The 55,324-nt window shown below is 65.7% G+C and carries 58 protein-coding genes (1 of these 58 cut by a window edge); 24 read left to right on the top strand and 34 right to left on the bottom strand.

Translation table 11 applies throughout. The features are described 5' to 3' along the window. The 9 genes from FB548_RS07590 to FB548_RS07550 all read right to left on the bottom strand — a co-directional run. Positions 1-106, bottom strand: partial view of a cytochrome c-type biogenesis protein gene (locus tag FB548_RS07590; RefSeq protein WP_185742059.1) — the 5' portion only. It extends 329 nt beyond the left edge of the window; only the first 106 of its 435 coding nucleotides appear in the window; the start codon lies at positions 104-106; the stop codon falls past the left edge of the window. Between the two features lie 17 nt (positions 107-123). Further along, complete coding sequence (locus tag FB548_RS07585) at positions 124-720, bottom strand: DsbE family thiol:disulfide interchange protein (protein WP_142124191.1); 597 nt, start codon at positions 718-720, stop codon at positions 124-126. Further along, positions 717-2,657 (bottom strand): heme lyase CcmF/NrfE family subunit, encoded by a 1,941-nt coding sequence (locus FB548_RS07580; protein WP_142124190.1) that lies wholly within the window; start codon positions 2,655-2,657, stop codon positions 717-719. The genes FB548_RS07585 and FB548_RS07580 overlap by 4 nt, the downstream gene beginning before the upstream one ends. A gap of 285 nt (positions 2,658-2,942) precedes the next feature. Further along, a complete protein-coding gene (ccmE, locus tag FB548_RS07575) occupies positions 2,943-3,404 on the bottom strand; it encodes a cytochrome c maturation protein CcmE (protein WP_142124189.1) in 462 nt (153 codons plus the stop codon). Between the two features lie 3 nt (positions 3,405-3,407). Then, positions 3,408-3,575, bottom strand: coding sequence for a heme exporter protein CcmD (locus FB548_RS07570; RefSeq protein ID WP_142124188.1), 168 nt, complete (start codon positions 3,573-3,575; stop codon positions 3,408-3,410). Continuing rightward, entirely contained in the window at positions 3,572-4,330 is a 759-nt protein-coding gene (locus FB548_RS07565) for a heme ABC transporter permease (RefSeq protein WP_142124187.1), read from the bottom strand. The genes FB548_RS07570 and FB548_RS07565 overlap by 4 nt, the downstream gene beginning before the upstream one ends. Positions 4,331-4,343: 13 nt before the next feature. Beyond that, positions 4,344-5,030: a heme exporter protein CcmB gene (ccmB, locus tag FB548_RS07560; protein ID WP_142124186.1), complete on the bottom strand. Its 687-nt coding sequence runs from the start codon at positions 5,028-5,030 to the stop codon at positions 4,344-4,346. Positions 5,031-5,274: 244 nt separating this feature from the next. Beyond that, positions 5,275-5,925: a heme ABC exporter ATP-binding protein CcmA gene (ccmA, locus tag FB548_RS07555; RefSeq protein ID WP_142124185.1), complete on the bottom strand. Its 651-nt coding sequence runs from the start codon at positions 5,923-5,925 to the stop codon at positions 5,275-5,277. A 106-nt stretch (positions 5,926-6,031) separates the two neighbouring features. Next, positions 6,032-6,538: a DUF3293 domain-containing protein gene (locus FB548_RS07550; protein WP_185742025.1), complete on the bottom strand. Its 507-nt coding sequence runs from the start codon at positions 6,536-6,538 to the stop codon at positions 6,032-6,034. Between the two features lie 70 nt (positions 6,539-6,608). Between FB548_RS07550 and FB548_RS07545 the strand changes: the two genes are divergently transcribed. Next, positions 6,609-7,760: a pyridoxal phosphate-dependent aminotransferase gene (locus FB548_RS07545; protein ID WP_142124183.1), complete on the top strand. Its 1,152-nt coding sequence runs from the start codon at positions 6,609-6,611 to the stop codon at positions 7,758-7,760. A gap of 148 nt (positions 7,761-7,908) precedes the next feature. Then, entirely contained in the window at positions 7,909-8,706 is a 798-nt protein-coding gene (locus FB548_RS07540; RefSeq protein WP_142124182.1) for an amidohydrolase, read from the top strand. 768 nt (positions 8,707-9,474) lie between these two features. Here FB548_RS07540 and FB548_RS07535 read toward each other — a convergent pair. The 11 genes from FB548_RS07535 to FB548_RS07485 form a co-directional block, all read right to left on the bottom strand. Beyond that, the gene (locus FB548_RS07535) at positions 9,475-9,921 is read right to left on the bottom strand and encodes a PaaI family thioesterase (RefSeq protein ID WP_142124181.1); all 447 of its coding nucleotides are present in this window, start codon (positions 9,919-9,921) and stop codon (positions 9,475-9,477) included. Then, entirely contained in the window at positions 9,918-10,298 is a 381-nt protein-coding gene (locus FB548_RS07530) for a hypothetical protein (RefSeq protein ID WP_142124180.1), read from the bottom strand. The genes FB548_RS07535 and FB548_RS07530 overlap by 4 nt, the downstream gene beginning before the upstream one ends. A gap of 10 nt (positions 10,299-10,308) precedes the next feature. Next, complete coding sequence (locus tag FB548_RS07525) at positions 10,309-11,517, bottom strand: PQQ-dependent sugar dehydrogenase (RefSeq protein ID WP_255470414.1); 1,209 nt, start codon at positions 11,515-11,517, stop codon at positions 10,309-10,311. 26 nt (positions 11,518-11,543) lie between these two features. Further along, positions 11,544-13,436, bottom strand: coding sequence for an ABC transporter ATP-binding protein (locus FB548_RS07520; RefSeq protein ID WP_142124179.1), 1,893 nt, complete (start codon positions 13,434-13,436; stop codon positions 11,544-11,546). 286 nt (positions 13,437-13,722) lie between these two features. Continuing rightward, on the bottom strand, positions 13,723-14,820 hold the full coding sequence (locus FB548_RS07515) for an efflux RND transporter periplasmic adaptor subunit (RefSeq protein ID WP_142124178.1): 1,098 nt from the start codon (positions 14,818-14,820) through the stop codon (positions 13,723-13,725). Positions 14,821-14,846: 26 nt separating this feature from the next. Continuing rightward, positions 14,847-17,942, bottom strand: a complete 3,096-nt coding sequence (locus tag FB548_RS07510) for an efflux RND transporter permease subunit (RefSeq protein ID WP_142124177.1) — start codon at positions 17,940-17,942, stop codon at positions 14,847-14,849. A 317-nt stretch (positions 17,943-18,259) separates the two neighbouring features. Further along, positions 18,260-19,108, bottom strand: coding sequence for a LytTR family DNA-binding domain-containing protein (locus FB548_RS07505; RefSeq protein WP_142124176.1), 849 nt, complete (start codon positions 19,106-19,108; stop codon positions 18,260-18,262). 4 nt (positions 19,109-19,112) lie between these two features. Next, positions 19,113-20,198 (bottom strand): histidine kinase, encoded by a 1,086-nt coding sequence (locus FB548_RS07500; protein WP_221625920.1) that lies wholly within the window; start codon positions 20,196-20,198, stop codon positions 19,113-19,115. A 108-nt stretch (positions 20,199-20,306) separates the two neighbouring features. After that, the gene (locus FB548_RS07495) at positions 20,307-20,951 is read right to left on the bottom strand and encodes a trimeric intracellular cation channel family protein (protein WP_142124175.1); all 645 of its coding nucleotides are present in this window, start codon (positions 20,949-20,951) and stop codon (positions 20,307-20,309) included. Positions 20,952-20,985: 34 nt separating this feature from the next. Next, the gene (locus FB548_RS07490) at positions 20,986-21,432 is read right to left on the bottom strand and encodes a carboxymuconolactone decarboxylase family protein (RefSeq protein ID WP_142124174.1); all 447 of its coding nucleotides are present in this window, start codon (positions 21,430-21,432) and stop codon (positions 20,986-20,988) included. A 37-nt stretch (positions 21,433-21,469) separates the two neighbouring features. Next, a complete protein-coding gene (locus FB548_RS07485; protein WP_142124173.1) occupies positions 21,470-22,357 on the bottom strand; it encodes an RNA polymerase sigma-70 factor in 888 nt (295 codons plus the stop codon). Between the two features lie 114 nt (positions 22,358-22,471). Here FB548_RS07485 and FB548_RS07480 point away from each other — a divergent pair, with 114 nt between their 5' ends. Both FB548_RS07480 and FB548_RS07475 read left to right on the top strand, forming a co-directional pair. Next, positions 22,472-23,989: a fumarate hydratase gene (locus FB548_RS07480; protein WP_142124172.1), complete on the top strand. Its 1,518-nt coding sequence runs from the start codon at positions 22,472-22,474 to the stop codon at positions 23,987-23,989. 149 nt (positions 23,990-24,138) lie between these two features. Continuing rightward, a complete protein-coding gene (locus FB548_RS07475) occupies positions 24,139-24,774 on the top strand; it encodes a glutathione S-transferase family protein (RefSeq protein WP_142124171.1) in 636 nt (211 codons plus the stop codon). A 176-nt stretch (positions 24,775-24,950) separates the two neighbouring features. On the opposite strand, the gene FB548_RS07470 is transcribed toward FB548_RS07475, so the two are convergent. The 4 genes from FB548_RS07470 to FB548_RS07455 form a co-directional block, all read right to left on the bottom strand. Further along, on the bottom strand, positions 24,951-26,060 hold the full coding sequence (locus FB548_RS07470; protein ID WP_142124170.1) for a sterol desaturase family protein: 1,110 nt from the start codon (positions 26,058-26,060) through the stop codon (positions 24,951-24,953). Between the two features lie 46 nt (positions 26,061-26,106). After that, complete coding sequence (gene arsC, locus FB548_RS07465; RefSeq protein WP_142124169.1) at positions 26,107-26,526, bottom strand: arsenate reductase (glutaredoxin); 420 nt, start codon at positions 26,524-26,526, stop codon at positions 26,107-26,109. Next, positions 26,526-27,713, bottom strand: a complete 1,188-nt coding sequence (locus FB548_RS07460; RefSeq protein ID WP_142124168.1) for a phospholipase A — start codon at positions 27,711-27,713, stop codon at positions 26,526-26,528. The genes arsC and FB548_RS07460 overlap by 1 nt, the downstream gene beginning before the upstream one ends. Positions 27,714-27,781: 68 nt before the next feature. After that, positions 27,782-28,267, bottom strand: coding sequence for a DUF456 domain-containing protein (locus FB548_RS07455; protein WP_142124167.1), 486 nt, complete (start codon positions 28,265-28,267; stop codon positions 27,782-27,784). A gap of 229 nt (positions 28,268-28,496) precedes the next feature. Between FB548_RS07455 and FB548_RS07450 the strand changes: the two genes are divergently transcribed. Further along, positions 28,497-28,706: a cold-shock protein gene (locus tag FB548_RS07450; protein ID WP_055944114.1), complete on the top strand. Its 210-nt coding sequence runs from the start codon at positions 28,497-28,499 to the stop codon at positions 28,704-28,706. Positions 28,707-28,797: 91 nt separating this feature from the next. Here FB548_RS07450 and FB548_RS07445 read toward each other — a convergent pair whose 3' ends face one another. Both FB548_RS07445 and FB548_RS07440 read right to left on the bottom strand, forming a co-directional pair. Continuing rightward, positions 28,798-29,274 (bottom strand): glycine zipper 2TM domain-containing protein, encoded by a 477-nt coding sequence (locus FB548_RS07445; RefSeq protein WP_142124166.1) that lies wholly within the window; start codon positions 29,272-29,274, stop codon positions 28,798-28,800. 142 nt (positions 29,275-29,416) lie between these two features. Next, entirely contained in the window at positions 29,417-29,857 is a 441-nt protein-coding gene (locus FB548_RS07440; RefSeq protein ID WP_142124165.1) for a cytochrome c, read from the bottom strand. A 76-nt stretch (positions 29,858-29,933) separates the two neighbouring features. Here FB548_RS07440 and FB548_RS07435 point away from each other — a divergent pair, with 76 nt between their 5' ends. Beyond that, positions 29,934-30,743 carry a tRNA threonylcarbamoyladenosine dehydratase gene (locus tag FB548_RS07435; protein WP_142124164.1) on the top strand — a complete coding sequence of 270 codons (810 nt, stop codon included), beginning with the start codon at positions 29,934-29,936 and terminating at the stop codon, positions 30,741-30,743. A 107-nt stretch (positions 30,744-30,850) separates the two neighbouring features. Beyond that, complete coding sequence (locus FB548_RS07430) at positions 30,851-32,266, top strand: nuclear transport factor 2 family protein (protein ID WP_142124163.1); 1,416 nt, start codon at positions 30,851-30,853, stop codon at positions 32,264-32,266. Positions 32,267-32,270: 4 nt separating this feature from the next. Here the strand turns inward: FB548_RS07430 and FB548_RS07425 are convergent, their stop codons facing one another. Next, positions 32,271-33,053, bottom strand: a complete 783-nt coding sequence (locus FB548_RS07425) for a TatD family hydrolase (RefSeq protein WP_142124600.1) — start codon at positions 33,051-33,053, stop codon at positions 32,271-32,273. Next, a complete protein-coding gene (locus FB548_RS07420; RefSeq protein WP_142124162.1) occupies positions 33,053-33,271 on the bottom strand; it encodes a DUF6116 family protein in 219 nt (72 codons plus the stop codon). Before FB548_RS07420 ends, FB548_RS07425 begins: the two co-directional genes overlap by 1 nt. A 174-nt stretch (positions 33,272-33,445) precedes the next feature. Here FB548_RS07420 and FB548_RS07415 point away from each other — a divergent pair, with 174 nt between their 5' ends. From FB548_RS07415 to FB548_RS07385, 7 genes are all read left to right on the top strand, one after another. Beyond that, positions 33,446-34,261, top strand: a complete 816-nt coding sequence (locus FB548_RS07415) for a glycine zipper 2TM domain-containing protein (RefSeq protein ID WP_142124161.1) — start codon at positions 33,446-33,448, stop codon at positions 34,259-34,261. Between the two features lie 148 nt (positions 34,262-34,409). Further along, positions 34,410-35,573, top strand: coding sequence for an acyl-CoA dehydrogenase family protein (locus FB548_RS07410; RefSeq protein ID WP_142124160.1), 1,164 nt, complete (start codon positions 34,410-34,412; stop codon positions 35,571-35,573). Positions 35,574-35,648: 75 nt separating this feature from the next. After that, positions 35,649-36,200 (top strand): GNAT family N-acetyltransferase, encoded by a 552-nt coding sequence (locus tag FB548_RS07405; RefSeq protein WP_142124159.1) that lies wholly within the window; start codon positions 35,649-35,651, stop codon positions 36,198-36,200. Next, a complete protein-coding gene (locus tag FB548_RS07400) occupies positions 36,197-36,685 on the top strand; it encodes a hypothetical protein (protein ID WP_142124158.1) in 489 nt (162 codons plus the stop codon). The genes FB548_RS07405 and FB548_RS07400 overlap by 4 nt, the downstream gene beginning before the upstream one ends. Beyond that, on the top strand, positions 36,675-37,325 hold the full coding sequence (locus FB548_RS07395) for a glutathione S-transferase family protein (protein WP_142124157.1): 651 nt from the start codon (positions 36,675-36,677) through the stop codon (positions 37,323-37,325). Before FB548_RS07400 ends, FB548_RS07395 begins: the two co-directional genes overlap by 11 nt. A 14-nt stretch (positions 37,326-37,339) precedes the next feature. Continuing rightward, on the top strand, positions 37,340-39,604 hold the full coding sequence (locus tag FB548_RS07390; RefSeq protein ID WP_142124156.1) for a thiamine pyrophosphate-dependent enzyme: 2,265 nt from the start codon (positions 37,340-37,342) through the stop codon (positions 39,602-39,604). Positions 39,605-39,633: 29 nt separating this feature from the next. Beyond that, a complete protein-coding gene (locus FB548_RS07385) occupies positions 39,634-40,176 on the top strand; it encodes an NADPH-dependent FMN reductase (RefSeq protein ID WP_142124155.1) in 543 nt (180 codons plus the stop codon). A 3-nt stretch (positions 40,177-40,179) separates the two neighbouring features. On the opposite strand, the gene ubiM is transcribed toward FB548_RS07385, so the two are convergent. After that, positions 40,180-41,412 (bottom strand): 5-demethoxyubiquinol-8 5-hydroxylase UbiM, encoded by a 1,233-nt coding sequence (gene ubiM, locus FB548_RS07380; RefSeq protein WP_142124154.1) that lies wholly within the window; start codon positions 41,410-41,412, stop codon positions 40,180-40,182. 86 nt (positions 41,413-41,498) lie between these two features. Beyond that, on the bottom strand, positions 41,499-42,362 hold the full coding sequence (locus FB548_RS07375; protein WP_255470411.1) for a folate-binding protein: 864 nt from the start codon (positions 42,360-42,362) through the stop codon (positions 41,499-41,501). Positions 42,363-42,401: 39 nt separating this feature from the next. On the opposite strand from FB548_RS07375, the gene FB548_RS07370 reads away from it, so the two are divergent. From FB548_RS07370 to lolD, 10 genes are all read left to right on the top strand, one after another. Next, complete coding sequence (locus tag FB548_RS07370) at positions 42,402-42,587, top strand: DUF1674 domain-containing protein (RefSeq protein WP_142124153.1); 186 nt, start codon at positions 42,402-42,404, stop codon at positions 42,585-42,587. A 59-nt stretch (positions 42,588-42,646) separates the two neighbouring features. Continuing rightward, positions 42,647-43,039 carry a succinate dehydrogenase, cytochrome b556 subunit gene (gene sdhC / locus FB548_RS07365; protein WP_142124152.1) on the top strand — a complete coding sequence of 131 codons (393 nt, stop codon included), beginning with the start codon at positions 42,647-42,649 and terminating at the stop codon, positions 43,037-43,039. Then, complete coding sequence (gene sdhD, locus FB548_RS07360; RefSeq protein ID WP_142124151.1) at positions 43,036-43,419, top strand: succinate dehydrogenase, hydrophobic membrane anchor protein; 384 nt, start codon at positions 43,036-43,038, stop codon at positions 43,417-43,419. The genes sdhC and sdhD overlap by 4 nt, the downstream gene beginning before the upstream one ends. 5 nt (positions 43,420-43,424) lie before the next feature. Next, positions 43,425-45,215 (top strand): succinate dehydrogenase flavoprotein subunit, encoded by a 1,791-nt coding sequence (gene sdhA, locus FB548_RS07355; protein ID WP_142124150.1) that lies wholly within the window; start codon positions 43,425-43,427, stop codon positions 45,213-45,215. Between the two features lie 106 nt (positions 45,216-45,321). Beyond that, complete coding sequence (locus FB548_RS07350) at positions 45,322-46,104, top strand: succinate dehydrogenase iron-sulfur subunit (RefSeq protein WP_142124149.1); 783 nt, start codon at positions 45,322-45,324, stop codon at positions 46,102-46,104. Between the two features lie 4 nt (positions 46,105-46,108). Then, positions 46,109-46,540, top strand: a complete 432-nt coding sequence (locus tag FB548_RS07345) for an MAPEG family protein (protein WP_142124148.1) — start codon at positions 46,109-46,111, stop codon at positions 46,538-46,540. Continuing rightward, positions 46,537-46,785: a succinate dehydrogenase assembly factor 2 gene (locus FB548_RS07340; RefSeq protein ID WP_142124147.1), complete on the top strand. Its 249-nt coding sequence runs from the start codon at positions 46,537-46,539 to the stop codon at positions 46,783-46,785. The genes FB548_RS07345 and FB548_RS07340 overlap by 4 nt, the downstream gene beginning before the upstream one ends. Continuing rightward, complete coding sequence (locus FB548_RS07335) at positions 46,736-47,191, top strand: hypothetical protein (RefSeq protein WP_142124146.1); 456 nt, start codon at positions 46,736-46,738, stop codon at positions 47,189-47,191. The genes FB548_RS07340 and FB548_RS07335 overlap by 50 nt, the downstream gene beginning before the upstream one ends. Before the next feature lie 4 nt (positions 47,192-47,195). Then, positions 47,196-48,443, top strand: coding sequence for a lipoprotein-releasing ABC transporter permease subunit (locus tag FB548_RS07330; protein WP_142124145.1), 1,248 nt, complete (start codon positions 47,196-47,198; stop codon positions 48,441-48,443). Further along, a complete protein-coding gene (gene lolD, locus FB548_RS07325) occupies positions 48,436-49,161 on the top strand; it encodes a lipoprotein-releasing ABC transporter ATP-binding protein LolD (RefSeq protein ID WP_142124144.1) in 726 nt (241 codons plus the stop codon). The genes FB548_RS07330 and lolD overlap by 8 nt, the downstream gene beginning before the upstream one ends. A 99-nt stretch (positions 49,162-49,260) precedes the next feature. On the opposite strand, the gene FB548_RS07320 is transcribed toward lolD, so the two are convergent. From FB548_RS07320 to FB548_RS07305, 4 genes are all read right to left on the bottom strand, one after another. After that, complete coding sequence (locus FB548_RS07320) at positions 49,261-49,692, bottom strand: hypothetical protein (protein WP_142124143.1); 432 nt, start codon at positions 49,690-49,692, stop codon at positions 49,261-49,263. Between the two features lie 2,136 nt (positions 49,693-51,828). Continuing rightward, complete coding sequence (locus FB548_RS07315) at positions 51,829-52,299, bottom strand: hypothetical protein (RefSeq protein WP_142124142.1); 471 nt, start codon at positions 52,297-52,299, stop codon at positions 51,829-51,831. A gap of 1,973 nt (positions 52,300-54,272) precedes the next feature. Further along, positions 54,273-54,782, bottom strand: coding sequence for a hypothetical protein (locus FB548_RS07310; RefSeq protein WP_185742024.1), 510 nt, complete (start codon positions 54,780-54,782; stop codon positions 54,273-54,275). An 83-nt stretch (positions 54,783-54,865) separates the two neighbouring features. Beyond that, positions 54,866-55,210, bottom strand: a complete 345-nt coding sequence (locus tag FB548_RS07305; protein WP_142124140.1) for a hypothetical protein — start codon at positions 55,208-55,210, stop codon at positions 54,866-54,868. Positions 55,211-55,324: the final 114 nt, after the last annotated feature.

Below are 55,324 nucleotides of genomic sequence, written 5' to 3'. Positions count from 1 at the left end.
GGGCTTCCTCGGTCGTGTCGTTGAACTGCAGCGGAGTGGGGTCGCTGGCCTGCGCGAAGGCGGGCGCGGCGGCGACCAGCAGGGCCAGCAGCAGAGCGCGCAGCAGGCGAACGGGAGCGGTGTTCATCGGCCGGCTTCGATCTTTTCCAGCGCCGGGATCAGCTGGTGGTCGATGATGGCCTGGTCGATGGCGCCGACGTGCTTCCAGCGGATCACGCCCTGGCCGTCGACCAGGAAGGTTTCCGGGGCGCCGTAGATGCCCCAGTCGATCGCGGTGCGGCCTTCGAGGTCGGCGACCACCATCATGTACGGGTTGCCGAACTGGTCCAGCCAGCGCAGCGCATCCTCGCGTTCGTCCTTGAGGTTGTAGCCGATGAAGCGCACGCGCTTGGTCAGCGCGAACTTCGTGAGGATGGGATGTTCGACGCGGCATTCCGGGCACCAGCTGCCCCACACGTTCATCACGTACGGCTGGCCGGCGAGGTCGGCGTTGGTGACGCGCTTGGCCGGATCGTGCAGCAGGGGCATCTCGAACGCGGGCGCGGGCTTGCCGATCAGCGGCGAGGGCAGCGCGTCGCGGCCGGCACGGTCGGACTGCGACACGCCGTAGTACAGCAGGCCCATCAGGCCGACGAAGAACAGGCCGATGATGACCAGCGCGAACGTCAGCGCACCACGCGAACGCGGCGGCGACGGTGGGAGTTCGGATGCGTTGTTCATGCGGGACGCGCCTCGGGTTTCTTGTGGTTCCGGAACCGGCGGTCGGCGGCGGTGACGAAGCCGCCGAGGGCCATCAGGGCGGCGCCGAGCCAGATCCAGCGGACGAAGGGTTTGATGTGCACGCGCAGCGCCCAGGCATCGTTGCCGAGCGGTTCGCCGATGGCGACGTAGACATCGCCCAGCACGCCGGGCTTGATGCCGGCTTCGGTCATCACCTGGCCACCGCTGGCGTAGGCGCGCTTTTCCGGATGCAGCAGCACGACCGGCTTGCCGTCGCGCAGCACCTGCACGTGGCCGCGGTCGGACAGGTAGTTCGGTCCCTGGGTTTCGTCCACGCCCTGGAAGTGGAAACCCCAGCGGCCTACTTCGACGGTCTGGCCGGGTTTCACCGCCAGTTCGCGCTGCACGTTCAGCGCTTCCACCAGCAGCGCGCCGACCAGGAACACCGCGATGCCGGTGTGCGCCAGCGTCATGCCGAGCATCTCAGGAGTGAAGCGGCCGTTCGCGCGCAGGCGCGACCAGACGAAGCGCAGCGTGCCCAGGCCGACCCAGGCGGCACCCAGGATGCCGGCGGCAGCCTTGAGCTTGCCCTGTGGCGCGACGAAATAGGCGACAACAGCCAGGACGATCGAGAGCAGCGCCCACGGCAGCAGCATGGCGCCCAGGCGGGAGGCCTTGTCGCGCTGCCACTTGGTGAGCGGGCCGAACGGCACCAGCGCCACCAGCGGTGCCATCAGCACGATGAACAACAGGCTGAAATAGGGCGGGCCGACCGAGATCTTGCCAAGATCGAGCGCATCGGCGATCAGCGGGTAGAGCGTACCCAGCAGGATCATCGCGCAGGCCGCGGTCAGCAGCAGGTTGTTGGCGAGCAGCAGGGTTTCGCGCGCGTTGACGGCGAAGTACGACTTCTCCGATGCGTCATCGGCCAGTTGCGGCGCGCGCCATGCATACAGCAGCAGCGAGCTGCCGATGACGACACCGAGGAAGATCAGGATGAAGACGCCACGCGTGGGATCGGCGGCGAACGCGTGCACGCTGGTGATCACGCCCGAGCGCACCAGGAACGTGCCCAGCAGCGAGAGCGAGAACGCCGAGATGGCGAGCAGCAGCGTCCAGCCGCGGAACGCGCCGCGCTTCTCGGTGACCGCCTGCGAATGGATCAGCGCCGCGCCGACCAGCCACGGCATGAAGCTGGCGTTCTCGACCGGATCCCAGAACCACCAGCCGCCCCAGCCCAGTTCGTAGTACGCCCACCAGCTGCCCAACGCGATGCCCAGCGTCAGGAAGCCCCAGGCCACGTTGGTCCACGGGCGCGTCCAGCGCAGCCAGCGCGCGTCGACGCGGCCGTCCAACAGGGCGGCGATGGCGAATGCGAACGGCACGACGAAGCCCACGTAGCCCACGTACAGCAGCGGCGGATGGATGATCATCCCCGGATCCTGCAGCAGCGGATTGAGATCGCGGCCTTCGCCCGGCGAGGGCAACAGGCGGACAAAGGGATTCGAAGTGAAGATCAGGAAGGCCAGAAAGCCGATGGCGACCACGCCCATCACGCCCAGCACGCGTGCCATCACCACGTCCGGCAGGCGTCGCGAGAACAGCGCCACCGCGGCGGTCCAGATCGCCAGCACCAGCGCCCATAACAACAGCGAGCCTTCGTGCGAGCCCCACACTGCGGTGTAGCGATAGACCATGGGCAGCAGGGAATTGGAATTGTCGGCCACGTACTTGACCGAGAAATCCTGCTTCACGAACGCCATGGTCAGCGCGATGAAGGCCAGCATCACCAGCCAGAGCTGGGCATACGCGGCGGGGCGCGCCACGTCCATCCACGCGGCCTTGTTGCGGTGCGCGCCGGCCAGCGGGAGCACCGACTGCAGGATCGCGACCAGCAGCGCCAGGATCAGCGCGATTTGTCCGAGTTCAGGAAGCATCAGTCATCCATTCCCTCGCCCTGCGGACGGGGGTGAGAACGATCTGCTTGCGCGGCATGCCGCGCAGATCGTTTGAACGCCGGGCGCGCTGCGCCCGGCCGGGGTGGGTGCCGAAGGCGGGTGAGGGGCGAGCGGAGTCGCCGAGTTTCAAGCGATGGGAGTCTGTCGGCACGCGCTGGCTGCGCTTCGTGCGCATGCGCGTGGAAGCAAGAGCGCCCCTCATCCGCCCTCCGGGCACCTTCTCCCCGCGGGCGGGGAGAAGGGAATGGGCGGCGGATGCGGCGATCAATTCGCCGACCCCGCGGGCGCAGCAGGCACGTCGTGCTTCTGGTGCGCCTTGCCCATCTTGTCGGCCACTTCCTTCGGCATGTAGGCCTCGTCGTGCTTGGCCAGCACATCGGTGGCGACGAACACGCCGTCCTGCATCGAGCCGGTGGCGACCACGGCCTGTCCCTCGCGGAACAGGTCGGGCAGGATCTTGTCGTAGCGCACCGTCAGCTGCGCGTCGCCGTCGGTGACGCCGAACTGCGAGACCAGCGAGCCGGGTTCGCGCTTGAACGAGCCTTTCTCGACCATGCCGCCGAGGCGGAAGCGCGATTCACCGGCTTCGCCGCGCAGCACTTCGGCGGGCGTGTACAGGTAGGCCACGTTGCGTTGCAGAGCCATCGCGATCAGCGTGGTGGCGATGCCGGCCACCACGACGGCGAGCAGCACGAACAGCAGGCGGCGGCGTCGAACGGGGTTCATCGGTCAGCGTTCCAGGTCGGCGGGGGCGGCGCTGCGGCGCGCATCGCGCGCTACGCGTTGGCGGGCGGCGCGAAGTTCGCGGCGCACCTGCAGGCGCGGAGCCAGGAAATCCCAACCCAGCACGAGGGCGAACACGGCGTACGCGCCGATGACGTATTCGAAATAGCTCACGGCGTGGCTCCCTGCGCGGCGGCCAGCTTCGCCACCCAGTCCTTGCCCGCTTCGCGGCGCAGGTTGTCGGCGCGCGCACGCGCCAGCAGCGAGCCGGCGAACCAGAACTTCGTCGCGATCACCATCAGCACCAGCGGCAGGATCATGCTGTCGTCCATGCTGGATTCGCCGAACACCCGGATGGTCTGGCCCTGGTGCAGCGAGTTCCACCACACTACCGAGTAACGGATCACCGGCAGGATCGCCACGCCGACAATGGCCAGCAGGCCGGCCGCGCGCGCAGCGTTGCGGCGATCGTCGATGGCGCCGTAAAGACCCATCACGCCCAGGTAGAGGAACAGCAGGATCAGTTCGGTGGTCAGGCGCGGGTCCCAGTCCCACCACGTGCCCCACATCGGCTTGCCCCAGATGCTGCCGGTGGCCAGGGTGATGACGGTGAACGCGGCGCCGGTGGGCGCGCAGGCCATGGCCAGGATCTCGCACAGCTTGATGCGCCAGACCAGTGCGATGGCCGCGTAGAACGCCATCAGGCCGAACACGAACATGCTCATCCACGCGCTGGGCACGTGGATGTAGAGGATGCGGAAGCTGTCGCCCTGCTGGTAGTCGGCCGGCACCACGAACAGCGCCTGCCACAGGCCGAGGCCGAGCAGCACGATCGCCGCCAGGTAGCACCACGGCGTCCAGCGCGCTGCGAAGCGGTCGAAGTACGGGGGCGAACCGAGTTGGTGGAACCAGCGGACGAGGGGATTCATGCGGCGGCGGTCTTCAGGTCAGGGCGATGCGGATCGCTGCGGCGGCCGCCAGCGGCGCCAGCAGCAGCGAGAGCAGCAGACCGGCACCCAGCCAGAGGAGGGCACCGGAGGCATCCAGTCCTTGTGCGCTGGCGGCCACGGCGCCGGCGCCGAATACCAGCACGGGGACGTACAACGGCAGCGCCAGCAGGGCCACAAGGATACCAGAGCGCCTCATGCCGACCGTCAGTGCTGCCACCACCGCGCCAAGCAGGCTCAGCAGTGGCGTGCCCAGCGCGAGCGTGGCGAGCAGCATCGGCAACTGGCTGTGGGGCAGGTGCAGCATCTCGCCCAGCAGCGGCGTGGCCAGCACCAGGGGCAGGGCGGTGGTCGCCCAGTGGGTCAGCACGCGCACCAGCACCAGCCAGGCCAGCGGCACCGGCGCGAGGATCCATTGTTCAAGCGAACCGTCCTCGGCATCGCCCCGGAACAGGGTGTCCAGCGACAGCAGGCCAGCCAGCAGCACCGCCACCCACACCACGGCGGGCGCGACCTTCGACAGCACCAGCGGCGCGGTGCCCAAGCCGAGGGCGAACAGCACCACCACCAGCAGCGCGAACAACGCCGGTTGCAGGGCGTCGCCGCGACGGCGCCACAGGAGTTGCACGTCGCGCGTGATCAGCGCGCGGGCGGTCTGGAGCAGGGACGGCGCGGTGCTCATGCGTGAGCTCCCATGAAGCAACCCCTTCCCCTGCTTGCGGGGGAAGGCGGGGATGGGGGCGAAGCGAAGCAGTGGGCGGTGATCGCTGCCCAGGCATTCCACGGTCGTCTTCTGCTTGTCCGCGCCACTCGATGAAATGCCCCGTCGGCGCGCTTCCAGGTGCCGGTTTCCCCCCACCCCAGGCCTCCCCCCTGAACGGGGGAGGGGGCGGCGTGCGGCAGGTTCGAGGACACGGCCGCCGGACTCATGTCGCGTCTCCCCGTTCCAGCACCAGCATCCGCGTCTGCACCGGTGGCGCGGCGTAGGCGCCGTGGGTGGTGACCAGTGCGGCACCGCCATCGCGCAGGTGGGCCGAGATCATCCGGTTCACCAGGTTGATGCCGTCCAGGTCGAGGTTGGCGTAGGGCTCGTCCAGCAGCCACAGCGGCGAGGGCGACAGCCACAGGCGGGCGAGCGAGAGACGCTTCTTCTGGCCGGCGGAGAGCTGGCGGGCCAGGGCATCCTCGTAACCGGCCAGGCCGACCATCGCCAGCGCATTGCCGGGCATCTGGCGGGCGCGGCGACCGTGCAGGCCGCAGAGGAAGTTGAGGTTTTCCAGGGTATTCAGGTCGGCTTTCAGGGCCGGCAGGTGGCCCAGATAGGCCATCGCATGCGCCCGGCGCGACGGACCGGCGGGTTGGCCGTCGATGTCGATCTGGCCAGCATCGGCCCGCAGCAGGCCGGCCAGGACGCGCAGCAGGGTGGTCTTGCCGACGCCATTGCCGCCCTGCACCAGCAGTGCCTCGCCTGCATCCACGGCAAAATCCAGCGGCCCGAACACCGGCTCGTCATTGCGCGAGAACGCCAGGGCGCGGGCAGCCAGCAACGGCGGGTGGCGGGAAGCGGCGTCGGTCATCGGATCGGGCGTTCCCGGGCGGGAGGCTGGGGTGTCCTGGAGGCTCAATCGCCCATTCTAAACGGAGGGGCCGGTCCGGCCGCCTGCGACAGACGGTCGCGGTCCGTCACCCCACCCAGTCGGTATGCGGATCGCCGTCGGCCTGCGGCGGCCGGGGCCACATCATCCGCAGTCGCACCGGTGTGTCGGCGTGCCAGAAGAGGGTGCCGCCCTGGCCGAACTCGCGCGCCAGGGCATCGGCTTGTTCCAGCGTGGCGTCCAGCGCCAGGCAGCCATGTTCGACCATGCCGCCCTGGTTGTTGCAGCCCAGCGCCGGGTGGAAGCCCAGTCCCAACGTGGACAAGCGTGAGTGCAGGCGCTCCTGCGCGGCGTCGTTGACGGGGCGGGTTGCCTCGCCGGGAGGCGGGTTCCACGCGGTGATGAACAGATAGCGCGTCGCCATGACCTGGCGTTCGACATCCGGCGCGGTCGAGCCGGTGCGGAACAGCCATTCCTGCCGACCCACGGTGACGAAATAGTGCGCGGCAGCCCAAGCCTTGGCCAGCCGTGCGCGTTCCGCCTCGGGGACATCCCCGAGGGTCGCGCCGGCAGCGGGAACGCGGTGGTCGGCCATGGCCGCATCATCGCGCGTAACGCCCAGCGCGTACACTCCGCCTTCCCCTTCATCGAGTGCCTGAACCAGGATGTCCCAGCCGCAGACCAAGCTGCCCAAGGTGGGCACCACCATCTTCACTGTGATGTCGCAGCTCGCCGCCGAGCACGGCGCGGTCAACCTGGGGCAGGGCTTCCCGGACTTCGCGGTGCCGCAGCGGCTGGTGGACGAACTGGATGCCGCCATGCGCGCCGGCCACAACCAGTACGCGCCCATGACGGGCGTGGCGCCGCTGCGTCAGGCCATCGCCGAGAAGGTATTGCGCTGCTACGGCCGCGAAGTGAACCCGGACACCGAGATCACCGTGACCAGCGGCGCCACCGAGGCGCTGTTCAACGCGATCCACGCGGTGGTGCGCCCGGGCGAAGACGTCATCGTGCTGGACCCGGCCTACGACAGCTACGAGCCGGCCATCGAACTGGCGGGTGCGCGTGCCGTGCATGTGCCGCTGGATCCGCGGACCTTCGCGGTGGATTGGGACCGCGTGAGGGCCGCCATCACGCCGAAGACGCGTCTGCTGATCATCAACAGCCCGCACAACCCGTCAGGCGCGATGTTCGACGAAGCCGATATCCGCGCGCTGTCGGCGCTGCTGGAAGGCACGGGCATCTACCTGATCTCCGACGAGGTCTACGAGCACATCGTGTTCGACGGCCGCCGCCACGAATCCATCCTGCGCTATCCCGAACTGGCGGCGCGCGCCTTCGTGGTGTCCAGCTTCGGCAAGACCTATCACTGCACCGGCTGGAAGATCGGCTACGCCATCGCGCCGCCAGCGCTGAGCGCGGAGTTCCGCAAAGTGCACCAGTACAACGTGTTCTGCACGTTCGCGCCGGCGCAGCACGCGTTCGCCGCGATGATCCGGGAAGAACCGGAGCACTACGAACAGCTGGGCACGTTCTACCAGGAGAAGCGCGACCGCTTCCGCGAGCAGTTGTTGGGCACGAAGTTCATGCCGCTGCCGGTGCCGGGTGGTTACTTCCAGCTGGTCGACTATTCCGCCGTCAGCGCTCTGCCGGATGCGGAGTTCGTGAAGTGGCTGACCATCGAGCATGGTGTCACCGCGATCCCGCTGTCGCCGTTCTACGAGACGCCCCCGGCCGGCCAGCGCCTGGCGCGGCTGTGCTTCGCCAAGAACGAGGCGACGCTGGATGCGGCGATCGAACGGTTGAAAAAACTCTGACCGTCGTCCCAGCGAACGCTGGGACCCATTGGGATGTGCTTTGCCGTCCACTGGAAAAGTGCAACAGCAAGATGGATCCCAGCGTGCGCTGGGATGACGCAGGAAACATCGCGACCATCATCATGATGGCGGCTTGGAGACAGAACGCATGCAGGACCTCCGCATTTCCCTTGTCCAGGGCGAGACGCGCTGGCATGACCCGGCGGGCAACCGCGACTACTACGGTGGCCTGATCGCGCCGCTTGCCGGAAAGACCGATCTGGTGATCCTGCCGGAGACGTTCACCAGCGGCTTCAGCAACGAGGCCATCGACCAGGCCGAGGGCATGGACGGCGCCACGGTGGCATGGATCCGCGAACAGGCGGCAACGCTCGGCGCGGCGGTGACCGGCAGCGTGCAGCTGCGTACGGACGAAGGCGTGTTCAACCGTCTGCTGTTTGCCACACCCGATGGCAGCCTGCAGCACTACGACAAGCGCCACTTGTTCCGTTACGCCAACGAGCACAAGCGCTATGCCGTGGGCAGCAACCGGTTGACGCTGGAGTGGAAGGGATGGCGGATCAATCCGCTGGTCTGCTACGACCTGCGCTTTCCGGTGTTCGCGCGCAACCGCTACGACGTGGAGCGTGCGGGGCAACTCGATTTCGATCTGCAGCTGTTCGTCGCGAACTGGCCGGCGCCGCGCGCGTATGCATGGAAGACGTTGCTGCGGGCGCGTGCGATCGAGAATCTCTGCTACGTGGCGGCGGTGAATCGCGCGGGCACGGATGGCAATGGGCACGTCTACAGCGGCGACAGTGCTGTGATCGATTTCCTGGGGCAGCCGGTGGTGGAGTTGCCTGCGGGCGAGGGGGTGGTGACGACGACGATCTCGGCGGAAGCGCTGGTGGCGCATCGGGAAAAGTTCCCGGCGATGCTGGATGCGGACCGGTTCGAGCTGCGCTGAACTCCGCCTTTGAAGCCCCTCTCCTACCGGCGACCGGAGGAAGTCCCTGTGGGGGAGAGGGGTTGGGGTGAGGGGCAACGAAGTCCGTATCCCTCTTGGCGTCTGCCTTGAGCCACATCCGCGATGGCACTGGTTTCGTGGCTTTGCGGGATGGCTTTTCTCTTTTCGCATAGATGACGCGTTCGCCGCGAGGCGTCACTTTCTTTGCTTGTGCAAAGAAAGTAACCAAAGAAAGCACACCCCAGGCGGCACGCCCTGCGCTTCGCTCCGGGTCCGCGAGCGGGCCAGGAGTTTTCGTAAGGCACATCCATGTGCCATACGAAAACGCCGCCCATCCAGGGCGGCGCCCTTCGGGTTTTACCTGGCCCGCTCGCCGTGCCTCATGGGGACCCGGGAGCGGGAGCAAAGGCAAAGTCAAAAGCTCGTCGCGAGTTTCGATCGGTCAGGCGCGGCTCTTGGGACCCCTTAGGTCCGGCAGTCCCGGTGGGTCAAACCCCGCAGGGGCGGCACACAAGGATGTGCGCCATTTTCGGCCGGGGCAGGATGCCCCGTCCGAAAATTCCCGCCGGGACTGCGCACCCGCCGCGTGCGGCGGGCGGACCGCCGGGGTGTGCTTTCTTTGCTTACTTTCTTTGCACAAGCAAAGAAAGTAAGGCCCCCGCGGCCAGCGGCACCATGCCGGCACACATCAGACTTAACCGAAAGAGGTTGAACCCGATCGGTTAGTGCGCGGTGTGCGTATCACGCTCACTACTTGTTGCCGCGCGATCAACCCGCCTTTTGCGGCAGGATCTGGCACACCGCCTGGCACATCACCAGCACGCGCGCTGCATCATCGTGGACCTCGCCCGCGAGGAACAGCTGGTTGCGCGTGCGCTGTACCAGCCGCGCATGGCAGGTGATGTGCGGCATGTCCGGCGTCACCGGGCGCATGTATTGCGCGTTGAGCGACGTCGTCACGCTGGGCGGCGCAATCAGGTACGAGAACGGGCCCAGTGTATTGTCCAGCGCGGCGACGATGAAGCCGCCCTGCATGTGCCCGATCGGGTTCTGGTAGCGCGCCAGCACCGGGAACCGCATCGCCAGCGATTCGCCTTCCACGTAGGCGACCGGCTCGCCCTGCATGTCGAGCAGGCACGGCGGCGGAATCTGCAGTGGCGCGCCGGCGGGCAGGCGCGCGCGCAGCAGGGCGTTGATGTCGGTGCCGTCGCTCATGGCGTGAAACTAAGCTCGAACGAAGTGAAGAAAGGCGCGCGTCCAGGTGCCGACAGCGTCTTGCCCGCGATCTGCTTCTGCACGCAGATGGCCAGGGGCGTCGCGCCTTCCCGCCACGTGCGTACCACCTTGCCGGTGGCGTCCAGCTCCGCCACGACCACGAACGGCGAGGTGTCCGCCGTGGGGGTCGCGCATGCGCTGATGCCGGCATCGAGCGCGATGGCCTGTGCGTCGCGCAGCGATGCCGCCTGCTCCGGCGCCAGCGCGGCTTCGTCGGCATCCGCGCGTTGCTTGGCTTGCGTGTAGTCGAGCGCTGCCTGTGCGTGCGCCGCAGGAGCGCAGCACAACGCGAACGCGAGCAGGAGGTTCTTGATCACTGGATACTCCTCACGGCGCCTTCGGCGGTTCGATCCGCCAGATCTTGCCGTCGTCTTCGTCGGTGACCACGTAGACGTTGCCGTCCGGCCCGACGCGGACGTCGCGCACACGCTCGCCGATCTCGTTGAGCAGGCGTTCTTCGCCGACGACCTTGTCGCCGTCCAGGGTCAGGCGGATCAGGTTGCGCTCGGCCAGCGAGCCGAGGAACAGACTGTCGTTCCACGGACTTTCCGGTCGCCCGGTGTAGAACGCCATGCCGGACACGCCGGGGGATTTCTCCCACAGGTGGTGCGGTTGTTCCATGCCGTCCTTCGCCTTGCCTTCCGCTTCCGGAATGGGCTGGCCGGAATAATTGATGCCGTGGGTGATGACCGGCCAGCCATAGTTCTTTCCAGGCTGGGGCAGGTTGATCTCGTCGCCACCACGCGGGCCATGCTCGCTCTGCCAGAGCGTGCCGGTGCGCGGGTCGCGCGCCATACCCTGCATGTTGCGGTGGCCGTAGCTGTAGATCTCGGGGCGCGCGTCGGCGCGGCCGACGAAGGGATTGTCCTGCGGCACGCTGCCGTCCAGGTTGAGGCGCACCAGCTTGCCCTGCAGCTTGTCGAGTTCCTGCGACATCGCGCGCTTGTTGCGCTCGCCCTGGCTGATGAAGAGGTGGCCGGCATCATCGAAGACCAGGCGCGAGCCGAAGTGGTTCGGGCCATCGACTTTCGGTTCCTGGCGGTAGATCACCTTGACGTCGGCGAGCGCGCCGTCGGCCAGCGTGCCGTAGGCCACTGCGGTGCCTGCGGTACCGTTGTCGCCCGGCTCGGCATAGCTCAGGTAGATGCGCTGGCTGGCGGCGAAATCCGGCGCGAGCACCACGTCGAGCAGGCCGCCCTGGCCGGTGGCGAAGACCTTGGGCAGGCCAGTGACCGGTGCGGACACCGCGCCGTCGGCACCGACGCGGCGCAACTGCCCGCTGCGTTCGGTGACGAGCATGCTGCCGTCGGGGAGGAACGCAAGCCCCCAGGGATGATCCAGGCCACTCGCCACCTGCGTGGCCCGGACTTGGCCCTTGGCACTGGTCAGCGTCTGCGCGGGCTGGCTCGCGGGTGCAGGCTGCTCCGCTGCGGTGGTGGCGTTGCCTTTGGCCTCTCCGTTCGCTGGCGAATTGCACGCGGCCATGGGCAGCGCGAGAAGCAGGGCGGTGGCGAGTCGATGGGATGCGTTGCGCAACGTCGTATCTCCTGTGGGGGACATAATCAGCGGTAGCCGGCGGCCTGCAGCTCGAACAGTTCGGCGTAGCGACCACCTTCTGCCAGCAGCTGCTCGTGCGTGCCGCTGGCTTCAAGCCGTCCTTCATTGAGGACCAGGATGCGGTCCGCCATGCGTACGCTGGAGAAACGGTGCGAGATCAGCACCGCGGTCCGATTGTCCGACAATTCCTTGAAGCGCTGGAAGACCTCGAATTCCGAGCGCGCGTCCAGCGCGGCGGTCGGTTCGTCCAGAATCATCACCTGCGCATCGCGCATGTAGGCGCGCGCGATGGCGATCTTCTGCCATTGTCCGCCGGACAGGTCCACGCTGTTCTTGAAGCGGCGGCCGATCATCTGGTCGTAGCCCTGGGGCAGCCCGGCGATCACTTCGTCGGCCATGGCGCGCGCGGCGGCATCGCGGATGCGGGCCTGGTCGTGCATGGCATCGATCTGGCCGACACCGATGTTCTCGCCGGCAGTCAGGTGGTAGCGCACGAAGTCCTGGAAGATCACCCCGATGTTGGCGCGCAGTTCGTCGATGTCGTAGTCGCGCAGGTCGCGACCATCCAGCAGGATGCGGCCCTCGTCCGGGTCGTACAGGCGCGCGAGCAGCTTGACCAGCGTGGTCTTGCCGGCACCGTTCTCGCCGACCAGCGCCAGCACTTCGCCGGCGCGCAGCTCGAAGTCCAGCCCCCGCACCGCCCAGCGCTCGGCGTCGGGATAGCGGAAGCCCACGTTCTCGAAGGTGAAGCCGCGGGTGATCGGTTTCGGCACCGGGACGGGATCGGCGGGCGAGGTGATCTCCGGTTCGATCTCGAAGAACGAAAACAGGTCGTCCAGGTACAGCGCCTGGCCGGCGACCTGTGAGAAGCCGACCAGCAGGCCTTCCAGCAGCTGGCGCAGGCGGCGGAAGCTGCCGGCGAGGAAGGTCAGGTCGCCGATGCTGAAGTCGCCGCGTACCGTGCGCCAGGCGATGTAGCCGTACGCCACGTAGTACCCCAGCGTGCCCAGCGCCGCCAGCAGCGTGCCCCAGACCGCACGGCGCCGCGCCAGCGCGCGGTTGGCGATGAAGAATTTGTCGGCCAGGGTGCGGTAGCGGCTGATCAGGAAGCGGTGGAGGTTGAAGATCTTCACCTCTTTCGCCGTTTCCACGCTGGCACCCATCTGCCGCATGTACTCCAGTTGCCGCCGCTCCGGCGTCCACTGGAAATTCAACGAGTAGCCCACCGCATTGAAGTGCGCTTCGCCGATGAAGGCGGGAATCAGTGCCACCGCCAGCAGCACCATCAGCCAGGGCGCATACACCAGCAAACCCGCGGCGAAGCCGACCACGGTGATGGCGTCCTGCACCTGGCCGAACAGCTGGCTCATCAGGTTCATCCGGCCCATGGTCTGGCGGCGCGCGCGGTCCAGCTTGTCCTGCAGGTCCGGGTCTTCGAAGTCCTCCAGGTCCAGCGTGGCCGCGTGTTCCATCAGGCGGATGCTGGTGGCATTGGTGAACAACTCCGACAGCAGGGCATCGGCATAGCTCACCATGCGACCCAGCAGATCGGACAGGATCGCCAGCGCGAATTCCACCGCCAACAACCAAAGCAGATGGTCCAGCACGCCGCTGCGCCACGCAGCCATCAGGCCTTCCTGCGGCACGCCGGCGCCGACCAGGCGGATGGCTTCGTCGATGATCAGCTTGCCGATGTACAGCGTGACGATGGGCAGCAGCGCGCGGATCACGCGCAGGCCCAGGCTGGCGGTGGTCAGGACACGACTTGTCTGCCAGATCTGGCGCAGGAACGGCGCCAGGTTGCGCATCGCATCGAAGCGCTCGCGCAGGTTCGGCTTGGTGGCAGGACGCGGGGCGACGCCCTTGGGCTTGCCCGCGGGCGGGGGTGACGAGGCCATGCGTGGATTGTGCCTGCCCCGGATGGATTTGGGGTGAAAGCGCGGCCCGGTGCCTGTGGGAGCGACGTCAGTCGCGACGGGACGGATGCAGTGCCTGATCGCGACTGACGTCGCTCCCACACCACAGTGATATGAGGGGCATCACCAGGAAGCGACGCGGATCGCGACTGGACGTTTTCCGTGCATCCGTATCCAGTTGTTCGGGGAAGCGGTATGACCCCGTTCGACCGGACCTCTCCAGGTTACGGACAACGCCAGCCGCGATCCGCGCCGCCTCGCACCCCGCTCAGCGCATCGCGACCGCCAAGGATGCCGGCTGGATGCTAACCGCCTGCCCGGGCTCGACGCGTTCGCCGCCACGTACGATCAAACGGTCGCCGACGCGCACATCGCCGGTCACCTCGACCAGGCCATCCACTTCGGCACCGGTTTCCACCGCCAAGCGTTCGGCCTTGCCGGTGCCATCCACGCGCATCACGAAGTCGCCTTCGCGACGCAGCATCACCGCGTCGCGCGGCACCGCGACCACGTTGCGCGTGCCTGCGCTGGGAAGTCCGACGTCCACCGCACTGCCCACCGGCATCTGGGTGGCATCGATGGCGATGCGCAGTTCCAGCTGCCGCGAGGATTCGTCGCCCACCGGCACCAGCGCGGTCACCGGCCAGACGCGCTCGGTGTCGCCCGTGCGCACGAGCACCGGGGTGCCCGTGCCCAGGTGCTGCGCCAGGTCCACCGGCGCACGCACGCGGACTTCCTGCGATGCCGTGTCCACCAGGCGCGCGACGGACGCGCCGGTGGTCAGGTATTCGCCCAATTGGGTGTGGCGTTCGGCGACGATTCCGGTGAACGGAGCGCGCACCACCATCTGTTCGCGCTGGTGACGCGTCTGCGCCAGTTGCGCGAGTGCGCGTGCACGCTCCTGCACCAGCATGTCGCGGTCGGCCCGCAGCTGTTCGTACTGCGCGCGGGCGATGTTCTGTTGTGCGGCCAGTTGCGCGTAGCGCTGTTCCTGCCGCGTCGCAAGGTCGAGCTGGGCCTGGATGCGGGCCAGGTCGGCGCGGCCTTCCTGCTCGCGCAGCCGCAATGCCGTGTCGTCCAGCACCGCCAGCGCCTGGCCGGCGCGTATGCGTTCGCCCACCTCGACCACCTCGACGACGCGCCCGCCCTGTTCGCTGGCGACGCGCGCGTCCTGCCGGCTGATCACGCTGCCGGGCGCCCAGTGGCGCGGCGCGAACTCCGCATTCACCGCCGGCGCGACACTGACGATCGCCGGCGGTGCATCCGGCGTTTCGGGGGCGCTGGCGTCGGCGTCCAGTTTCAGCAGGGGCAGGGCGAGGACACCCGCCAATGCGGCGGCAATCAGGGTCTTGTGCAGGGTGCGCATGTCGTTTTCCAGGAAGGGGGAGGGAATCAAGTCGCAGGGGACGGAAGCGGCGTGACGGGGGTGTCGCGTACGTCCGCGCGGGCGACGCGTGAGCCAGCCAGCCGCAGCAGGGCGGGCACCAGCACCACGGTGAACAGCAGGCTCAGCGCCACGCCGCCGACCGAGACCGCGGCGAGGCCGCGGTAGATCACCGCGCCGGGGCCGGGATTGATTGCCATCGGCAATGCGCCCAGCACACCGGTCAGCGCCGCGATCAGGATCGGTCGCAGGCGCTGTTCCAGGGCCTGTTTCAGCGCTTCGTCCAGCGATGCGCCGCCAGCCTGTGCCTCGCGTGCCTGCGCCACCAGCAGGATGGCGTTGTTGATCACCATGCCCAGCAGCATGATGAAGCCGATCATCGACAGCAGGTCCAGCGTTTGTCCGGCGGCCAAGTCCAGCACGCGCAGGCCCAGCACGCCCCCGAGCACCGCCATCGGCAGGGTGGCCATGACGAAGGCGCTGTCGCGCAATGACTTGAACATCGCCGCCATCAGCATGAACAGCACCACCAGCGCGATCACGAAGTTCGTGCCCATGCTGCGCACAACTTCGCCGAGCCGGTCGGCGCTGCCGGAAATCCGGATGGCGGCGTCGGGGGGCAGCCCATCGCGCAATGCAGGCACGATCTCGTCATTGACGATGTCCAGCGCTTCTTCCAGCGACATCGCAGCAGGGGGATCGACGGTCAGCGTCACCGTGCGGCGACGGTCGATGCGGCGCAACTGGTTGGGTGCGAGCACCGTGTCCACCTGCGCGAGTTCGGCCAGGCTCAGTACGCCGCCCTGGGGTGTCGCCAGGGGCGCCGCGCCCAGCCGTTCGACATCGTCGGCGCGGTCGCTGCGCAGGATGATGGCGAGCCGGCGGTCGCCGTCGAAATGCTCGCCCAGCCACTGGCCGTCACCCAGCGCACGTACGACGGTGCCCAGCTCGGGCCGCCGCCAGCCCGCTTCCGCCAGGCGGCGGTCGTCAGGATTCACCCGCAGCTCCGGCGTGCCGGCATCGGCATTGGGCCACGCCTGCACGTTGGCGCCGGCGAAGCGCTCCGACAGCAGTTTGCGTCCTGCTTCCGCCGCCCGCGCCAGTGCATCGCCATCGCTGTGCTGCAGGTGGATGGCGATGGCGCGTGCCGATCCGCCGAAGCTGCCGAACAGTTCGCCTTCGCTGGCGAAGGCGCGCGTGTCCGGAAAGCCGACGACGATCTCGTCGCGCACGATGCGTTCCAGCTCGCCGATATCGGCGGGATCGACCACGCGCGCGCCGAGCGAACCACCGCCCGGCCACAGGTTGAGGTACCAGTTGCTCAGCTGCGGACCCTTTTCGCCCTCCATGTACGGCCGCATGCGCTCGAGCACCACGGGGGCGATCTCGCGGTTCACGCGTTCCGGGCTCATGCCGGGCGGGAAGTTGAAGAAGGCATCCACCGCGGCACGCTTCACCGGCGGCAGGTAGTCGATCTGCGGCATCAGCAGCGTCGCCAGCAGTACGGGCGCGAGCACCAGTGCGCCGACCCACGCAAGCTGACGCGGACGACCCTCCGTGACACGCAGCGCCCAGTCGCTGACGCGCGACCAGGCGCGGTGCTGGGTGGCGTCGCCGGGACGCGTGCGCAGCCAGCTGCCGGCGGCGGCTGGCAGCACGGTGATGGCGATCAGCAGCGAGATGCCCACTGCGATGGAGATGGTCAGCGCGAGGTCGGCGAACAGCTGGCCTTCCACGTCATCCATGAAGATCACCGGCAGGAACACGGCCACGGTGGTGAGCGTGGATGCCACCAGCGCGCCACCCACCTGGCGCGTACCCTCCAGGGCGGCGCGCGCTGCCGGCATGCCTTCCTCGCGCAGCCGCACGATGTTCTCCGCGACGACTACGGCGGCATCCATCACCATGCCGACCGCGAACGCGAGCCCCGCCAGCGAGATGACGTTGAGGCTGCGGCCGGTGAGCTGCAGCACGATGAAGGTGGCCAGCAACGAAATGGGGATGGCGCACGCGATCAGTGCGGTGGCACGCACATCGCGCAGGAACCACCACAGGCAGCCGACCGCGAGCAGCACGCCGACGGTGAGGCTGCCCGACAGAAGGCCGAGCGCACGGTTGATGAATACCGAGGCATCGAAACTCTGCGCGATATCCAGACCGAGCGGCTTCAGCTCCTGCTCGCGGACGTCCGCGACGACGCGCTTCACTTCATCCAGCGTGTCCAGCACGTTGGCCCCGTTCTCGCGCAGGATGCGCAGTCCGATGGCAGGGTTTCCGTTCTGGTACGCGAAGAAGCGCTGCTCCGGTCGCTTCACTTCGACGCGAGCGACATCGCCAAGCCGTACCGGCCGGCCATCGCGCCAGGCCAGGATCAGCTCGCCCAGGGCCTCGGGCGAATAGCGCCCGGCGAAACGCAGCACGTACTCGCGCCGCCCGGCTTCCACCACACCGCCGGACACGTCGGTGGCGCGCGCCGCGACGGCGGCGACGTCGGGAATCTGGATGCCCAGCGCGGCCGCACGTTCCAGATTGAGGGTGATGGTCAGCTCTTCCTCTGCGCCGCCGTTGATCTCGACGCCGGCCACCCCTTGCACTGCGGAGATGCGCGGGACGATGCGGTCCTCGATCATCTGCCGGTAGTCGAGGATGTCGCCACGCGTGCCCGGCAGCTTCTGCACGAAGAAATAGGTGAGCGAGTTGTTGGCATTGTCGGCGCCCGCCTGCACGACCGGCGGTGTCGCATCGCGCGGCAGCGGCTGCAGCCGGTTCATGCGCGACAGCACCTCCACCAGCATGGCGTCCATGTCGCTGCCGACGGCGAAGGTGAGGTTGATGAAGCTGTTGCCCGCGTTGACGTTGGAGGAGATCTCCTCCAGGCCTGGCAGACCTTGCATCACGGCTTCGATGGGCTCGACGATTTCCGACTCCATCTCCTGCGGCGATGCCGCGCGCCAGCCGGTCTGGATCGACATCTGCGGCCGCTCGATGTCGGGGAACAGCTGCAGCGGCAGCTTCATCAGGCTCATCAGGCCGAAGGCACAGACCATGGCCACGACCACCGCGACGGCAGCGGGATTGCGCAGGGAGGCTTCGGTGAGTTTCATCGTGCAGGTCCGCTCCGGTCTCGGCGGAGCGCACGATGCGCGCGTCTTCCGTGATGGTTATGGCCCGGAAGTCATGCCACGTGCCGTATTGCGGCAAGTGGTGGAACGGGCGCGATGAACCGAAGATCGAGAATTCGCGTTACGCGTGGTTGGCACTGCTGTAGGAGCGACGTGAGTCGCGACCGTACGCGTCGGATTTCGTTGCGCCTCGACAGAGGGCGCGATGTTGGCATGTCGACATCGATTTGCGCGCGTCATGTGCCACGGCAATGGCTGCCGTGCGGTCGCGACTCACGTCGCTCCTACATAAGAACGGGTTACAGCAGCACCGCTAGCTTGTCGCGATGGCTGCGTGACAGTTTCAGCTCCTGGCCGCAGTCCAGCCGCAGGAAGCTTTCCCCATTGGTATGTGGCCGCATCTCGACCACCCGGCGCGCATTGACGATGGTGGAGCGATGGATGCGCGGGAAGCGCTGCGGATCCAACTGCTTCTCGAGCTCGCGCATGGTGGCGCGCAGGATCAGGGTCGTGCCGGTCTGGCCTTCGCCATCCACGTGGATGCACATGTAGTCACCCGCGGCATCGATCCAGCGGATGTTGTGCAGGTCCACGCGCACGGTACGGCCACCGTCGCGGATGGCCAGCTTTTCCTCCCGCCGCAGCAGGTCCAGCGCATCGGGCTTGAGGGCTTCGTCGAGGTGCAGGGGCGGACGGCCGCTCAGTTCGCCCAGCAGGCCGAGCAGGGTGGCGCAGTGGCCGCTGGCCTCGCGCTGCGCGCGCGCCTGGCGCACGCGTGACAGGGCCTGCGCCAGCCGTGAATCGTCCACGGGCTTGAGCAGATAGTCGGTTGCAGAGGCCTCGAAGGCGCGGATGGCGTAATGGTCGTAGGCGGTGACGAACACCACCAGCGGCATCTCGCTGGCGGGAATCGCACGTAATGTCTGGAAGCCGTCCATCCCCGGCATCTGCACATCCAGGAACATCAGGTCAGGCCGGTGTTCGCGCAGGCCTGCGACGGCGGATGCGCCATCGCCATACTGGCCGACGATGTCGATGTCGGCATGCGCGGCCAGTCGGATTTCCAGTCCGCGCCGCGCCAGCGGTTCGTCGTCGACGATGAAGGCGCGCAGTCGTGCCGGGCGGGGCGGTGGGGTGGCGTTGTCCATGGGCTCAGTCCGCCAGCGTCTGCGAGGTTTCGAAAGGCAGGCGCAGGGTGACTTCGATGCCGCGCTCCAGATTGCGTACGGAGAAGCCACCGGACCCGCCGTACAGCACGCTCAGGCGTTCGCGCGTATTGCGGAGGCCCACGCCCTTGCCGGGCGGCAGTTCATCGCCCTCCAGGCTTCCGCAGCCGGGGCCGTCATCGATGACGCGCAGCACCAGTTGCGCACCGTCCCGTTCGGCTTCGATACGCAACAGGCCGCCTGCGACCTGCTTGGCAACGGCATACTTGATGGCGTTCTCCACCAGCGGTTGCAGCAACAGGCTGGGCAGCAGCGCACGCCAGCAGTGCTCGTCGATGTCGGTCTCGATGCGCAACCGCTCGGCGAAGCGGATCTTCTCGATATCCAGGTAAAGGGTCAGTGCATCGAGTTCCTGGCGCAGCGTGACGCGCTGCATCGGGTCGTTGTCCAGCGAGTGCCGGAGAAACGACGACAGGCCCTGCACCATGCGGTTGGCGGTGACATTGTCGCGGTCCAGGATCAGCGTCGAAATCGCATTGAGCGTGTTGAACAGGAAATGCGGATTGAGCTGGTAGCGCAGCATCTTCAGCTGCGCCTGGTGCGCCATGCTGCGCGCGGCCAGCGTGCGCTCGGTTTCGCCCTGCAGCTGCTGGTAGTACTTGATGCCCATGTACGCGCCGACCCAGGCCAGCACCACATAGATGTAGCCGAGCGAATAGGCGATGAACTCCAGCCGGGTGGTCGGCTTGCAGGTCTCGCAGAAATCCACCAGGACTTCGCGTGTGACGAAATCGATCAGTGCCGAGCTGGCCAGGACCACGGGAATCATCAATGCCAGCAGCTGACGGGGCGGCAGGCTCCAATAGGTCCTCAGCAGGAAGCGCAGGCCCAGCGTGACCAGCGCACCCATGGTCGCGGCGGTCGCGGGCACCACCCAGTAGCCGGAGGGCTTGCCGTGGGCGACGGCATACAGGCAGCCCTGCGCGAAGTAGGCGCCCCAGCCCGACAGGTGCAGCAACCAGAAGACGCGCTGGCGGGGCAGGTCCAGCGGATGGGAGGTGGCGATGGCCATGGTGTCGATCAGGACGCAGGTGGCGCCATGCTAACGCCACCGGGTGCGGCGGTCCGCACGGTTCGTCGGTGCAGGGCCACGCTTGGGCGCAAGACCGCCGGCGTTGCGCTACTTCAGCGGACCGGGCGGCTCGCCATCGCCACCGGATTGCAGCGCCACCGGCAGGTGCCAGCCATAGGTCACTGCCATCATGCGCAGGCCGAAGCAGAAAGCCGCGCCCACCACGGCGCAGGGCACCATGGGCAGCGCCAGCCAGTGGCCGACGGCGACGACCAGCGCGCCAGCCAGCGCCGCGACCGCATAAAGCTCGGCGCGCAGCACCAGCGGCACCTGGGCGAGCAGCAGGTCGCGGGCGATCCCGCCACCGATGCCGGTGAGCATGCCCATCGCGGCGGCCATCGGGGGTGAGATGCCGTACTCCAGTGCCTTCTGCGTGCCGGCGACGGCGAACAGCGCCAGGCCCATGGCGTCGAACAGCCGCACCGGATGGTGCAGCTTCTCGATCAGTGACGCGCGGAAGAACGTCACCACGCCGGCGGCCAGTGAAGTGACCGGATAGCGCCAGTCGCTGAGCGCCGCGGGTGGGGTGGCGCCGATCAGCAGGTCGCGGGTGATGCCGCCTGCGGTCGCAGCGATGAACGACAGCACCAGCACGCCGAAGATGTCCAGCCGGCGCCGCACGCCCAGCATGGCGCCGCTGAGTGCGAACACGAACGTGCCGACCAGATCGAGGATGAGGACCAGGGTTTCCATGGTCCCCATTGTGCCGCCTGAGGCGTCCCCGCGATCAGGGCAGGATCGGCTGCATGCCCACGCCCAGCCGGTTCCAGGCGTTGATCGTGGCCACCGCCATGGTCAGTTCGGCGATGCCGGATTCATCGAAGTGCTCCTTCAGCGCCTCGTAGGTCGCATCGGCGGGCGCGCCCGAGGGCAGGGTGGTCAGCTGTTCCGCCCAGGCGAGCGCCACGCCTTCGCGGGCGTCGAAGAAGCGGCTGTCGCGCCAGCCGGCCAGCGTGTCCAGCTTGCGCGGCTCCACGCCGGCCTTGCGCAAGGCGCCGCCGTGCATGTCCATGCAGTACGCGCAGCCGTTGATCTGGGAGACGCGCAGGAAGACCAGTTCGAGGAATTCCTTGCCCAGCGCGCCGTTGTGCAGGGCGGTGCTGGCGGCGTACAGGCCGCGGAAGGCTTCGGGGACGTGCTTGGGATAGTCGACGCGATGGAACTTCTGGCTCATGGCAGGGCTTCCGTGGCGGCCACCGTGGCCGCCTTCACTACCAGGACGCGCCACCGTCCTTCGCCGTGACAGCCGTGCCCAACTTGTCGGGATTGGCGACGGTGAACAACTCGCTGATGCGTTCGCCATCGCTGACCGCCACCATCACCGCCGCCAGTGCATCGTCGCGGTAGCGCAGGATCGCGGGCTCGCCATTGACGGTGCCCATGCGCCAAGTGATTGCCGGATCCTGCCGGCGATACGCCGCCCAGAACAGCCGCGCGATGCGTACCGCGCCCAGCAGCGGACGGATGACCGCCACGGCCTTGCCGCCGCCGTCGGAGACCAGTTGCGCGTCCTCGCGCAGCAGGGCGGTGATGGCGGGCTGGTCGCCGCGCCGCGCAGCCTGCATGAAGCGCTCCAGCAGGCGGCGGTGGTTCTCGCGGGGAACGTCGAAGCGCGGCCGGCCCGCCTGCACGCGTTCGCGCGCGCGGTGGACCATCTGCCGGCAATTCGCCTCGCTCTGGCCCAGCAGCGGCGCGATCTGCGCGTAGTCGTAGTCGAAGGCCTCCTTCAGCAGGAAGGCCGCGCGTTCCTCCGGGCCCAGCCGTTCCAGTACGGCGAGGAAGGCCAGCGAGACCTGCTCGGCGACCTCGGCGGAATGTTCGGGGGTCGGGGATTCGTCGATCTCCGACGGGGCGGGCAGCCACGGGCCGGTGTAATGCTCGCGCTGCACGCGCGCGGCGCGCAGCCGGTCGATGCCAAGCCGGGTGGCCGCAGTGACCAGCCAGGCTTCGGGGTCGCGGATGCCTGTCCTGTCAGCCTGTTGCCAGCGTAGCCAGGTGTCCTGGACCACGTCCTCGGCATCGCTGCGGCTGCCCAGCAGGCGGTACGACAGGCCGAACAGGCGGGAACGGTGGGCTTCGAAGGTGTTTTCGGCGTTCATGCGACCAAAGACGGGGCAGGGGGCCTGGCTGTGACAGGCGGGCGACGCGTCACTTTGGCCTAAAATGGGCGCTTCCGCCCGCTACCCACCGGCAGCCCCGGCTTTGCCCGCCCCATGACCTCGATCAAGCAGGAAGACCTCATCCAGTCCATCGCCGATGGCCTGCAGTACATCAGCTACTACCACCCGGTCGACTACATCCAGAACCTCGCCGCCGCCTACGAGCGCGAGGAATCGCCGGCCGCGAAGGACGCCATCGCCCAGATCCTGATCAACTCGCGCATGTGCGCCGAGGGCCACCGCCCGATCTGCCAGGATACCGGCATCGTCACCGTGTTCCTCGAGATCGGCATGGACGTGCGCTGGGACGACGCCACGATGGGCGTGGAGGACATGGTCCACGAAGGCGTGCGCCGCGCCTACAACCATCCCGACAACAAGCTGCGCGCCAGCGTGCTGGCCGACCCGGCCGGCAAGCGCACCAACACGAAGGACAACACACCCGGCGTGGTCAACGTGAAGGTGGTACCGGGCAATACCGTCGACGTGATCGTCGCCGCCAAGGGCGGTGGTTCCGAGGCGAAGTCGAAGTTCGCCATGCTCAACCCCTCCGATTCCATCGTCGACTGGGTGCTGAAGACCGTGCCGACGATGGGCGCCGGCTGGTGCCCGCCGGGCATGCTCGGCATCGGCATCGGCGGTACCGCCGAGAAGGCGATGCTGCTGGCGAAGGAATCGCTGATGGAGCCGATCGACATCACCGACCTGCAGGCGCGTGGTCCGTCCAACCGCGCCGAGGAACTGCGGCTGGAGCTGTACGAGAAGGTCAACGCGCTCGGCATCGGCGCGCAGGGCCTGGGTGGCCTGACCACCGTGCTCGACATCAAGGTCAAGGATTACCCGACCCACGCGGCCAACCTGCCGATTGCGCTCATCCCGAACTGCGCCGCCACCCGCCATGCGCACTTCACCCTCGACGGCAGCGGCCCGGTGATGCTGGACCCGCCCTCGCTGGAGGACTGGCCGGAGCTGACCTACGACGCCTCGAAGGGCCGTCGCGTCAACCTCGACACGCTGACGCGCGAAGACGTGGCCAGCTGGAAGCCCGGCGAAGTGCTGCTGCTCAACGGCAAGCTGCTGACCGGCCGCGACGCCGCGCACAAGCGCATGGTCGACATGCTCAACAAGGGCGAGCCACTGCCGGTCGATCTCAAGGGGCGTTTCATCTACTACGTCGGCCCGGTCGATCCGGTGCGCGATGAAGTTGTCGGCCCGGCGGGCCCCACCACCGCCACCCGCATGGACAAGTTCACCGAACAGGTGCTGGCGCAGACCGGCCTGCTGGGCATGGTCGGCAAGGCCGAGCGCGGCCCAGCGGCGATCGAGGCGATCAAGAAGCACCAGTCGGCCTATCTGATGGCGGTCGGCGGCGCGGCGTACCTCGTCTCGAAGGCAATCAAGGCGGCCAAGGTCGTCGGCTTCGCCGACCTCGGCATGGAAGCCATCTACGAGTTCACCGTGCAGGACATGCCGGTGACGGTGGCCGTCGATTCGCAGGGCACCTCGGTGCACCAGACCGGTCCGAAGGAATGGCAGGCGCGGATCGGGAAGATTCCGGTGGTGGTGGCCTGATGCTGGTTCCTTCTCCCCTCGGGAGAAGGTGCCCGAAGGGCAGATGAGGGAAAGCGGAGTCAGGATGTTTGAATCATTCGGACTTGCGTTACCCCTCACCCCAACCCCTCTCCCGCAGGGAGAGGGGCTCAAACTTCAAGAGGTCCTGCATGTCGACGACGCTGTACTACTCCCGCAGCACCGCCAGCCTGGTCGTCCACTGGCTGCTGATCGAGCTGGGCATCCCGCATGAGCTGCATGAGCTGGACTTCGACAAGCGCGACCAGAAATCGGACGACTACCTGAAGCTCAATCCCGCCGGGGTGGTGCCCACGCTGGTGATGGACGGGCAGGTGATCACCGAGACCGCCGCGATCCTGATGCACCTCGCCGACACGCATCCGCGTGCGGAGCTGGCGCCTGCGGTGGCGAGCACGCAGCGTGCGCAGTACTACCGCTGGATGCTGTTCTGCGCAAACACGCTGATGCCCGCGTATCGCGCCTGGTTCTATTCCGCCGAGATCGCCGGCGAGCCCAACGTCGAGGCCACGCAGCAGCATGCGCGGGTGAAGCTGGAGAAGGCGTGGGGGCAGGTCGCCGACCATCTGGAAGCAGATGGCCCCTACCTGCTGGGTTCACAGCGCAGCGCCGCCGACTTCCTGCTGACCATGCTGATGCGTTGGTCGCGCAACATGCCCAAACCCACCGACACCTGGCCGGTGCTGCAGGCGTATGCACAGCGGATGAAAGCGCTGCCTAGCTTCAAGGAAGTCTATGCCCGCGAAGGGCTGACCGACTGGACGTGACGGGCACCTGATCCAATGTAGGAGCGACGTGAGTCGCGACCGCGGATCGGGAAATCGCGTGAAGCCGAGGCCACGAGCGGGGTGCGCCTGAAATACATCGCCTGGAGCTGCGTTCCTGCCCGTCTTTGGCGTGCGGTCGCGACTCACGTCGCTCCTACAGGGAGCACGGTGCTCTCTCAGTCCACATACTCGTCGAACTTCCGCCCGCCCTGAAACGGCATCAGATGCTGGCGCAGAATGCCGCGCGGCACCGTCTCCAGCTTCATCACGCCGTACTCCTCGGGCCAGTCTTCCTGCTTCGGCGGCAGCTTGAAAGTGCCCATCAGCATGTCCACCAGCGGGAGGTGGATGGCGTAGTTCACATCCAGGTAGTCCTTGTGCCGCGCGTGGTGCCAGTGGTGGTAGCGCGGCAGCACCAGCAGGTACTCCAGCACGCCGAAGCGGATGCCGAGGTTGGCATGCGCCAGTACGGCTTGCAGGCCGACCAGGATCACGTAGGCGTTCACCGCGGGTGCCGAGAACCCGAGGATCAGCAGCGGCAGCAGCACCGCGCTGCGGGTCAGCACGATTTCGACAAAATGGATGCGCGAACCTGCCAGCCAGTCCATTTCGCGACTCGAGTGATGGACGGCATGGAAGCGCCAGAGCCACGGAATGTTGTGGTACGCACGGTGCAGCAGCGCCTGGGCCAGGTCGGCCACGAACACTGCGATCAGGAACTGCGCCCACACGGGCAACGACTGGATGGCGTCCTTCAGTGCCGGGAAAGCCGCCAACCCGGCGATGGTGGAGGTGGATGCTGTCACCAGGATCAGGATGAACTGCACCAGCACGTGGCTCATGAAGAAGTAGCCCACGTCCGTGCGCCAGCCGGGGCGCAACGGCGAAACGCGGCGCTTGCCCAGGTAGTGCTCCAGCGGCACGAACACCAGCGCCGAGAAGAACAGCGAGATCACGAACCAGTCCAGGCCCAGCGAGTAGGGCGTCTTGCCGATGGCGTCGAACTGCACGTTGGTGCCACCCAGCAGCACGGCGAGCGTGGCACCGCCCACGCCGACCAGGGCGATGCGCTTGTTGCGGTCGCGCAGGATGGCCAGCGTGCCCATGCCGAACGCCGCTGCCAAACCGACCAGCAACAGGTGGCGCGCGAACTGCTCGTTGTAGACCGCGCGGAACTCCTTGCTGGTCAGCAGTTCGGGATGGTGGAAGCAGAGCACTGCCATCAGGCTGAGCAGCCCGAGCAGGGCGGAGGCGTAGGCGAAGAACGAACGGCGCGGGCGGGGCATGGTGCTTCCTTGGCAGGTCGAGTGGCTTCCTGCGCCAGATTTTACGTCAGACGATGCGATTTCCGGCCGCGTCCACCACGCGTTCTCCGTCTTCCTTCGCGAAGGCGCCCTGTTGCGGTCGCGGCAGGATGTCCAGCACACGCTCCGAGGGGCGGCAGAGTGTGGTTCCCATCGGTGCCACCACGATCGGCCGGTTGATGAGCACCGGGTGGGCCAGCATCGCATCGACCAGCGCGTCGTCGTCCGCATCGGCCAGGCCGAGGTCCGAGTACAGGGTCTCCTTGGCGCGCACCACCTCGCGAACCGGCACCCGCATCGCCGCGATCAGCGACAGCAGGGTGACGCGGTCCGGTGGCGTCTTCAGGTACTCGATGACGTGCGGCTCGATGCCGGCATTGCGGATCAATCCCAGCGTGTTGCGCGACGTACCGCAGGCCGGGTTGTGGTAGATCGTCACGTCGCCCATCAGTACCAGTCCAGCAGGGAGATGCCCAGGCCGATATAGGTGGCCTTGTGGTTGTAGTCGATCAGGCTTTCACCGTAGCCGTGGAACAGCTGCAGGTGTGCACGGAAGCTCCGGTTGATCGGGAACCCGTAGTCCACCTGCAGGGCACCATGCGAGTCGTCGCCTCCACGCAGCGAATGCCGGCCCAGTACCGTGAACACATGGCCGTTGCGTGCGTAGGTGAGCATCGCATCGCCGCGGCCGATGTAGTCCTCGATGTCGGGGTTATCGTCGTCGTTGCCGTCCGGCACGCGGTACCAGGGACGCAGTACCAATGCCCAGTTGTCGCGATCCAGGCCGATGGTGGCGATGACGCGGTTCCAACTGCGCGACAGCGGATCGCTGCGGCCATTGGACTGGTGGTTGAGCGCGATGCCGGCCATGCGGCCCTTCCAGCCGGCGATGCTGTAGTTGTTGCGGAACACCAGCATCACTTCCGGCTCGTAGTTCGTCTCCCGGAACGGGCGTGATTCGTCGCCGTTGTAGACTTGCCAGCGCGAGCTCTGGGTGTAGGCGCCCCAGACGTCGCCGTTGTCGCCGAACAGGTTCTCCGCGAACTTGGTCTTGAAGCTCAACTGGAACTTCGCCTCGATGTCCTGCAGGTCCTGTGGCTCGGTGACGGTGTTGTCCGGGTTGGGCGAAGACGGCGTCTCGTTGACCTGGCTGGTCCAGAACGCGGGCAGCAGGTACATGGGCTTGTAGGCGCGCAGTTGGAACACGCCCAGCTTGGAGTCCTTGGCCAGCTCCCAACGGCTGTCCAGCAGCGAGCCGCGCCCCGCATTGGCGATCAGGTCGGCGTCGGCCGGATCGTCTGTACGGAACCATGCGCCCAGGCGGCGGCGCGTACGCTGGCTGAGGGGAAGATCCTGGCCGGTCTCCATGTCGGCGGTAGCCTTGGCTTCGGCACGAGCTTGCGCGCGCGCCTGGATTTCGGCTTCCCGGGCAGCCAGCGCCTGTTCGTCGGCCTGTCGGGTGTCGGCCGCAGTGCGCCCAAGTGCTGCGTCATAGCAGGCCAGGCGTGCGGCGTCGTTCTCGAGCGAGAAGCAGGCCTCGGCGGCCGTTCCGGCGGGGGCGTTTTCCTGTGCTTGGGCGCTCAGTACGAAGGTAACTCCGATTACCAGGGGCAGAAGCCGGGTGGGGTGCGTCATGCAGGGGCTCGAAGGTGGGGGCGGCGACATTCTGCCAGCCGGCGCGGATGGGACGTGCGACGTGGTGTTCAAAAGATCCAGGCGAACACGAATAGTCCCAGCATCGCGAATGCCAGGCCCAGCTTGAGCACCACGCCCAACAGGATGCCAAGCCAGGTGCCCAGGCCCACCTTGGTGGCCTGGCGGAATTCCCGGCCATGCCAGAGTTCGCCCAGCAGCGCGCCGATGAAGGGGCCCGCGAGCAGGCCGATGGGCATGAAGAACAGGCCGGCGAACGTGCCCAGCACGGTCCCCAGTAATGCCTTGCGGCTCGCGCCGACCCGCTGCGCACCGATTGCGGTGGAGAAGATGTCGACGGCGAAGGACAGCGCGGTCAGCAGGCCCAGCACGACCAGCGTGCCCCAGCCGATCTGCTGGAAATCGCCCGCCCAGGCAGCCAGCAGCATGCCGCCGAATACCAGAGGCAGGCCGGGCAGGGCGGGCAGGATCACCCCCGCGATGCCAACCAGGATCAGCACCACGGCCAGGGCGTAGTAAAGCATCTGGATATCCAAACAATTCTCCTAGTGAATCAAGGGGTTGGCAGGGGGTTGACTTTTTCGTTCAAGCGTTTGCATTTTGCCAAATGCCGGGTTACTGTGCGGCCGCTGCCGTTGCCAAGGTCACCGTGAATCGTGGCCTGATGGGGTAGATCCATGATCCGCTGCATCCTTGTACCTCGCTTCCTCCTTGCAACCAGCCGCCCAGCAGGCGTATCCACCACCCGTTTCAAGGAGCAAGTAGATGTCTGATCGTGAAACCGGAACCGTGAAATGGTTCAACGATGCCAAGGGCTTCGGCTTTATCAGCCGCGAGAATGGCGAAGACGTGTTCGTGCACTTCCGCGCCATCCAGACCCAGGGCTTCAAGAGCCTGAAGGAAGGACAGAAGGTCAGCTTCACCGTCGTGCAGGGCCAGAAGGGCCTGCAGGCGGATGCCGTGCAGCCCGTCTGACCCGACCGCCGAACCGCGCAACAGCGCGTGCTCCACAAGAAAAAGCCCGGCTGATGCCGGGCTTTTTCTTGGTTCTTGGTCGCGGTTGCGATCAGCGCAGTACCACGCGACCGTTCTGGATACGCACGTAAGTGTTCTCGCGGATGCCACCCAGATCGCGCTGGCTGATCGTGACGCGGCGACCGTCATCCATCCGCACGGTCACGTTGTAGGTTTCGCCGGTGGTGCGGTTCTGGATGGCGTTGCCTGCGGCCGCACCCGCGACGGCGCCGGCCACGGTGGACACATTCTTGTTGCCTTCACTACCGCCGGTGCGATCGGAAATCTGGCGGCCGGCGACCGCGCCGACGATACCGCCCAATACCGCGCCGGTGGCGGACGGCGCGCTGCGGCCCGACGACACGACATCGATGCGTTCGACGATGCCGCAATCCGCGCAGTACCGGTTGGCGGGGGCAGTGTTGCTGTAACCGCCGCCATAACCGCTGCCGTAGCCCGGCGACGTGCTGGCGCAGCCGGCGAGCGCGACGGTGGCGGTCAGGCCGATGACAAGCAGGCGCATGTTCATGGAAATCTCCTGTGGGTGGCCGGCCCCGCGTGGTGATGGGGCCGTTCGATGGCCATGCTCCACAGCATCGCGTGAACATGATGAGAACCGGGCCGCATGAGCGGCCCGGTTCTCAGTTGCGATTCAGACGCCGGCCGTGCGATTAGCCGCGGAAGTCCTGGTGGCAGGCTTTGCAATCCGTGCCGATCTTCTCCACCACCGCCCCGGCGGCGACGCAATCGGTCGGCGGCGCATTCAGGGCGGCGTCGAGGTCTGCCCGGAACTGGCTGGTGTGGGTCTTGAAGCGCGAGTCGTCGGCCAGGCCCGGGAAAGCGACCTCCAGGTCGTTGGCGATCGCCCGCAGCGTGCGTACGTGCGGAATCGTGTCGGTCGCGGCGCAACGATTCTGCTTCACCTTGTCCGACAATTGCCCGGAGTGCTTGGCCATCACGTGCATCACCGCGTGCGGGAATGGATCCTGTCGTGCCTGCAACGCACGCATCGCCATCACCGTGCAGACGGCGCCCACCACCAGGCCGATCAGGAACAGGAACAGGTAGCGTGAGGCGGCGGAAGGCTTCTTGATCTCGGGCTGGCTGGCCATGCGGCGGGCTCCATGTGGTTGACGCCGCGATGGTACGACGCGCGTCACGGTTCGCGCCACGCTTTAAACTGGTGACATGAAGAAAGAACTCAAGGACCGCTTCGGCGGCATCGACCGGCTGTACGGCGTGGGGGCGGTGACCCGCCATGCCGCTGCGCGCGTGGCGGTGGTCGGCATGGGCGGCGTGGGCTCGTGGGTGGTGGAAGCGCTGGCGCGCTCGGGCGTGGGTCACCTGACGTTGATCGACGCGGACGACATCTGCGTGTCGAACACCAATCGGCAATTGCCGGCATTGGAGGGCCAGTACGGTCGCAACAAGGCCGAGGCGATGGCGGAACGCTGCCGCGCGATCAATCCGCTGATCGACGTGGATGTCGTGCCGCAGTTCCTTACCAGCGCCAACATGGTCGAACTGCTGGATCGGAACTTCGACCTGGTGCTCGACGCCTGCGACAGTTTCCGGGTGAAAGTGGAGATGATCGCTTGGTGCCGCCGCCGCAAACTGCCCATCGTGGTTTCCGGCTCGGCGGGCGGGCGTACCGATCCCACCCAGATCCGGCTGCGCGACCTGTCGCGTACCGAACACGATGCGCTGCTAGCACTCGTGCGCAAGAAGCTCCGTGCGGAGTTCAACTTCCCGAAGAGCCGCGACCGTTATTTCGGCGTGCAGGCTGTGTACTCGCTGGAGAACGTCAAGTATCCGCAGGCCGACGGCTCCGTCTGCGGCCTGCGCCCTCAACTGGGCGCGGATGCCGCGCTCAAGCTGGACTGCGGCGCGGGCCTGGGGGCTGCCACCCACATCACCGGCGCATTCGCGTTCGCGATGGTGGGCAAGGCGCTGGAGCTGCTGGCCAAGCCGCGCAGGGTCATGTCCGGTAGCGACTGAGTCACGTGACTCGCCTTGGCGCATAGGCGCGGCGCTTCGGCGCACGCCCCCTGTGCAGGGCGATGGGGCGAAGGGATAGTGCGGCCCCTTCCTTCATCACATCGGCCATGCATATCCGCGCTCTGCTGCTGATCGGGCTGCCGCTTTTCGCCGCAGCCGCCCATGCCTGTCCGGTCGTTCCCGACGCGATGCGCGCTGCGCGCATCCACGCGGCCGGCGGCCCCGAATCGTTGCGCGTGGAGCGCGTGCCTGTCCCCGCACTGCAGGCAGGGGATGTCCTGGTGCGCGTCCACTACGCGAGCATCAACCCCGTCGACTGGAAACTGCAGGAAGCGGGTCGGCTGCCGTTTCCCGCTACGCCGGGTGGCGATTTCGCGGGAGAGGTGGTGGCGGTCGCGCCAGGCGTGACGGCATTCGCCTGTGGTGATCGCGTCGCCGGCATCGTGGATCCGCGCGAGCGTTCCGGCAGTTACGCGGAATACGTGTCGGCGCCGGTCGCGTCCATCCTGCCGGCGCCGCCGGCTTTCACCATGCAGGAGGCCGCCGCGTACCCGACCGTGGCGGTCGCCGCGTGGCGCTATCTGGTCGCCGCCGCGGACGTCCAGCCCGGCGAGAGGGTGCTGGTGCACGGCGGCGCTGGCGGCGTGGGCTCGATGGTCGTGCAACTGGCCAAGGCGCGCGGGGCATATGTCATCGCGACCGCATCTGCGCGCAATCATGAATACCTGCGCGCGCTGGGCGCGGATGACGTGATCGACTATCGCAACGTCCGCTTCGAGGAGGTGGTGCACGATATCGACATCGTGGTCGACACCGTGGGGGGCGATACGCTGGCGCGCTCACCCCGGGTGCTGCGCGAGGGAGGGCGGCTGGTCACGCTGGTCGGCCCGGTGCCCGCTGCGCTGTGCGTGCCGGGTCGCGTCGTCTGTCCCGCGACGCCGCCGTGGGATGTGCAGGCAGGGCTGAACGGAATGGCGCCGTTGATTGCGGCAGGCCGGTTGGGTGTCCATGTCGATGGCCTGTATCCGCTGGACCAGATCGCCCAGGCCCAGCAGCACAATCGCGCAGGTTCCACCCGCGGCAAGGTGGTCGTAGCGGTTGGTGCGGACAATGTCGGCAATGCCAGCGGCGATGACGTGGCTGCGGTGCGGCTGCCGCTGCAGGCCTATCTGGATGGCCACGCCACCGGCCAGCGACGGCACTTCCAGCGCGCATTCGCCGACGATGCCGTGCTGGTGGGATACAAGGATGGCCAGTATCGGCACTGGCCGGCGCAGGACTACATCAAGGCTTCTTCCAGCGGCCGCGCGCCGGCAGATGAAGGCATGCGCAAACGCTGGATCCGCCAGATCACCGTGACCGGTGACGTCGCGACTGCCGTGATCGAACTGGACTATCCAGACATGAAGGCCTTGGACCACATGACGCTGCTGCGTTACGGCGACGCGTGGAAGATCGCGGTCAAGGCCTATCACGCGACGACGCCCGCCCCGGCGGCTGATCCCGTTCAGGTCGTGCGCTGAAAGTTCAGTCGTGGACGACAGCGGGCAGGCCGAACAACCGCTCGGCATTCTGCGTGGTGGCGCGCGCAAGCTCATCAGGCGCTATGTCACGCAGTCCGGCAATGGCGTCGCGGACTACCGTCAGTCGCGCGGGTTCGTTGCGCTGTCCGCGGATGCCCGCATCGGGCTGGTCGGGCGCATCCGTTTCCAGCAGCAGGAAATCGAGCGGCATCGAGCGGGCGAGCGTGCGCAGGCGATTCGCTCTCTCGTAGGTTACCGGTCCGCCGAGTCCGATCAGGAAGCCCAGCTGCCACAGCTGGCGTGCCTGTTCCGGGCTGCCTGAAAAGCTGTGCACCACGCCACGCAGGCCACCCACGCGTTTGAACGACGCGATCACCGCATCTACTGCGCGGCGCGCATGCACGATCACCGGCAGGTCGAACTCGCGCGCCAGGTGCAGCTGCCCTTCGAAGTAGCGCTGCTGATCATCCGCATCGAGGCCTTCCACGAAGAAGTCCAGGCCGCACTCGCCGACGGCCACGGGCCGTTCGCGCTCTATCCATCGGCGCAGTTCGCCCAAGTGCGCGGGCTGGTGTTCGGCCAGGTACATCGGATGTAGCCCATAGGCCGGGAACAGGCCCCGATCACGCCCGCAGACATCACGTAGCCTGGGCCAACTGGTCGCCGCCACCGCGGGTACGATCTGCCGGGTGACGCCCGTCGCGCGCGCGCGCGCCAGCGCAGCCTCACGGTCCGGGTCGAATTCCGGTGCGTCGAAATGACTGTGGCTGTCGACCAGCATTTCGATCAATGCTTCGAAGGTTCGATCGTGTTTGGCGGGTCCTTGCGTCGTTTCCAGTTGGCCAGCAACAACGTGCCGAGGCCGAACAGAATTTCATCGACGAACGGAAACGGATCAGGCAGGACCAGGGTGACCATGAAGAGCGCAGCGGTGATCTTGAAGAGCGTGGGGTAACGGAGCTTTCGCGCCCACTCGAGCAGGGGCAGCAACAGGGGATTGGGCATGGTGGTGAAGGCTCTTGGCAGTATGGAACGGGCATCACGCTAGCATGATCGGCGCGTGGCGGAAGCGTTCACTTTTCGTTGGTTTTCGTGGCCATGAGCGGGTACTTTGTTCAGGTTGGCAATGGTGCAATGATGGCCAATGTGAATCGGGCGTCGCCCGACCTGGAGCCAGCGATGAAGAGCAATACAACAACGATTCTGGTCGCCGTCGGCGCGCTGCTGGTGGGTGCCGTGGCCACGGCTGCCTTCCTCAAGGGGGGCGAAAAGGGCGCTGCCGGCCAGGAGGAGCTGGCGACAACTGCAGATGGCGCGCTGATCGCCGACGATGCGGCGGCGACCGACAACGAAATCCCGATGGGCACGCTTCAGTACGCCACCGTGGTGAAGACCGATCCGGTGACCAGTTCGGAGAAGCTGTACGCCACGGTGATCGGAACCGAGCCCGTGCGCGAGACCACCACCACCAGCACGCCGCGGGAAGTCTGCGAGGACGTGGTGGTGCAGGAGCGTGCGCCTGAGCGCGACGGCAATGTCGGCGGCACGGTGGCCGGCGCGGTGATCGGCGGTCTGCTGGGCAACCAGGTGGGCAGTGGCAGCGGCAAGAAGGCCGCCACCGTCGCGGGCGCCGTCGCTGGCGGCGCCATCGGCAACCAGGTGGACAAGCGCCACGTGGGTGGCAAGGTCGTCAGCCGCACCGAGCGGCAGTGCCACACCGAGAATGCGACCTCCGAGTCCTCGCGCGTGACCGGCTACAACGTGACCTACCGCAATCCGGATGGCACCACCGGCACCATGCGCATGGACAGCAAGCCGGGTACCCGTATCGCCATGGGCACCACCGACAAGGTCATCGGTTATGACGTGACCTACCGCTTCGATGGACAGGACAAGACCATTCGGATGGACCAGAAGCCGGGCGAGCGCCTGCCGGTGATCGATGGTCAGGTGGTGACCCAGACCGCCAGCGTGGACACGCCCGAGCAGGGCTGAACCCGGGCCCCCCGCCGGGGCCTGCATTTCAACGTGGCACCCCGCGAAGGCCGGCGTTTCGCCGGCCTTCGCTTTGCGGACTGGCGCTTACCGGCGCGGGGGCCACCGCATACAATCGCCGGATACCTCAAACGCCGGTTGAAGCACGATGGCTCTGAACCCGTACGACCTGTTCGATGTCCGTTCCCTGCTGAGCGAAGAAGAGCGTGCCGTGCAGGATGCGGTGGCTCGCTTCACCGACGAACGGGTGCGCCCGATCATCGGCGATGCCTTCGACCAGGGCCGGTTCCCGAAGGAACTGGTGCCCGAGATCGCCGAACTCGGCTTGCTGGGCTCTTCACTGCCGGAGAAGTACGGCTGCGCCGGCCTCAACGCGGTCAGCTACGGCCTGATCTGCCAGGAACTGGAGCGCGGCGACAGTGGCATCCGCAGCTTCGTTAGTGTGCAGTCCTCATTGTGCATGTATCCCATCTACGCCTACGGCAGTGAGGAACAGCGCCAGCGCTGGCTGCCGGACATGGCCGCCGGCAAAGTCATCGGATGCTTCGGCCTGACCGAGCCGCACGGCGGCTCCGACCCGGCCAACATGAAGACCACGGCGCGCCGCGATGGCGACGACTGGGTGATCAATGGCTCCAAGATGTGGATCACCAACGGCAACCTGGCCGACATCGCCATTGTCTGGGCGCAGACCGACGAGGGCATCCAGGGCTTCCTGATCGAGAAGGGCACGCCCGGTTTCACCGCCCAGGAGATCAAGCACAAGATGAGTCTGCGGGCATCGGTGACCAGCGCGCTGTTCTTCGACAACGTGCGCCTGCCCGACAGCAGCCGCCTGCCCAACGTCAAGGGCCTGAAAGGACCGCTGGGTTGCCTGACGCAGGCGCGCTACGGCATCACCTGGGGTCCGATCGGCGCGGCTATCGCCTGCCTCGATGAGGTGTTGGGCTACACCAAGGAGCGCATCCTGTTCGACCGCCCGGTGGCCGCCACCCAGAGCGCGCAGATCAAGATGGCCGAAATGGCCCGCCGCATCACCTTGGCGCAGCTGCTGTCGCTGCAACTGGGCCGTCTGAAGGATGCCGGCACCATGCAGCCGTCGCAGGTGTCGCTGGCGAAGTGGAACAACTGCCGCATGGCCATCGACATCGCGCGAGAGTGCCGCGACCTGCTCGGCGGCGCCGGGATCACCACCGAGCATGCCGCGATCCGTCATGCGCTGAACCTGGAATCGGTGATCACTTACGAAGGCACGGAAACCGTGCATCAGCTGGTGATCGGTCGTGAGCTGACGGGCATCAACGCGTTCTGACGCTGGCATGGGTGCAGGGAAGTCGAGCGTCGCTGCTCGTTGTGTCCGGTTTTCTGGTGGGATGGTGTGGCGTCGATGGACCTTTCCAATCTCCAGCTTGAAACTCCGCGCCTGTTGCTGCGGCTGCCGCGGCGGGAGGACTACGAAGCCTGGGCGGCGTTCGGCGCCGATGAGGAAGCCACGCGTTTCATAGGTGGCACGCAGGCACGGTCGCCCGCGTGGCGAAGCCTCGCGGCCACATTGGGCAGCTGGCACCTGCAGGGGTTCGGGATGTTCTCGGTGATCGAGAAGGCGACGGGTCGCTGGGTTGGCCGGATAGGGCCATGGCAGCCTGAAGGCTGGCCGGGTACCGAGGTCGGCTGGAGCATCGCGCGGGAAGCCTGGGGTCGCGGTTATGCGCCGGAAGCGGCCGCGGCCAGCATCGACTGGGCGTTCGAACACCTGGGTTGGGACGAGGTGATCCACACCATCGATCCGGTCAACGCCAATTCCAAGACGGTAGCCGCCAAGATCGGATCGACCTACCTGCGCATGGATCGCCTGCCCGAACCGCACCATGAGAAACCGGTCGAGGTATGGGGTCAGGCGCGAGCGCAGTGGCAGGCCCGCAGGTCGGCCCTACCGTGACCCCAACGTCCGCGCTGCACGCAGGCTTGCACGATGCCTTGCCGCAGATGGCGCGGATGTTCTGCGATCCGTGGTGGATCATCGGAAGCGCGGCGATGGTGCTGGCCGGCGTTCCCGGCATCGTGCCGCAGGACATCGATGTGCTCTGCAGCCGGCAGGATGCGCTGCGATTGCGCGAGGCCTGGAAACAGTATGTCGATACGACCTACCGCCCCGCGGACGAAACCCGCTTCCGTTCCACCTTCGCGCGTTTCGTGCACCTGCCGATGCCCGTGGAAGTCATGGGTGGTCTGGAGCTGATGACGGAGGCGGGATGGCAGGCGGTGCGGGTGCACGACGACATGCGCATCGACATCGCAGGGATCGCCGTGCGCCTCCCGATGCTGGAAGAACAACGCCGCATCCTGCTCGCGTTCGGTCGCGGGAAGGATCTCGACAAGGCCGCCCGCATTCCCGTCCCGCCGGAGCATCCGCATGTCGCCTGAGTCCGTCACCGTCCACGGCATGTCCACCTCGGGCAACTGCCACAAGGTGCGCCTGCTGCTCGAACAGCTTGGCCGGCCATACACGTGGATCGAGGTCGACAGCGCCAACGGCGGCACCCGCACGCCCGCGTACCTGGCGAAGAACCCGAACGGCAAGGTGCCGATGCTGGAGCGCGCCGATGGTGCGGTCCTGGTGGAGTCGAACGCCATCCTCTGCTGGCTGGCGGAGGGCAGCACGTACCTGCCGGCCGATGCCTGGCAGCGTGCGCAGGCGCTGAGCTGGCTGTTCTTCGAACAATACAGCCACGAGCCTTACATCGCGGTGGCGCGCTTCATCCGCGGCTGGACACCGCTGGACTCGCCGCGTCGCGCCGACCTGCCGCGCCTGCACGAGCGGGGCGCACAGGCGCTGGCTGTGATGGAGAAGCATCTCGAACGGGCAGCATGGTTCACGGGTCCCGCATATGGCGTGGCCGACATCGCGCTGTTCGCGTACACCCACTGTGCGGGGGATGGCGGTTTCGATCTGTCCGCATACCCGCGCATCACCGACTGGCTGGCGCGCATGCGCGCCACGCCAGGCTTCGTTTCCATGCCGGGCGTGAGCGATGACGTCGCAGCGCGCCTGGCGTCCTCCTGATCCTGAGCGAGCACATGACTGCACATCATCCGATTCCGGCCCGCATGAAGGGCCTCAACCGTGCCGAGATCTGTGACCAGAACTTCATCGAGTTCGTGAAGGACTGGAGTGGGCATGTCGGCGCGAAGCCGGCGGCCGGCGACGCGGTACTCCCCGGCAGCATGCTGGATGCGAAAGGCTTCATCGAGCTGCTGGAATCCCAGCTGATCTCGCGGCACCTCGACCTGATGGCACGCGTACTGCGCGTGCAGAACAAAGTCTTCTACACCATCGGCAGCTCCGGGCACGAGGGAAATGCGATGGTCGCGCGGTTGACGCGCCATACTGACCCCGCCTTCCTGCACTACCGCAGCGGCGGTTTCATGGCGGAACGCTTCCGCAAGCTGCCGGGCATGGACCCGGTGATGGATTCCGCGCTCAGCTTCGCCGCGAGCGCGGACGATCCTGCCTCTGGTGGTCGTCACAAGGTGTGGGGCAGCAAGCCGTTGTGGGTGTTGCCGCAGACCTCGACCATCGCCTCGCACTTGCCCAAGGCGTTGGGCTCGGCGGTGGCGATCGAGCAGGCGCGCCGCATCGGCCATGCGCTGCCTATTCCAGACGACAGCATCGCGATCTGCTCGTTCGGCGATGCCTCCAGCAACCATGCCACCGCGCAGACCGCGTTCAATGCGGCAGCGTGGACCGCGTACCAGAAGCTGCCAGCGCCGGTGCTGTTCGTCTGCGAAGACAACGGCATCGGCATCTCGGTGAAGACGCCGGACGGCTGGATCGGCCGCAATTTCCGTGATCGCAAGGACCTGGACTACTTCCACGCCGATGGCCTCGACCTGGCGACCGGCTACGGGCAGGTGCAGGCGGCGGTGGATCACTGCCGGCGTACGCGCCGACCGACCTTCCTGCACCTGCGCACCACGCGGATCATGGGCCACGCGGGTACCGACTTCGAGATCGAATGGCGCCCGCTGGAAGAATTGTGCGCGGTCGAGGCGACCGATCCGCTGCTGCGTTCGGCGGCGATCGCGCTGGAATCCGGACTCGTGTCCAAGGACGCGCTGCTCGGCCTGTATGAAGCCACGCGGAAGCGCTGTTTCGCCGCAGCCGAGGACGCCGACCGTCGTCCGCGCATCACCACGCTGGAACACGTGATGGCGCCGCTGGCGCCGTATACGCCCGATGCCGTGGTGGCGGAGGCGGCGCGCACGGCGCCACACGACAAGCGCGTTGCGGCATTCGGCAGCGAAGACAAGCTGCCGGAGAAGCTGCCCCCGCGCCACCTGGCCATCCAGATCAACAACGCATTGCACGACCTGTTCTGCAAGTATCCGGAGACCCTGCTGTTCGGCGAGGACGTTGCGCAGAAGGGGGGCGTCTACACGGTGACCAAGGGGCTGCAGAAGGCGTTCAAGGGCACGCGCGTGTTCAATACGCTGCTGGACGAGACCATGATCCTCGGCCTGGCACAGGGCTATGCGAACCTGGGCATGCTGCCGATCCCGGAAATACAGTACCTGGCGTACTTCCACAACGCCTGCGACCAGATCCGCGGTGAGGCCGCCAGCCTGCAGTTCTTCAGCAACAACCAGTACCGCAACCCGATGGTGGTGCGGATCGCCGGCCTCGGCTACCAGCGCGGCTTCGGCGGCCACTTCCACAACGACAACTCGATCACCGCGCTGCGCGACATCCCGGGCCTCGTCGTGGGCTGTCCGTCGCGTGGCGACGATGCGGCCACCATGCTGCGCACGCTGGCGGCGCTGGCGAAGGTGGACGGCCGCGTGACGGTGTTCCTGGAGCCCATCGCGCTGTACATGACCAAGGACTTGCACGAAGCAGGCGATGGCCAGTGGCTGTTCCCGTATCCCGCGCAGGACGAAGCGATGTCGCTGGGCGAAGGCCGCGTGTATGGCGAGGACGCGGAGGATCTGGTCATCTTCACCTACGGCAACGGCGTGCCGATGAGCCTGCGTGCTGCGCGCAGCATCGAGAAGAAGCATGGTTGGAAGGTGCGCGTGGTCGATCTGCGCTGGCTGGTGCCGCTCAACGAGGCGTTCATCGCCAGGCAGGCGGCATCGGCCAAGCGCATCCTGGTCGTCGACGAGGGCCGCCATGCCGCCGGCGTGGGCGAAGGCATCATCACCGCGATCGCGGAAGCGGGCTACCGTGCGCGGCCCTTTGAACGCGTGGTCGGTGCCGACACCTATACCCCGCTGGCGGGTGCGGCGTTCCTGGTGCTGCCGGGCGACGAGGACATCGTCGCGGCGGCCGACCGGCTGGCATGATGGCGGTCCCCGCCCGCTCAGGAACAGACATGTCCACGCGTCGCATCGGCGTCATCATCGGCAGCCTGCGCGCCGGCTCCTTCAACCGCCAGCTGGCCGGTGCCGTGCGTGCGCTGGCGGGCGACCGTTTCGTGTTTGAAGAGATCGGCATCTCCGACCTGCCACTGTACGACCAAGACGACGATGCAGACTTCCCCGCGGCTGGCACGCGCTTCAAGCAGCAGGTGGAAGCCTGCGATGCCTTGCTGTTCGTCACGCCGGAATACAACCGTTCCATCCCGGGCGTGCTGAAGAACGCCATCGACATCGGTTCGCGCCCGGGGGGAAGCAATTCGTTCGCGGGCAAGTACGCTGCCGTGATCGGCACGTCGCCTGGCGCGCACGGCACGGTGTCCGCGCAGCAGCACTTGCGCAACGTACTGGCGGCGGTGGATGTCGCGCTGCTGCCGCAGCCTGAGATCGCCATCCAGTACCGCGAAGGTCAGATCGACGCGGACGGCGCCGTCAACGACGAGCGCCTGCGCAAGCGGCTGCAACTGTTCCTCGACCGCTTCGAAGCCTGGCTCGCCTGAGCCTCAGGCGGGACGCAGCAGCGCGATGCCATCCCGCAGGCGTTGCAGCGGGTGCCGGTCCAGCGGTCGTTCGTCGGCCAGCGTGCGCGCCAGTACGCGCCGGAACGGGGCGAGTCGGCGGCCGGCACGCAATACGGTTTCGCGCACGATGCGGGCGGGTGCGCGGTCGTTCGTGTACAGCTCCACGATCGCGCGCGTGGCCAGGTACAGCGGCCGCGATCCACGGCGGTGACGGCGCTCGTAACGCGCGAGTCCTTCCGCGCAGCCGAGGTCAGCGCCGCAGTGCAGCGCTTCGCGCGCCATGTCGGCCAACCGTTCCACACTGGCGAGTCCCAGGTTGAAGCCGTGCGCCGTCACCGGGTGCATGCCCACTGCGGCATCGCCCACCAACGCAAAGCGGCGGCCGATGAAGCGGCGCGCGTACACCCCCACCAGCGGGTACACGTGGCGGCTGCTCTCCAGTCGCATGTGGCCGAGGCGATGCCCGTAGCGCTGTTCCATTTCGCGGGCGAAGGTGTCCACGTCCAATCCCGCCAGCCGCTTCGCCGCGCTGTCGGGCAGGGTGACGACAATGGAGGACTGGTGTTCCTGCAGCGGCAGCAGCGCAAGCGTCTGGCCGTGGCCGAACCATTCCCAGGCCACGCCCCGGTGCGGCTGCTCATGATGCATCCGGCACACCAGCATGCTCTTGCCGAAATCGTACTGGTCCGCGCCGATACCCATCGCGCGGCGCGTTTCGGAGAAGCGGCTGTCGGCGGCGACCAGCAACGGCGCCTCCAGTCGCAGGCCGTCCCCCAGCGTGACGCAGGCATGGTCGTCGGTCGTGCGGACGGCATGGATCCGCGCACTGTCGAACACGTCCACGCCGGGCAGGTCGCAGACCGCCTTCCAGGCGGCCTCGCGGATGCAGTGATTGGGCACCAGCATGCCCAGCTCAGGCTTGCCGGCCAGGCCGGCATCGATGCGCATGTCGTGCAGGCAATCGCCTTCCATGACGCGCGCTGCGCGCAGTGGCGAGCAGGCATTCTCGGGCAGGAGCTGCCAGATGCCGAGATCGCGCAGCAACCGCATCGACGCATGCGTCAGGGCGATCTCGCGGCCATCGAAGGCGGGTTCGGCGATGGCGGCGCGCGGCTGGCGTTCCACCAGCGCCACCTTCAGGTCAAGGTCGCACAGGGCCTTGGCCAGGCACAGGCCGGCCGGGCCGGCGCCGATGATGATGACGTCATGATGCATGCGCATGCCTCCGCTCGGGTTCCGGAGCAGTCTAGGCGGCTGCGTGCAGGCGTCATTGATGTGGATCAATCCACGCGCAGAAGGCGTCAGCGGCGCAGGCCGTCCAGCAGTGGCTGTCGGGTGAGCGGATGGCTGTCGGCGAAAAGGCCGGTGCCTGCATGCTCCAGCGGCATCACCGCCAGCAGCACGCTGCCTTCGCCATCCGTCGATACGCAGGCGACTTCGCCGACATCGCGATCGCCTTCGCGCACGGGCGTACCCACGGCGACCGTGCCGTTGGCACTGAAGCACTGCAGCGAACGCTTGGCCTTGCCGAGGAAATGCGTGCGCGCCACGATCTCCTGGCCTGGATAGCAGCCCTTCTTGACGCTGTACGCGGACAGGCGATCGAGCGCGAGCTGTTGGGGCGTCCACTGTTCGCGCTGCGAGGCGGGCAAGCGGGGCAGGCCATGGCGCAGGTCGGCGACCTGCCAGGCAGCCTGCGACGCCGGATCCTCCGTGGCGGGAGGACCGATGCGCCACATGCGTGGACCGCCGTCGCCACCGGCATCGAACTCGATCGCGCCTTCGGCTTCGTCCAGCATGGCACCCTGCGCACGGATCGGCGCGGCGAACGCGCCACTGACCGCGATGTCGTCCGGGACATCGATCTTCAACTTTCGTCTAAACACGAACCGGCGCAGCGCCTCGGCGAAGGGGCCGGCGGGATGATCGGGCAGCACCAGCCACAGGCGATCTCCGGACAGCCTGGCCAACGCGAATACCGCGATCACACGCCCTTTGGGCGTCAACCACGCATTCCACTGCCAGTGTCCCGGCGCCAGCGCGGCGACATCATTGGCGAACTGGGCGTGGGCGAAAGCCACGGCATCCGGGCCTTCCAGCGTCACCAGTGCATGGTCGGGCAGGCTGAAAACCGGCGCAGTGGTAGGGGAAAGGTTGTAAGCCAAGGGGGCGGGGATTAAAATTTTGTGCGTTGCGAGACCGCCATGATAGGTCAAACTCCCCCGACTACCGACCCCGATCCCGGAACACAGCCGTCCGATACCTCACCGCCGACATCCGGCGAAGGGGCAGCAGGCACGGCCGTGCAGAAGGAGATCGGTGGCCGCGACGGGCCCGAGCCCACGCGTTACGGGGATTGGGAAAAGAACGGGCGCTGCATCGATTTCTGAGCAGTGCACGTAAAGCCAACGCGGTCCTGACCGCCCAGCCGAGACAACGAGCGCAACGAATGGCGACTCCACAACGTCCGCTTTCCCCCCATCTGCAGGTCTACCGTTGGCAGATCCAGATGGTGACCTCCATCCTGCATCGCGCCACCGGCATCGTGCTCGCCGCAGGCGCCTTGCTGATCACGGCGGGCCTCGTCGCGCTGATGATCGGCCCGGATGCCTGGAACTGCTTCACCGGACATGCGGGCGCCTGGTACGGCCAACTGTTCCTGTTCGGCTGGACCTGGGCCTTCGCTTACCACCTGTGCAACGGCATCCGCCACATCGTGCAGGACTTCGCCATTGGCTACCGCATCGCCACGTTCGTGCGCAGCAGCTGGCTATCGGTGATCGCCAGCCTGGTCATCACCGCCCTGGTGTGGGGCTATGTGCTGCTGGGAGGTGGCGCGTGAGCGATTTCCGTACCCCCATCAAGAACGCGCGCGGTCTCGGCTCGGCGAAGACCGGTACCGAACATTTCGTCCACCAGCGCCTGACCGCTACCGCGCTGGTCGCGCTGACGATCTGGTTCCTGGTGTTCGTGCTGAGCCTGTCCGGCGCCGACTACGTCACCGCCACGGCCGCCATCGCCAAACCGTGGAACGCCATGCTGCTGGTCGGCTTCCTGGTCGCCATGTTCTGGCACGCCCAGCTCGGCCTGCAGGTCGTGCTGGAAGATTATGTGCACAACTCGCTGCTCGCCCTCGCGGTGCAGACCACCGTCAAATTCATCGCCGTGCTGGGCGCCATCGTGAGCGTCTTCGCCGTGGCCCGCATCGCGCTGGGGAACTGAGCCACATGTCCGCTTACAAGATCACCGAACACAAGTACGACATGGTCGTGGTGGGCGCCGGCGGCGCCGGCCTGCGCGCGACCTTCGGCCTGGCCGCCAAGGGCCTGCAGACCGTGTGCCTGACCAAGGTCTTTCCGACCCGCTCGCACACTGTGGCGGCGCAGGGCGGCATCTCCGCCGCGCTGGGCAACATGGGCGAGGACGACTGGCGCTACCACTTCTACGACACCATCAAGGGCTCGGACTGGCTGGGCGACCAGGACGCCATCGAGTACATGTGCCGCGAGGCCATCCCGGCCATCATCGAGCTGGAGCACTACGGCGTGCCGTTCTCCCGCACCGAGGACGGCAAGATCTACCAGCGTCCGTTCGGCGGCATGACCACCAAGTTCGGCGAAGGCCCGCCGGCGCAGCGCACCTGCGCCGCCGCCGACCGCACCGGCCACGCCATGCTGCACACGCTTTACCAGCAGTCGCTGGCGCACGATGCGCGCTTCATGGTCGAGTACTTCGCGCTGGACCTGATCTTCGACGAAGAAGGCGCCTGCCGCGGCGTGTTGGCCCTGGACATGGCCACCGGCACGCTGCACCTGTTCCGTTCGCATGGTGTGGTGCTGGCCACCGGCGGTTACGGCCGCGCGTACTTCTCGGCGACCTCCGCCCATACCTGCACCGGCGACGGTGGTGGCATGGTGATGCGCGCCGGCCTGCCGATGCAGGACATGGAGTTCGTGCAGTTCCACCCCACCGGCATCTACGGCGCGGGCTGCCTGATCACCGAGGGCGTGCGCGGTGAAGGCGGCATCCTGCGCAACAGCAATGGCGAGCGGTTCATGGAGCGCTACGCGCCTCACTACAAGGACCTGGCCTCGCGCGACGTGGTCAGCCGCTCGATGACCATCGAGATCCGCGAAGGCCGCGGCGTGGGCGAGCACAAGGACCACATCCTGCTTGACCTGACCCACCTGGGGCCGGAAGTCATCAACGAGAAGCTGCCCGGCATCGCCGAGAGCGCCCACATTTTCGCCGGCGTGGACGTGACCAGGCAGCCGATCCCGGTCATTCCGACCGTGCACTACAACATGGGCGGCATCCCGACCAACTACCACGGCGAAGTGGTGCGCAAGGTCGGCGACAACCCGGATGCGGTCGTTCCCGGCCTCTACGCCATCGGCGAGGCGGCCTGCGTGTCGGTGCACGGCGCCAACCGCCTGGGTTCCAACTCGCTGCTGGACCTGGTGGTGTTCGGCCGCGCGGTCGCCAACCGCTGCGCCGAGACCATCAAGAGTGGTTCGTCGCACAAGCCGCTGGCGGGCGACGCCTGCGACAAGGCGCTGGCGCACCTGGACAAGCTGCGCAACGCCAACGGCGATACGCCGACGTCGGTGATCCGCGACAACATGCAGCGCACCATGCAGGCCGATGCCGCGGTCTTCCGCACCAGCAAGACGCTGAAGGAAGGCTGCGACAAGATGGCCGACATCTTCTCCAGCTTCCAGGACGTCAAGGTCAGCGACCGCTCGCTGGTCTGGAACTCGGACCTGATCGAAACATATGAGTTGCACAACCTGCTGCTCAATGCCGTGGCCACGATCAACTCCGCCGAACAGCGCCACGAGAGTCGCGGTGCGCATGCGCACGAGGACTTCCCGGAGCGCGACGACGTCAACTGGCAGAAGCACACACTGGTCAACGTGGCCGACGACGGCGCGTGCAGCTTCGATTCCCGCCCCGTGCACATGTACACGCTCAGCAAGGACGTGGATGTGGTGCCGCCCAAGCCGCGCGTCTACTAAAGCCGTGAATGGTGATTCGTGATGGGTGATTCGCCGGCCGCCCCAGGTGCCGCGATCCGCTTCTTCGAATCACTAATCACTCATCACGAATCACGGACTTAAACCCATGGCTGAATTTTCCCTCCCGAAGAACTCGCGCGTCACCAAGGGCAAGCACTTCCCCGCGAAGGGCGCCAAGAACGTGCGCACCTTCAAGGTGTACCGCTGGAACCCTGACGACGGCGCCAATCCGCGCACGGACACGTACGAGATCGATCTCGACAAGTGCGGTCCGATGGTCCTGGACGCGCTGATCAAGATCAAGAACGAGATCGATCCCACGCTGACGTTCCGCCGCTCGTGCCGCGAAGGCATCTGCGGTTCATGCGCGATGAACATCGACGGCACCAACACGCTGGCGTGCACTAAGGCCATCGGCGACTGCACCAAGGCGGAAGTGCCGATCTATCCGCTGCCGCACATGGACGTGGTGAAGGACCTGGTTCCCGACCTGACCCACTTCTACGCGCAGTACGCCTCGATCAAGCCCTGGATCCGCACGCAGACCCCACCGCCGCCGGATCGCGAGCGCCTGCAGTCGCCGGAAGACCGCAAGAAGCTCGATGGCCTGTACGAGTGCATCCTGTGCGCCTGCTGCTCGACCAGCTGCCCCAGCTATTGGTGGAACGGTGAGCGCTACCTGGGCCCGGCGATCCTGCTGCAGGCTTATCGCTGGATCATCGACTCGCGCGACGAGGACACCGGTGCGCGCCTGGACGATCTGGAAGATCCGTTCAAGCTTTACCGCTGCCACACGATCATGAACTGCGCACGGACCTGCCCGAAGGGGTTGAACCCGGCGCTGGCGATCGCCGAGATCAAGAAGTTGATGATGGCGCGTCGCGCCTGACGCCATGGGCGCTGCACCTGCCACGGCGATCCTCTGGCCCGCGGTGGCGATGGCCGGCCTGACCTTCCTGGTGTGGGTCAGGCTGTATCAGTTGCGCCTGGGTGAGATGGCGCGCAAGCGCATCGATGCGCAGGCGCTTGGGAGCGCCGCCGACGCCGTCCGCCTGCTGGCCGACACGCGTGCATCGGACAATTTCCGCAACCTGTTCGAGCTGCCCGTCCTGTTCTACGCCGGCGTGCTGATGTCCGCGCAGCTCGGCGTGGCGGATACCGCGTCGCTCGTGCTGGCGTGGTCCTTCGTCGGCTTGCGTGCCGTGCACAGCGTGGTCCACTGCACGTTCAACCATGTCATGACGCGCTTCGTGGCCTATGCGCTGGCGACGCTGGTGTTGTTCGCGTTCTGGGTGCGGCTCGCCCTGGCCCTGGCCGCCGCATGACCGACGATCCCGAACTCAAGCGCATCCGTTGGCGCTGCCGGCGCGGCATGCGCGAACTGGACCAGTTGTTCGACCGCTACTTGGCGCGCTGCTGGGCGACCGAATCCGAGCCGCAACGGGTGGTTTTCCTACGCCTGCTCGATTGCGAGGACGATAAGCTCTGGCGCTGGTTCATGGGCTATGAGCAGTGTCCCGATGTCGAAGTCGCCGCGCTGGTCGAACGGATCCGTCAACTGCCGGCTTGAGTGGCGACCGTCGCGCCTGCTGCAGGCGGTGCTGATCCTGCTGGGGCTGTTGGGCGCGATGTCGGTGCTGGCCAGCGAGATGCCTGGCCTGTTCGCGTGGCCTCTTGCCGTCGCTTCGCTCGGCTACGGCGCGTGGCGTGCGCGCCGGGAGGGGAGGTTGGAGCGTCTCGCGTTCTGGTTCCCCGGCAACGGCCGCCCACCCACCGTCGACGGCCGACCGATGCTGGATGCACACCTGCAGTGGCGGGGTCCGCTGGCGTTCCTGCGCTGGAGAGCGTGCGCCGGCGGGCGCTGGCGGCATGCAGCCTGGTGGCCGGACACGCTGCCCGCCCCGCAGCGGCGTGAACTCCGGCTTGCTGCGGGCGACGGGGACGCTGGGCGGCACCGGAGGGATCGGGCACCATAGGCCGATGTTCAAGCCCATTCCTGTCGCCATCGGCCTGCGCTATCTCCGCGCCAAGCGCCGCAACGGTTTTATCTCCTTCATTTCGCTCGCTTCGGTCCTGGGCATCGCGTTGGGCGTGATGATCCTGATCACCACGCTGTCGGTGATGAGCGGGTTCCAGCGCGAGATCCGCGACCGCCTGTTGCAGGCCACCGCGCATGCCACCGTGATGGGCGCGGGTGAAGCGATGCAGGACTGGCCGCATGCGACCAAGGTCGCCATGGACGATCCGCGCGTGGCCGGTGCCGCGCCCTTCATCCACGTGCAGGCCATGCTGACCGGCAACGCCGATCCGCAGGGCGCGCTGGTCACCGGCATCCTGCCGGGGGAGGAGCCCAAGGTCTCCGTCATCGGCGACAAGATGAAGGCGGGCTCGCTGGATTCGCTGAAGCCTGGCGAATTCCACATCCTGCTCGGACAGGAACTGGCGGCCTGGTTGCGTGTCGGCGTCGGCGACAGCGTGGTGGTCACTGCAGGCGATTTCCAGGGCACTCCCATGGGGGCGATGCCCAAGATCAAGCGGTTCACTGTTACGGGCATCTTTTCCGTGGGTCACAACGATGTAGACCGCAACCTGGCGCTGGTCCATATGAGCGATCTCCAGCGTGTTTTGCGAATGGGCGAGGGCGTTACCGGCGTACGCATGAAGCTGCACGACATGTACCAATCCTGGGAAGTCGCGCGCGATCTGGCGCTGCGATTGCAGGGTCCGTACCGCATCAGCGACTGGACCAGCGAGAACGCCAACCTCTACCACTCGCTGAAGATGGAAAAGACGGTGATGGGCATCCTGTTGTCCTTCATCATCCTGATGGGCGCGTTCTCGCTGGTGAACTCGCAGGTCATGCTGGTAACCGACAAACAGGCCGACATCGCCATCCTGCGCACATTGGGCCTTACGCCGCGCGGCGTCATGCAGGTGTTCATGGTGCAGGGCGTCCTGATCGGCGTGATGGGCACGGTGCTGGGCGTGGTCGGCGGCATTCTGCTGACCATCAATCTGGAATACATCCTTGCCGCCATCGAGGCGGTGTTCAAGGTGACGTTGTTGCCTCCTGACGTGTACTACATCACCGGCCTGCCGTATGAACTGGACGCGGGCGAGGTGGTGCTGATCGCCGCCGTTGCCCTCACCATGAGCTTCCTGGCCACGCTGTATCCCGCATGGCGCGCCGCCCGCACGCAGCCGGCGGAGGCGCTTCGCTATGAGTGAACCGAATCGCATGAACGACGCCATCCGTTCCGCCGTCATCCACGCCGAGGCGCTTGGCAAGACCTACGCGGAAGGCAAGCTGCGCACGCCCGTGTTCGATGGGCTGGAGCTCAATGTGCAGCCCGGCGAAACCGTGGCGATCGTCGGGGCGTCCGGTGCCGGCAAGAGTACGTTGCTGCATCTGCTCGGCGGACTGGATACGCCGACCTCGGGCGAGGTATACGTGGCCGGGCAGAAGATGTCTTCATTGTCGGATGCCGCGCGTGGCCAGTTGCGCAACAAGGCGCTTGGCTTCGTCTACCAGTTCCATCATCTGCTGCCTGAATTCACCGCGCTGGAGAACGTCATGATGCCGGTGATGCTGGGCGGTGCCGCCACAGATGACGCGGGCAGCAAGGCCAGGTCGCTGCTCGAAGCGGTGGGGCTGGGTCATCGTCTGGCGCACAAGCCGGGCGAACTGTCAGGCGGCGAGCGCCAGCGTGCCGCAGTGGCGCGGGCGCTGGTGAATCAACCCGCCTGCGTGCTGGGCGACGAGCCCACCGGCAACCTGGACGAGAAGACGGCTGCGACGGTGTTTGACCTGATGCTTGAACTCAATCGTGCTCAGAAGACCAGCCTGGTGCTGGTGACCCACGATCGGCGGCTGGCGCGCCGGCTGGACCGTGTGCTGGAACTGCACGAGGGAAAACTGCGCGAACTGGCGCAGGACGCGGTCTGACCTGTGCAGAAGCCGCTGGGTCATGACATCTGAGCGCTGATTGGAAGACAGTTGCTGAATTAAGCCGACCCGCGAAGCGGGTTCGGCTTGAATGAATTGTTAGGCTCCGCCCGCGGAATGCAACACCACGGAATCGGCGCCGACCTTAATGCTAAAGCCGCTCATGAAAGTGGCTACGAGATGGGTGCAGCCCTCTCCAGGTTGGTTTGAGGTGAACCCCCGCATCTCGGCCACTAGTTCATCCCAGATGAAGCCGATGGAGTCAAGGCAGTCATCCTCCGTGAACGGTATGGCCGGATCTCGTTCTTGGGCTTTGAACAAATACACGCCGGTAAAGGAGAGGAGCAACTCGGATGGCTCCATCGGCTTTACCCACCCCCCGACACCGCGACGCCAGCGCAGGTCCAGCGTCCGTTGCGTCGGGTTGTACGACAAGCCTTGAAACTCAAAGTTGTTATGGAGGTCATAATGATCAGGGCTGCGCTGTAGCGCGATGAAGTCTTCTGAAATTGAGAATCCGACTAGCTTCATGCGGGGCCTAACACCAGAATTAAGCCGACCCGCGAAGCGGGTTCGGCTTGAATAAATTGTTAGGCAGCATCCGAGACACGGAAACTACTGCCGCAGTGAAAGCAAGTAAATGCTCGTTTTTTGAGGACGTCACGAACGACTGTAGCCCATGCGGCGTCCCCGTCGGATGCTACGCTCGGATGCGGCGGTGCAAACCCCTGGATAGTCGGATGCTTGCCACATTTTGGACAACTGTGCGACAGGGCAAGGGCAACATGCAATAGAAGCGCGAGTGCGGCAAGAGCAAGTGAAGCATAGAAGAGGTGCATATGCGCTCCGATCAGAATCACGAGGCCAAGCACGGCAAGGAAAACTAGTGTCAGTATCCACGTTAGCTGGACGGCGTAAGCGTCTAGGAGTATCAGCCGAGATTGAGGATAACGTTGCACTGTCTAATGCTGCCTAACACCTGAGTTAAGCCGACCCGCGAAGCGGGTTCGGCTTGGACGAACTGTTATGCGCGCCAAGGTAAACCCGAAGCCGGTGGCCCGCAACGGGGCTGGGAGACCAGGGAGCACGGACAAAGCTTCCGCCAGCACGGGGCAGGTCGAGGCCAGCAAAGATCGAAGCCGAGAGCGCCGCCAATCCGTAAGCCATGAAGCCATCCTTTGCCGAGCGGCGCGAACGCGATGCGCCCGAAGCCGATTGAAGCGAAGTGGGGGGAGTGCGAGCGAGTCGAACAGATCAGCTACCGATCAACGCCGAAGCCAGCGCCGGAGCGGAGGCTGCAGCATCACCGAAGCCGACAACACCAACACACCTACCCACGCATAACACCGGAATTAAGCCGACCCGCGAAGCGGGTTCGGCTTGAATGAATTGTTAGGTGCCGTCCAGTGATTGCTACATGCACCATTGCCGCTTCACCGAACCACTCAGGTAGGCCCAGTTTCTACCCTCATGCTCGGGAAGCTGAGTGAAGGTATGCGCTGCATAGCTACACTCATGAGTCGACTTTAGCTGCACGCATGCAGTGTAGGAAGCTGGCTCGCTCAAGTACCACAAGATAGCTTCAGGCTGTCGTGAGACGCCTGCCATGGCAAGAAGCTCACGACTGATCTCAGGCGGATTGGTAAGGACCCAGCCATCTCCAAGCATCGTACCGCAGGTTGCTTCGGGAGTTTCCATAGGTGCATTCCTCACCCCAGGAGGTTGCGAGCTGCATGCAGTTGCAGAGGTTAAAGCAAGCAAGAAAACCAATTGCTTCATAGGCACCTAACACCGGAATTAAGCCGACCCGCGAAGCGGGTTCGGCTTGAATGAATTGTTAGGCGGCACACTAACACCCCTAACGAGGAAGTGGACACCCGGACTCAGCCCAGAGACGAAGGGAGTCTGACAAGGGAGTTAACTCCTCCAATGCCAGAGCTCCAAGGCCACAGATGTAGACGGGATGGGCCGGTCGCGCGCAGCTGACAAGTAACCCACGACCACCACTATCGTCTCCAACAAGCAAGTAGCCGGGAACGTAGTTAGCTACCTCGAATGTCGTGTTTCTCTCAGCAAGGTCCTCTCGCCCATAAAGCAATAGTCCATCGGCCCGCGGCACACCGTCTTGCTGCTCTACGAAGGCGAGAATGCTCGGATGATTCATTGCCTGTCACTGTGAATGCGAGGATGGCCCATGTGCCGCCTAACACCGGAATTAAGCCGACCCGCGAAGCGGGTTCGGCTTGAATGAATTGTTAGGGGGCTGGCCAGTGACGCTCAATTGGGAACTCCAATGGCTGAAACCACCTTGCGCGGTATGCTGCATCTCGCACGACTTTGCGTTGGCGATCGCGGATTTTAGCGATGTGCAAAGTGTCACCATCCTTCAGCTCTATGAAGCCAGTTTCGGATCTTGCCTCATCCCAGAAAAAGATGCGCTGCGAGTAAAGATTGTCCAGTGAGCCGTGCCAGACAAGGAAGTGCCAAGAACGGCCATCAGGGCCGTGCAACGGGCCTTCAAGATTTTGACCGCGCCACCAACTCACACAGCCCCCTAACGCCTGAGTTAAGCCGGCCCGCTTTGCGGCCACGGCAGAGTGACAATCCTACGGCGCTCTGCCGTGGCCGCGAAGCGGGCTCGGCTTGAACCAATTGTTAGACAGGGCCTTAGCCAAGCCCAAGTAGTTTTAAGCCGATCGCGATCGCGGTGCTAACTATGACGCCAGCCCCAAAAAGGAAGTAGTCGCGCTTTGCGCTACGTTTCTCACCTGATCCAATAATTTTGGCAAAGTGCTCAACTGCTGGGAGCGGCATATTCTGAAGCGCGTCAACACGCTGCTTTAGCTCTAGCTCCTTGTCCTCTAGTTCAGCGAGTTCCTCCGCCAGTTTCAGGGCGGCCCTCTCTTTCTCTTGAGCTACGCGAGAAAGCTCGGAAAGCACGGAATCTACTTGTTCAGATGCATCGGTTAGGCTAGCGGTAAGTTCAGAAAGCCGTTCGCTGTAACTCTTTTCAGCTGGCGCAGTCTGTATGTTGAGAATGTGTCTCACAGCCTTACGGATCGCTTCCGTCGAGGCAAGCCCACCAAGGGTCATGCTGAGTAAGCCAGCCAGCAGTGAAACTAGAACCTCAATCCCCACGAAACCATCTCCCCTGTCTAACACCTGAGTTAAGCCGACCCGCGAAGCGGGTTCGGCTTGAATGAATTGTTAGGCATGCGCCTCGACGGACGATGCCCAGAACAGAGTGCTTTGGTCTTCCAGTAGCTCGCAAACCTCAAGGCTAGCCTCGGACTCCCACCCACGATCTGCGGTGCTCTTTACTTGAATGTGCTGCAGTTGCGGTACCTGGAAGGGGCCAAACTGCTCGAACCTAGGGTTGCTAAAGACGAGCGTGCGAATGGAGCCGCCGTTGTGCTGCAGTGTGATTGCTACCGATATTGGAGCAGACGTGTCTGGCGATAGATCAACGCAGTAGCGCGTAACTGTCCATTCTCGGGGATCCTTTAAGGGTTCAAGTGAGTGGCTCATAGCATGCCTAACACCAGAATTAAGCCGACCCGCGAAGCGGGTTCGGCTTGAATGATCTGTTAGACCCCGCCCATCTAGACAGACATGGCCACTGCAAGAAATCCTGAACTAAGCCACACGAGAAAGCAAAGCCCGGCACAAGGCAGCACAAGCACGCGCGAACACGCGCCAATAGCTGCGACGACCGCAACCGCGAGAGTGGAGCCCCAGAACATGGTGTGTGCCCCGGGTCCCCAAACGAGCCAATAAGGTGGACCAATAAGCGAGGCGCTCAAGATCGAACCGGTAGGTAGCCAGTCGGGCTTGCGCAGCACGACTAGACAAAGGGCGATGTAAGAAAGAACAAAGAGAAGCAACGACGTCGTTGCGACAACTGCGAATAGCCGACCATCTGATGCTGTCGAGGACTGCGTGGTCATCGTGAACCCTGCTGCGGGGCCTAACACCAGAATTAAGCCGACCCGCGAAGCGGGTTCGGCTTGAATGAATTGTTAGCGGGCAGAGACGCGCCAGTGCAATCCACGGCCGCCAGCTTTGTGAATGCCAACAAACATCGATGTGGGTGATACATCACTTGGGCAACTATAGAACGTATACGAGCGGTCTAGCTCGACCGCGTCCGGCCACCACGACGGACGATAACGTGATGGGACAATGACAGAAGGCATAACAAATTTGCACTGGATTGGTGGGCGCCAGCTATCTCTGTTTGAGATATTGAATGCCAGGGCGCTCTCATTTGTGTCGATATTATGGATCTCACGAAGCTGTGTTGCGCTGGCGGGGAGCCACTCGGGAATCCAGCCGCTTGAAATGCCGCCGCGCGAAGCTGCTGCCGCCATGTCAGGGTATGAAGTCTCCGCGACATCAATGCTGTCGCAGCCTGCCAAAGCTGAAACTAAGAGAACGGCAAGTTGCGACAATCTCCCCATGCCCGCTAACGCCTGAATTAAGCCGACCCGCGAAGCGGGTTCGGCTTGAATGAATTGTTAGCGCCCGCCCGACACAACTGCGGGAGAGCGCTCTTGGATTGCACGAAAGTAAGCGAAATGTCGCATAGCGTACTTATTGCCAATGGGTGCTGATGCCACCATCCGGGGCCAAAGATCATCGAAACCGACTTTGCGGAGTAGGCGCGCGTACTCCTTGAACTCGCGAGGTGTATTGCCGTCAGCTAGCATGGCCGCCACTCGGCGCTTTATGCGTGTCTTGAGGGCCTGCGATAGGTCTGCGTTCTTTAAAGCTCGGGCGGTATTGCTCTTGAGTGTGCGCCCGAAAGGAAAGGTGCTGTCCTGCTCTATGAACTCGACGCCTAGGGTTGCACATGCTGGATCGCCGGCCTTAATGCCCTCTATGACTGGCTCCATGATTGGGTAGATCCAGGTCGTGTCAGGCCGCACGTAAGTCTTTGGCTGAAGCGAGCGGGGTGCCTGAACTCCCAGACGAGCGCAATACTCCAAGTGCCTGCTCTGGACGGCGCCAACGCTCCAGTTGCCTTTGCCGTTGTAATCGCGAATCTGCATTGAGGGCGCTAACGCCTGAATTAAGCCGAGCCGCGAAGCGGCTTCGGCTTGAATGAATTGTTAGGGCGCACCCGCGGGCTCCAGGCCGACGACTGCCCGCATGTACGCGTACCGTGGATCTGGGGAGAGCGTATCTGGATAGTCCCAGACGGTCATCTGCTTGAGGCTGGTGCCATGTTGCTCAAGCTCATTGTCGATGCGAGCTGCAATCTCTGGCGAAGCGCCCAACACGACTACATCTAGCTCGCAGAGTACGGCCCAATTGCCTGATGGATCAGAGAGAACGTGCTCTAGTGACTGGTTAGCGGGACGGCTAGTTACGGCATGGAACGCGGCCCAACTGGGTGCGACACCTAGGGCCGGAGGTTGCTCCGGCGTATAGAAGGCGACGCAAAACTCTTTGGAGCCGGTTGCGGCCATGAGCGCCTCAAACAAGAAGCGAGGCATCATTGTCGCGTCGAAGCGGTCGCGGTTTAGGCAGCATCCGCGCCACGACGAATCCACGAACGGCGGAATGCAGTCGCCAGCCTCATTGAAGAAGCGAGCTCTTGGATTGGCTTCTTGTTGCACGTCCGAGGTACTCACCAGTGCGCCCTAACGCCTGAATTAAGCCGCGCCGCGAAGCGGCGTCGGCTTGAATGAATTGTTAGACCTTAGCTAGCGTCTGGGAGAGTAACTGGAACAGCGAACTGAATCCTTGATGCGGTGACATTCTCAGAGTTTGATTGACCGCTACTGCCGAGATTGATAGCGCCAGCCAGAACTCCAATTCCACCTTTTGTGCCAGAACCTTCGGTTGCAGTAATTGCCAGATCGAACCGAACCAAATGAGCTGCACGACCGCTTGCCCAAGCCATCCCGAGCTTAGTTAACTCGGCGGTACCGCTATTGATGTGGGGATTGACTTGCGCTCCTGGCAGATTGACCTTGCCTTGAGCGTCGCGCACCCCTTCGATGATGTCGACAAGAGCTTGTGACACGAACTCTTTGAGCTGCATGGATCTCTCCAATAAGGTCTAACACCAGAATTAAGCCGACCCGCGAAGCGGGTTCGGCTTGAATGAATTGTTAGGGGCAGCTCCGTGAAAGCTCGACATACCGGTCGCGAGAAA

It is taken from the genome of Pseudoxanthomonas sp. 3HH-4, from assembly GCF_006716465.1.
Lineage (GTDB): Bacteria > Pseudomonadota > Gammaproteobacteria > Xanthomonadales > Xanthomonadaceae > Pseudoxanthomonas_A.
The sequence above is the reverse complement of the archived record's forward strand: the minus strand, read 5'-3'. Positions and strand labels throughout refer to the sequence as shown.

What these genes read in the sequence shown, in the direction of transcription:
- FB548_RS07585 (WP_142124191.1), bottom strand. Translation starts at nt 720, where the DNA reads ATGAACAACGCATCCGAACTCCCACCGTCGCCGCCGCGTTCGCGTGGT.
- FB548_RS07580 (WP_142124190.1), bottom strand. Translation starts at nt 2,657, where the DNA reads ATGCTTCCTGAACTCGGACAAATCGCGCTGATCCTGGCGCTGCTGGTC.
- ccmE (WP_142124189.1), bottom strand. Translation starts at nt 3,404, where the DNA reads ATGAACCCCGTTCGACGCCGCCGCCTGCTGTTCGTGCTGCTCGCCGTC.
- FB548_RS07565 (WP_142124187.1), bottom strand. Translation starts at nt 4,330, where the DNA reads ATGAATCCCCTCGTCCGCTGGTTCCACCAACTCGGTTCGCCCCCGTAC.
- ccmB (WP_142124186.1), bottom strand. Translation starts at nt 5,030, where the DNA reads ATGAGCACCGCGCCGTCCCTGCTCCAGACCGCCCGCGCGCTGATCACG.
- ccmA (WP_142124185.1), bottom strand. Translation starts at nt 5,925, where the DNA reads ATGACCGACGCCGCTTCCCGCCACCCGCCGTTGCTGGCTGCCCGCGCC.
- FB548_RS07550 (WP_185742025.1), bottom strand. Translation starts at nt 6,538, where the DNA reads ATGGCCGACCACCGCGTTCCCGCTGCCGGCGCGACCCTCGGGGATGTC.
- FB548_RS07545 (WP_142124183.1), top strand. Translation starts at nt 6,609, where the DNA reads ATGTCCCAGCCGCAGACCAAGCTGCCCAAGGTGGGCACCACCATCTTC.
- FB548_RS07540 (WP_142124182.1), top strand. Translation starts at nt 7,909, where the DNA reads ATGCAGGACCTCCGCATTTCCCTTGTCCAGGGCGAGACGCGCTGGCAT.
- FB548_RS07535 (WP_142124181.1), bottom strand. Translation starts at nt 9,921, where the DNA reads ATGAGCGACGGCACCGACATCAACGCCCTGCTGCGCGCGCGCCTGCCC.
- FB548_RS07520 (WP_142124179.1), bottom strand. Translation starts at nt 13,436, where the DNA reads ATGGCCTCGTCACCCCCGCCCGCGGGCAAGCCCAAGGGCGTCGCCCCG.
- FB548_RS07515 (WP_142124178.1), bottom strand. Translation starts at nt 14,820, where the DNA reads ATGCGCACCCTGCACAAGACCCTGATTGCCGCCGCATTGGCGGGTGTC.
- FB548_RS07510 (WP_142124177.1), bottom strand. Translation starts at nt 17,942, where the DNA reads ATGAAACTCACCGAAGCCTCCCTGCGCAATCCCGCTGCCGTCGCGGTG.
- FB548_RS07505 (WP_142124176.1), bottom strand. Translation starts at nt 19,108, where the DNA reads ATGGACAACGCCACCCCACCGCCCCGCCCGGCACGACTGCGCGCCTTC.
- FB548_RS07500 (WP_221625920.1), bottom strand. Translation starts at nt 20,198, where the DNA reads ATGGCCATCGCCACCTCCCATCCGCTGGACCTGCCCCGCCAGCGCGTC.
- FB548_RS07495 (WP_142124175.1), bottom strand. Translation starts at nt 20,951, where the DNA reads ATGGAAACCCTGGTCCTCATCCTCGATCTGGTCGGCACGTTCGTGTTC.
- FB548_RS07490 (WP_142124174.1), bottom strand. Translation starts at nt 21,432, where the DNA reads ATGAGCCAGAAGTTCCATCGCGTCGACTATCCCAAGCACGTCCCCGAA.
- FB548_RS07485 (WP_142124173.1), bottom strand. Translation starts at nt 22,357, where the DNA reads ATGAACGCCGAAAACACCTTCGAAGCCCACCGTTCCCGCCTGTTCGGC.
- FB548_RS07480 (WP_142124172.1), top strand. Translation starts at nt 22,472, where the DNA reads ATGACCTCGATCAAGCAGGAAGACCTCATCCAGTCCATCGCCGATGGC.
- FB548_RS07475 (WP_142124171.1), top strand. Translation starts at nt 24,139, where the DNA reads ATGTCGACGACGCTGTACTACTCCCGCAGCACCGCCAGCCTGGTCGTC.
- FB548_RS07470 (WP_142124170.1), bottom strand. Translation starts at nt 26,060, where the DNA reads ATGCCCCGCCCGCGCCGTTCGTTCTTCGCCTACGCCTCCGCCCTGCTC.
- arsC (WP_142124169.1), bottom strand. Translation starts at nt 26,526, where the DNA reads ATGGGCGACGTGACGATCTACCACAACCCGGCCTGCGGTACGTCGCGC.
- FB548_RS07460 (WP_142124168.1), bottom strand. Translation starts at nt 27,713, where the DNA reads ATGACGCACCCCACCCGGCTTCTGCCCCTGGTAATCGGAGTTACCTTC.
- FB548_RS07450 (WP_055944114.1), top strand. Translation starts at nt 28,497, where the DNA reads ATGTCTGATCGTGAAACCGGAACCGTGAAATGGTTCAACGATGCCAAG.
- FB548_RS07445 (WP_142124166.1), bottom strand. Translation starts at nt 29,274, where the DNA reads ATGAACATGCGCCTGCTTGTCATCGGCCTGACCGCCACCGTCGCGCTC.
- FB548_RS07440 (WP_142124165.1), bottom strand. Translation starts at nt 29,857, where the DNA reads ATGGCCAGCCAGCCCGAGATCAAGAAGCCTTCCGCCGCCTCACGCTAC.
- FB548_RS07435 (WP_142124164.1), top strand. Translation starts at nt 29,934, where the DNA reads ATGAAGAAAGAACTCAAGGACCGCTTCGGCGGCATCGACCGGCTGTAC.
- FB548_RS07430 (WP_142124163.1), top strand. Translation starts at nt 30,851, where the DNA reads ATGCATATCCGCGCTCTGCTGCTGATCGGGCTGCCGCTTTTCGCCGCA.
- FB548_RS07420 (WP_142124162.1), bottom strand. Translation starts at nt 33,271, where the DNA reads ATGCCCAATCCCCTGTTGCTGCCCCTGCTCGAGTGGGCGCGAAAGCTC.
- FB548_RS07415 (WP_142124161.1), top strand. Translation starts at nt 33,446, where the DNA reads ATGAAGAGCAATACAACAACGATTCTGGTCGCCGTCGGCGCGCTGCTG.
- FB548_RS07410 (WP_142124160.1), top strand. Translation starts at nt 34,410, where the DNA reads ATGGCTCTGAACCCGTACGACCTGTTCGATGTCCGTTCCCTGCTGAGC.
- FB548_RS07405 (WP_142124159.1), top strand. Translation starts at nt 35,649, where the DNA reads ATGGACCTTTCCAATCTCCAGCTTGAAACTCCGCGCCTGTTGCTGCGG.
- FB548_RS07395 (WP_142124157.1), top strand. Translation starts at nt 36,675, where the DNA reads ATGTCGCCTGAGTCCGTCACCGTCCACGGCATGTCCACCTCGGGCAAC.
- FB548_RS07390 (WP_142124156.1), top strand. Translation starts at nt 37,340, where the DNA reads ATGACTGCACATCATCCGATTCCGGCCCGCATGAAGGGCCTCAACCGT.
- FB548_RS07385 (WP_142124155.1), top strand. Translation starts at nt 39,634, where the DNA reads ATGTCCACGCGTCGCATCGGCGTCATCATCGGCAGCCTGCGCGCCGGC.
- ubiM (WP_142124154.1), bottom strand. Translation starts at nt 41,412, where the DNA reads ATGCATCATGACGTCATCATCATCGGCGCCGGCCCGGCCGGCCTGTGC.
- FB548_RS07370 (WP_142124153.1), top strand. Translation starts at nt 42,402, where the DNA reads ATGATAGGTCAAACTCCCCCGACTACCGACCCCGATCCCGGAACACAG.
- sdhC (WP_142124152.1), top strand. Translation starts at nt 42,647, where the DNA reads ATGGCGACTCCACAACGTCCGCTTTCCCCCCATCTGCAGGTCTACCGT.
- sdhA (WP_142124150.1), top strand. Translation starts at nt 43,425, where the DNA reads ATGTCCGCTTACAAGATCACCGAACACAAGTACGACATGGTCGTGGTG.
- FB548_RS07350 (WP_142124149.1), top strand. Translation starts at nt 45,322, where the DNA reads ATGGCTGAATTTTCCCTCCCGAAGAACTCGCGCGTCACCAAGGGCAAG.
- FB548_RS07345 (WP_142124148.1), top strand. Translation starts at nt 46,109, where the DNA reads ATGGGCGCTGCACCTGCCACGGCGATCCTCTGGCCCGCGGTGGCGATG.
- FB548_RS07340 (WP_142124147.1), top strand. Translation starts at nt 46,537, where the DNA reads ATGACCGACGATCCCGAACTCAAGCGCATCCGTTGGCGCTGCCGGCGC.
- FB548_RS07335 (WP_142124146.1), top strand. Translation starts at nt 46,736, where the DNA reads ATGTCGAAGTCGCCGCGCTGGTCGAACGGATCCGTCAACTGCCGGCTT.
- FB548_RS07330 (WP_142124145.1), top strand. Translation starts at nt 47,196, where the DNA reads ATGTTCAAGCCCATTCCTGTCGCCATCGGCCTGCGCTATCTCCGCGCC.
- lolD (WP_142124144.1), top strand. Translation starts at nt 48,436, where the DNA reads ATGAGTGAACCGAATCGCATGAACGACGCCATCCGTTCCGCCGTCATC.
- FB548_RS07320 (WP_142124143.1), bottom strand. Translation starts at nt 49,692, where the DNA reads ATGAAGCTAGTCGGATTCTCAATTTCAGAAGACTTCATCGCGCTACAG.
- FB548_RS07305 (WP_142124140.1), bottom strand. Translation starts at nt 55,210, where the DNA reads ATGCAGCTCAAAGAGTTCGTGTCACAAGCTCTTGTCGACATCATCGAA.